This is a genomic window from Paenibacillus sp. Y412MC10 (genome assembly GCF_000024685.1).
Lineage (GTDB): Bacteria > Bacillota > Bacilli > Paenibacillales > Paenibacillaceae > Paenibacillus_AQ > Paenibacillus_AQ lautus_A.
In genome coordinates this window covers 6,405,001-6,461,052 of sequence record NC_013406.1, presented here as the reverse complement: position 1 = coordinate 6,461,052, position 56,052 = coordinate 6,405,001, and the positions used below count along the sequence as shown (strand labels likewise).

Annotated in this window: 70 protein-coding genes, 2 pseudogenes and 1 other annotated feature (2 of these 73 cut by a window edge); of the genes and pseudogenes, 70 read left to right on the top strand and 2 right to left on the bottom strand. The window is 49.0% G+C overall.

Annotation, left to right across the window (positions count from 1 at the left end; translation table 11 throughout):
* From GYMC10_RS28665 to GYMC10_RS28345, 67 genes and pseudogenes are all read left to right on the top strand, one after another.
* Positions 1–873, top strand: the 3' portion of a protein-coding gene (locus tag GYMC10_RS28665) for a PIN/TRAM domain-containing protein (RefSeq protein WP_015737636.1). Its footprint begins 216 nt before the window's first position; 873 of the gene's 1,089 nt are visible here — the last part of the coding sequence; its start codon lies off the left edge, out of view; the stop codon is at positions 871–873.
* 77 nt (positions 874–950) lie between these two features.
* Complete coding sequence (gene ispD, locus GYMC10_RS28660) at positions 951–1,646, top strand: 2-C-methyl-D-erythritol 4-phosphate cytidylyltransferase (protein WP_015737635.1); 696 nt, start codon at positions 951–953, stop codon at positions 1,644–1,646.
* On the top strand, positions 1,643–2,131 hold the full coding sequence (ispF, locus tag GYMC10_RS28655; protein WP_015737634.1) for a 2-C-methyl-D-erythritol 2,4-cyclodiphosphate synthase: 489 nt from the start codon (positions 1,643–1,645) through the stop codon (positions 2,129–2,131). Before ispD ends, ispF begins: the two co-directional genes overlap by 4 nt.
* A gap of 68 nt (positions 2,132–2,199) precedes the next feature.
* Positions 2,200–3,663 carry a glutamate--tRNA ligase gene (gene gltX / locus GYMC10_RS28650; protein ID WP_009591965.1) on the top strand — a complete coding sequence of 488 codons (1,464 nt, stop codon included), beginning with the start codon at positions 2,200–2,202 and terminating at the stop codon, positions 3,661–3,663.
* A gap of 655 nt (positions 3,664–4,318) precedes the next feature.
* Positions 4,319–5,008 (top strand): serine O-acetyltransferase, encoded by a 690-nt coding sequence (cysE, locus tag GYMC10_RS28645; RefSeq protein ID WP_015737633.1) that lies wholly within the window; start codon positions 4,319–4,321, stop codon positions 5,006–5,008.
* Positions 5,009–5,163: 155 nt separating this feature from the next.
* Complete coding sequence (cysS, locus tag GYMC10_RS28640; protein WP_015737632.1) at positions 5,164–6,570, top strand: cysteine--tRNA ligase; 1,407 nt, start codon at positions 5,164–5,166, stop codon at positions 6,568–6,570.
* A complete protein-coding gene (locus GYMC10_RS28635; protein ID WP_009591968.1) occupies positions 6,567–7,010 on the top strand; it encodes a Mini-ribonuclease 3 in 444 nt (147 codons plus the stop codon). The genes cysS and GYMC10_RS28635 overlap by 4 nt, the downstream gene beginning before the upstream one ends.
* A 92-nt stretch (positions 7,011–7,102) precedes the next feature.
* A complete protein-coding gene (rlmB, locus tag GYMC10_RS28630) occupies positions 7,103–7,855 on the top strand; it encodes a 23S rRNA (guanosine(2251)-2'-O)-methyltransferase RlmB (protein WP_036662775.1) in 753 nt (250 codons plus the stop codon).
* Between the two features lie 5 nt (positions 7,856–7,860).
* Positions 7,861–8,379 carry an NYN domain-containing protein gene (locus tag GYMC10_RS28625; RefSeq protein WP_036662755.1) on the top strand — a complete coding sequence of 173 codons (519 nt, stop codon included), beginning with the start codon at positions 7,861–7,863 and terminating at the stop codon, positions 8,377–8,379.
* 205 nt (positions 8,380–8,584) lie between these two features.
* Positions 8,585–9,229, top strand: coding sequence for an RNA polymerase sporulation sigma factor SigH (gene sigH, locus GYMC10_RS28620; protein WP_006212942.1), 645 nt, complete (start codon positions 8,585–8,587; stop codon positions 9,227–9,229).
* Between the two features lie 561 nt (positions 9,230–9,790).
* A complete protein-coding gene (gene rpmG / locus GYMC10_RS32080; RefSeq protein WP_006212941.1) occupies positions 9,791–9,940 on the top strand; it encodes a 50S ribosomal protein L33 in 150 nt (49 codons plus the stop codon).
* A 24-nt stretch (positions 9,941–9,964) separates the two neighbouring features.
* Entirely contained in the window at positions 9,965–10,156 is a 192-nt protein-coding gene (gene secE, locus GYMC10_RS28615; protein WP_006212940.1) for a preprotein translocase subunit SecE, read from the top strand.
* A 21-nt stretch (positions 10,157–10,177) separates the two neighbouring features.
* Entirely contained in the window at positions 10,178–10,711 is a 534-nt protein-coding gene (nusG, locus tag GYMC10_RS28610) for a transcription termination/antitermination protein NusG (RefSeq protein WP_006212939.1), read from the top strand.
* Positions 10,712–10,783: 72 nt separating this feature from the next.
* On the top strand, positions 10,784–11,209 hold the full coding sequence (gene rplK / locus GYMC10_RS28605) for a 50S ribosomal protein L11 (protein WP_006212938.1): 426 nt from the start codon (positions 10,784–10,786) through the stop codon (positions 11,207–11,209).
* An 80-nt stretch (positions 11,210–11,289) separates the two neighbouring features.
* Positions 11,290–11,981 (top strand): annotated as a pseudogene (gene rplA, locus GYMC10_RS28600) (50S ribosomal protein L1).
* Positions 11,982–12,050: 69 nt separating this feature from the next.
* Positions 12,051–12,209 (top strand) — a sequence feature (ribosomal protein L10 leader region).
* A 58-nt stretch (positions 12,210–12,267) separates the two neighbouring features.
* A complete protein-coding gene (gene rplJ / locus GYMC10_RS28595) occupies positions 12,268–12,771 on the top strand; it encodes a 50S ribosomal protein L10 (protein ID WP_009591975.1) in 504 nt (167 codons plus the stop codon).
* Between the two features lie 68 nt (positions 12,772–12,839).
* Positions 12,840–13,202 carry a 50S ribosomal protein L7/L12 gene (gene rplL / locus GYMC10_RS28590; RefSeq protein ID WP_009591984.1) on the top strand — a complete coding sequence of 121 codons (363 nt, stop codon included), beginning with the start codon at positions 12,840–12,842 and terminating at the stop codon, positions 13,200–13,202.
* A gap of 184 nt (positions 13,203–13,386) precedes the next feature.
* Positions 13,387–13,992: a class I SAM-dependent methyltransferase gene (locus GYMC10_RS28585; RefSeq protein ID WP_015737629.1), complete on the top strand. Its 606-nt coding sequence runs from the start codon at positions 13,387–13,389 to the stop codon at positions 13,990–13,992.
* 348 nt (positions 13,993–14,340) lie between these two features.
* Entirely contained in the window at positions 14,341–17,886 is a 3,546-nt protein-coding gene (gene rpoB / locus GYMC10_RS28580; protein WP_036662748.1) for a DNA-directed RNA polymerase subunit beta, read from the top strand.
* A gap of 93 nt (positions 17,887–17,979) precedes the next feature.
* Positions 17,980–21,594, top strand: coding sequence for a DNA-directed RNA polymerase subunit beta' (rpoC, locus tag GYMC10_RS28575; RefSeq protein ID WP_015737627.1), 3,615 nt, complete (start codon positions 17,980–17,982; stop codon positions 21,592–21,594).
* Between the two features lie 171 nt (positions 21,595–21,765).
* Positions 21,766–22,017, top strand: coding sequence for a ribosomal L7Ae/L30e/S12e/Gadd45 family protein (locus GYMC10_RS28570; protein ID WP_015737626.1), 252 nt, complete (start codon positions 21,766–21,768; stop codon positions 22,015–22,017).
* Positions 22,018–22,157: 140 nt separating this feature from the next.
* The gene (gene rpsL, locus GYMC10_RS28565; protein WP_006212930.1) at positions 22,158–22,577 is read left to right on the top strand and encodes a 30S ribosomal protein S12; all 420 of its coding nucleotides are present in this window, start codon (positions 22,158–22,160) and stop codon (positions 22,575–22,577) included.
* Between the two features lie 53 nt (positions 22,578–22,630).
* The gene (gene rpsG / locus GYMC10_RS28560; protein WP_006212929.1) at positions 22,631–23,101 is read left to right on the top strand and encodes a 30S ribosomal protein S7; all 471 of its coding nucleotides are present in this window, start codon (positions 22,631–22,633) and stop codon (positions 23,099–23,101) included.
* A gap of 48 nt (positions 23,102–23,149) precedes the next feature.
* Positions 23,150–25,231, top strand: coding sequence for an elongation factor G (fusA, locus tag GYMC10_RS28555; protein WP_015737625.1), 2,082 nt, complete (start codon positions 23,150–23,152; stop codon positions 25,229–25,231).
* 97 nt (positions 25,232–25,328) lie between these two features.
* The gene (gene tuf / locus GYMC10_RS28550; protein ID WP_009591967.1) at positions 25,329–26,519 is read left to right on the top strand and encodes an elongation factor Tu; all 1,191 of its coding nucleotides are present in this window, start codon (positions 25,329–25,331) and stop codon (positions 26,517–26,519) included.
* Positions 26,520–26,816: 297 nt separating this feature from the next.
* Positions 26,817–27,268, top strand: a pseudogene (locus GYMC10_RS33175) (protoglobin domain-containing protein); the annotation flags it as partial.
* Positions 27,269–27,451: 183 nt separating this feature from the next.
* Complete coding sequence (locus tag GYMC10_RS28540; protein ID WP_315971989.1) at positions 27,452–28,084, top strand: methyl-accepting chemotaxis protein; 633 nt, start codon at positions 27,452–27,454, stop codon at positions 28,082–28,084.
* A gap of 192 nt (positions 28,085–28,276) precedes the next feature.
* Positions 28,277–28,585 carry a 30S ribosomal protein S10 gene (gene rpsJ / locus GYMC10_RS28535; protein ID WP_009589214.1) on the top strand — a complete coding sequence of 103 codons (309 nt, stop codon included), beginning with the start codon at positions 28,277–28,279 and terminating at the stop codon, positions 28,583–28,585.
* A gap of 41 nt (positions 28,586–28,626) precedes the next feature.
* Positions 28,627–29,250 (top strand): 50S ribosomal protein L3, encoded by a 624-nt coding sequence (gene rplC, locus GYMC10_RS28530; RefSeq protein ID WP_009589211.1) that lies wholly within the window; start codon positions 28,627–28,629, stop codon positions 29,248–29,250.
* 26 nt (positions 29,251–29,276) lie between these two features.
* Positions 29,277–29,900 carry a 50S ribosomal protein L4 gene (gene rplD, locus GYMC10_RS28525; protein WP_009589231.1) on the top strand — a complete coding sequence of 208 codons (624 nt, stop codon included), beginning with the start codon at positions 29,277–29,279 and terminating at the stop codon, positions 29,898–29,900.
* Positions 29,900–30,193, top strand: coding sequence for a 50S ribosomal protein L23 (gene rplW, locus GYMC10_RS28520; protein ID WP_006212919.1), 294 nt, complete (start codon positions 29,900–29,902; stop codon positions 30,191–30,193). The genes rplD and rplW overlap by 1 nt, the downstream gene beginning before the upstream one ends.
* Before the next feature lie 29 nt (positions 30,194–30,222).
* Entirely contained in the window at positions 30,223–31,053 is an 831-nt protein-coding gene (gene rplB, locus GYMC10_RS28515) for a 50S ribosomal protein L2 (protein WP_009589218.1), read from the top strand.
* A gap of 71 nt (positions 31,054–31,124) precedes the next feature.
* Positions 31,125–31,400, top strand: a complete 276-nt coding sequence (gene rpsS, locus GYMC10_RS28510; protein WP_006212917.1) for a 30S ribosomal protein S19 — start codon at positions 31,125–31,127, stop codon at positions 31,398–31,400.
* Between the two features lie 36 nt (positions 31,401–31,436).
* On the top strand, positions 31,437–31,769 hold the full coding sequence (gene rplV / locus GYMC10_RS28505; RefSeq protein WP_015737624.1) for a 50S ribosomal protein L22: 333 nt from the start codon (positions 31,437–31,439) through the stop codon (positions 31,767–31,769).
* Positions 31,770–31,782: 13 nt separating this feature from the next.
* Positions 31,783–32,448: a 30S ribosomal protein S3 gene (gene rpsC / locus GYMC10_RS28500; RefSeq protein WP_006212915.1), complete on the top strand. Its 666-nt coding sequence runs from the start codon at positions 31,783–31,785 to the stop codon at positions 32,446–32,448.
* A 2-nt stretch (positions 32,449–32,450) separates the two neighbouring features.
* On the top strand, positions 32,451–32,885 hold the full coding sequence (gene rplP / locus GYMC10_RS28495) for a 50S ribosomal protein L16 (protein ID WP_009589221.1): 435 nt from the start codon (positions 32,451–32,453) through the stop codon (positions 32,883–32,885).
* A complete protein-coding gene (rpmC, locus tag GYMC10_RS28490; RefSeq protein ID WP_007132561.1) occupies positions 32,875–33,072 on the top strand; it encodes a 50S ribosomal protein L29 in 198 nt (65 codons plus the stop codon). Before rplP ends, rpmC begins: the two co-directional genes overlap by 11 nt.
* Before the next feature lie 44 nt (positions 33,073–33,116).
* Positions 33,117–33,383: a 30S ribosomal protein S17 gene (rpsQ, locus tag GYMC10_RS28485; RefSeq protein WP_009589223.1), complete on the top strand. Its 267-nt coding sequence runs from the start codon at positions 33,117–33,119 to the stop codon at positions 33,381–33,383.
* Positions 33,384–33,419: 36 nt separating this feature from the next.
* Complete coding sequence (gene rplN, locus GYMC10_RS28480) at positions 33,420–33,788, top strand: 50S ribosomal protein L14 (RefSeq protein WP_015737623.1); 369 nt, start codon at positions 33,420–33,422, stop codon at positions 33,786–33,788.
* Between the two features lie 77 nt (positions 33,789–33,865).
* Positions 33,866–34,222 (top strand): 50S ribosomal protein L24, encoded by a 357-nt coding sequence (gene rplX / locus GYMC10_RS28475; RefSeq protein WP_006212910.1) that lies wholly within the window; start codon positions 33,866–33,868, stop codon positions 34,220–34,222.
* Positions 34,223–34,250: 28 nt separating this feature from the next.
* On the top strand, positions 34,251–34,793 hold the full coding sequence (gene rplE, locus GYMC10_RS28470; RefSeq protein WP_007132558.1) for a 50S ribosomal protein L5: 543 nt from the start codon (positions 34,251–34,253) through the stop codon (positions 34,791–34,793).
* A 46-nt stretch (positions 34,794–34,839) separates the two neighbouring features.
* Entirely contained in the window at positions 34,840–35,025 is a 186-nt protein-coding gene (locus GYMC10_RS32075; RefSeq protein WP_013312154.1) for a type Z 30S ribosomal protein S14, read from the top strand.
* A 33-nt stretch (positions 35,026–35,058) separates the two neighbouring features.
* Positions 35,059–35,457 (top strand): 30S ribosomal protein S8, encoded by a 399-nt coding sequence (rpsH, locus tag GYMC10_RS28465; protein ID WP_006212908.1) that lies wholly within the window; start codon positions 35,059–35,061, stop codon positions 35,455–35,457.
* Between the two features lie 29 nt (positions 35,458–35,486).
* Positions 35,487–36,029, top strand: coding sequence for a 50S ribosomal protein L6 (gene rplF / locus GYMC10_RS28460; protein ID WP_015737622.1), 543 nt, complete (start codon positions 35,487–35,489; stop codon positions 36,027–36,029).
* 112 nt (positions 36,030–36,141) lie between these two features.
* Positions 36,142–36,510 (top strand): 50S ribosomal protein L18, encoded by a 369-nt coding sequence (gene rplR / locus GYMC10_RS28455; protein WP_009589217.1) that lies wholly within the window; start codon positions 36,142–36,144, stop codon positions 36,508–36,510.
* 26 nt (positions 36,511–36,536) lie between these two features.
* Positions 36,537–37,034 carry a 30S ribosomal protein S5 gene (gene rpsE, locus GYMC10_RS28450; protein WP_009589212.1) on the top strand — a complete coding sequence of 166 codons (498 nt, stop codon included), beginning with the start codon at positions 36,537–36,539 and terminating at the stop codon, positions 37,032–37,034.
* A 12-nt stretch (positions 37,035–37,046) separates the two neighbouring features.
* Positions 37,047–37,232 (top strand): 50S ribosomal protein L30, encoded by a 186-nt coding sequence (gene rpmD / locus GYMC10_RS28445; RefSeq protein ID WP_006212904.1) that lies wholly within the window; start codon positions 37,047–37,049, stop codon positions 37,230–37,232.
* A gap of 46 nt (positions 37,233–37,278) precedes the next feature.
* On the top strand, positions 37,279–37,719 hold the full coding sequence (gene rplO, locus GYMC10_RS28440) for a 50S ribosomal protein L15 (RefSeq protein WP_006212903.1): 441 nt from the start codon (positions 37,279–37,281) through the stop codon (positions 37,717–37,719).
* On the top strand, positions 37,719–39,017 hold the full coding sequence (gene secY, locus GYMC10_RS28435; protein WP_009589213.1) for a preprotein translocase subunit SecY: 1,299 nt from the start codon (positions 37,719–37,721) through the stop codon (positions 39,015–39,017). Before rplO ends, secY begins: the two co-directional genes overlap by 1 nt.
* A gap of 89 nt (positions 39,018–39,106) precedes the next feature.
* Positions 39,107–39,751, top strand: a complete 645-nt coding sequence (locus tag GYMC10_RS28430; RefSeq protein WP_009589204.1) for an adenylate kinase — start codon at positions 39,107–39,109, stop codon at positions 39,749–39,751.
* 5 nt (positions 39,752–39,756) lie between these two features.
* A complete protein-coding gene (gene map / locus GYMC10_RS28425) occupies positions 39,757–40,509 on the top strand; it encodes a type I methionyl aminopeptidase (protein WP_015737621.1) in 753 nt (250 codons plus the stop codon).
* A 4-nt stretch (positions 40,510–40,513) separates the two neighbouring features.
* Positions 40,514–40,825, top strand: a complete 312-nt coding sequence (locus tag GYMC10_RS28420) for a KOW domain-containing RNA-binding protein (protein WP_015737620.1) — start codon at positions 40,514–40,516, stop codon at positions 40,823–40,825.
* A 2-nt stretch (positions 40,826–40,827) separates the two neighbouring features.
* Complete coding sequence (gene infA, locus GYMC10_RS28415) at positions 40,828–41,043, top strand: translation initiation factor IF-1 (protein ID WP_006212898.1); 216 nt, start codon at positions 40,828–40,830, stop codon at positions 41,041–41,043.
* A 132-nt stretch (positions 41,044–41,175) separates the two neighbouring features.
* Entirely contained in the window at positions 41,176–41,289 is a 114-nt protein-coding gene (gene rpmJ, locus GYMC10_RS28410; protein ID WP_003333770.1) for a 50S ribosomal protein L36, read from the top strand.
* 20 nt (positions 41,290–41,309) lie between these two features.
* A complete protein-coding gene (gene rpsM, locus GYMC10_RS28405; RefSeq protein WP_006212897.1) occupies positions 41,310–41,678 on the top strand; it encodes a 30S ribosomal protein S13 in 369 nt (122 codons plus the stop codon).
* A gap of 19 nt (positions 41,679–41,697) precedes the next feature.
* Complete coding sequence (gene rpsK / locus GYMC10_RS28400) at positions 41,698–42,093, top strand: 30S ribosomal protein S11 (protein ID WP_009589209.1); 396 nt, start codon at positions 41,698–41,700, stop codon at positions 42,091–42,093.
* A 134-nt stretch (positions 42,094–42,227) separates the two neighbouring features.
* Positions 42,228–43,172, top strand: a complete 945-nt coding sequence (locus tag GYMC10_RS28395; protein ID WP_006212895.1) for a DNA-directed RNA polymerase subunit alpha — start codon at positions 42,228–42,230, stop codon at positions 43,170–43,172.
* 37 nt (positions 43,173–43,209) lie between these two features.
* A complete protein-coding gene (rplQ, locus tag GYMC10_RS28390; RefSeq protein WP_009589203.1) occupies positions 43,210–43,575 on the top strand; it encodes a 50S ribosomal protein L17 in 366 nt (121 codons plus the stop codon).
* A 326-nt stretch (positions 43,576–43,901) separates the two neighbouring features.
* Complete coding sequence (gene truA, locus GYMC10_RS28385; RefSeq protein WP_009589202.1) at positions 43,902–44,693, top strand: tRNA pseudouridine(38-40) synthase TruA; 792 nt, start codon at positions 43,902–43,904, stop codon at positions 44,691–44,693.
* 301 nt (positions 44,694–44,994) lie between these two features.
* Entirely contained in the window at positions 44,995–45,432 is a 438-nt protein-coding gene (gene rplM, locus GYMC10_RS28380; protein WP_009589234.1) for a 50S ribosomal protein L13, read from the top strand.
* A gap of 20 nt (positions 45,433–45,452) precedes the next feature.
* Positions 45,453–45,845 (top strand): 30S ribosomal protein S9, encoded by a 393-nt coding sequence (rpsI, locus tag GYMC10_RS28375; protein WP_006212891.1) that lies wholly within the window; start codon positions 45,453–45,455, stop codon positions 45,843–45,845.
* 427 nt (positions 45,846–46,272) lie between these two features.
* Positions 46,273–46,722 (top strand): MarR family winged helix-turn-helix transcriptional regulator, encoded by a 450-nt coding sequence (locus tag GYMC10_RS28370; protein WP_041622270.1) that lies wholly within the window; start codon positions 46,273–46,275, stop codon positions 46,720–46,722.
* Positions 46,723–46,731: 9 nt separating this feature from the next.
* Positions 46,732–48,381: an MDR family MFS transporter gene (locus GYMC10_RS28365; RefSeq protein ID WP_015737618.1), complete on the top strand. Its 1,650-nt coding sequence runs from the start codon at positions 46,732–46,734 to the stop codon at positions 48,379–48,381.
* Between the two features lie 193 nt (positions 48,382–48,574).
* Positions 48,575–49,267, top strand: a complete 693-nt coding sequence (locus GYMC10_RS28360; protein ID WP_015737617.1) for a phosphoadenylyl-sulfate reductase — start codon at positions 48,575–48,577, stop codon at positions 49,265–49,267.
* Between the two features lie 56 nt (positions 49,268–49,323).
* Positions 49,324–50,493 (top strand): sulfate adenylyltransferase, encoded by a 1,170-nt coding sequence (gene sat, locus GYMC10_RS28355; RefSeq protein WP_015737616.1) that lies wholly within the window; start codon positions 49,324–49,326, stop codon positions 50,491–50,493.
* A 70-nt stretch (positions 50,494–50,563) separates the two neighbouring features.
* Positions 50,564–51,337: an N-acetylmuramoyl-L-alanine amidase CwlD gene (gene cwlD, locus GYMC10_RS28350; protein WP_015737615.1), complete on the top strand. Its 774-nt coding sequence runs from the start codon at positions 50,564–50,566 to the stop codon at positions 51,335–51,337.
* 63 nt (positions 51,338–51,400) lie between these two features.
* Positions 51,401–52,495, top strand: a complete 1,095-nt coding sequence (locus GYMC10_RS28345; protein ID WP_015737614.1) for an Mrp/NBP35 family ATP-binding protein — start codon at positions 51,401–51,403, stop codon at positions 52,493–52,495.
* Positions 52,496–52,564: 69 nt separating this feature from the next.
* Here the strand turns inward: GYMC10_RS28345 and gerD are convergent, their stop codons facing one another.
* Entirely contained in the window at positions 52,565–53,272 is a 708-nt protein-coding gene (gerD, locus tag GYMC10_RS28340; RefSeq protein ID WP_015737613.1) for a spore germination lipoprotein GerD, read from the bottom strand.
* A 193-nt stretch (positions 53,273–53,465) separates the two neighbouring features.
* Between gerD and GYMC10_RS28335 the strand changes: the two genes are divergently transcribed.
* Positions 53,466–54,059, top strand: a complete 594-nt coding sequence (locus GYMC10_RS28335; protein WP_015737612.1) for a KinB-signaling pathway activation protein — start codon at positions 53,466–53,468, stop codon at positions 54,057–54,059.
* 53 nt (positions 54,060–54,112) lie between these two features.
* On the opposite strand, the gene pdaB is transcribed toward GYMC10_RS28335, so the two are convergent.
* Positions 54,113–54,916, bottom strand: a complete 804-nt coding sequence (gene pdaB / locus GYMC10_RS28330; RefSeq protein ID WP_009589226.1) for a polysaccharide deacetylase family sporulation protein PdaB — start codon at positions 54,914–54,916, stop codon at positions 54,113–54,115.
* Between the two features lie 95 nt (positions 54,917–55,011).
* Here pdaB and GYMC10_RS28325 point away from each other — a divergent pair, with 95 nt between their 5' ends.
* Together GYMC10_RS28325 and GYMC10_RS28320 are read left to right on the top strand one after the other, a co-directional pair.
* Positions 55,012–55,620 carry a stage II sporulation protein M gene (locus GYMC10_RS28325; protein ID WP_009589220.1) on the top strand — a complete coding sequence of 203 codons (609 nt, stop codon included), beginning with the start codon at positions 55,012–55,014 and terminating at the stop codon, positions 55,618–55,620.
* Positions 55,621–55,831: 211 nt separating this feature from the next.
* On the top strand, positions 55,832–56,052 hold the 5' portion of the coding sequence (locus tag GYMC10_RS28320) for a hypothetical protein (RefSeq protein WP_009592811.1). Its footprint extends 10 nt past the window's final position; the window shows 221 of its 231 coding nt (coding positions 1–221); the start codon lies at positions 55,832–55,834; its stop codon lies beyond the right edge, outside the window.

Here is a 56,052-nt window from a genome sequence, read left to right as displayed (position 1 = left end):
AGCCTGATCTCTTCGTTCTCCCGGATCCCGATGAATGAGCTGGCTGCGGGAACGGCGGGATTGTTAAGCGGTTTGCTGCTGTCTTTATTGCTCTCACCGGGGTTATCCTTGCTCGGACAAGCAGGGCAGCTGCTGCAGGTTGGCATCACGCTGCTCGGCGGCTACATCGGTTTGCGCATTGGATTGGAGAAGAAGGATGAGCTGGCTTCCCTATGGATGTCGGGGAAGTGGAGCCAAACCGCCGAGCCGGAAGGCCGGCGCGTGGAGGAACATAAAATTCTGGATACAAGCGTCATTATTGATGGCAGGATCGCAGATATTTGCAAAACCGGATTTATTGAAGGAACGATTGTCATTCCCGAATTCGTTCTGGAGGAGCTTCAGCATATTGCGGATTCCTCGGATCTTTTAAAGCGAAATCGCGGCCGGCGCGGGCTTGATATCTTGAACAAAATCCAGAAGGAACTGGATGTAAAGGTGCTTATCTACGAAGGCGACTTTGAGGAGATATCCGAAGTGGACAGCAAGCTGGTGAAACTCGCCAAAGTGCTTCAAGGCAAAGTGGTCACGAATGATTTCAACTTGAACAAGGTTTGCGAGCTGCAGGGCGTGTCGGTGTTGAACATTAACGACCTGGCCAACGCGGTGAAGCCGGTGGTTCTGCCAGGGGAAGAAATTCTGGTGCAGATTATCAAGGACGGCAAAGAGCATGGTCAGGGCGTCGCATATCTGGATGACGGCACGATGATCGTAGTGGAGGGCGGACGCGAGTATATCGGCACGATGATGGAGGTGCTGGTTACCAGCGTACTGCAAACCTCGGCGGGCCGGATGATCTTCGCGAAACCAAAACTGTTGGAAAAAGCCCAGTAAAGGGGTATGATGGGGATATACATATCCGGTATTCGTCCTTTTGTGGCGTTTTGGGTGAGACAGGAGTTTGGTGTGTGATGAGTAACTTCGGCGCCGTCATCGTAGCGGCGGGAAAAGGAACGAGGATGGGCACCCGGGAGAGCAAGCAGTACTTGGTTCTGGACGGTAAGCCCATTATCGTTCATACGCTTGAAGCATTCAGCCGGATACCATGGCTGCAGGAAATTGTGCTTGTAACGGGGATGGAGGATGTTCCTCGCTGCCAGTCCTGGGTGCAGGAATACGGTTTGGGTAAGGTATCGACCGTAATCCCTGGCGGAAGCGAGAGACAACAGTCCGTATATCAAGGCATCAAGCAAATCTCTTCAGAATGGGTAATGATACATGACGGCGTAAGGCCGTTCGTAACGCAAGAGGAAATTGAAGCCTGCCGCGATGCGGCGATCCGCGAAGGCGCCTCGGTACTCGGGGTTCCCGTGAAGGATACGATTAAGCAGGTGAACGGTAAGGGGCTGATTACAGGTACCCCGGACCGTCAAAGTCTGTGGGCCGTCCAGACCCCACAGGCTTTTCGTCTTTCCGACCTGCTGTCCGCGCATGAAGCTGCGGCGAAGGAGGGATTTGCCGGTACCGACGACGCCATGCTGATGGAGCGGGCAGGGCATCCGGTCACCGTGGTGGAGGGGAAATACAGCAACATCAAAATCACCACGCCGGAGGATCTGGAATATGCGGCTTTTTTACAGAAACGTAAGGGAGAGGACATGGAATGATTCGAGTAGGACAAGGGTTTGACGTACATCAGCTCGTAGAAGGAAGGCCGTGCATCATCGGAGGCGTCACGATTCCGTATGACAAAGGTCTGCTTGGGCACTCCGACGCCGACGTGCTGCTGCATGCCGTGACGGATGCGATCCTGGGGGCGCTGGGGCTTGGCGACATTGGACGCCATTTTCCCGATAACGACCCTGCCTTTAAAGACGCCGACAGCCTGAAGCTTTTGGAGCAGGTGTGGGTCATGGCGAAGGAACGCGGGTATAGACTGGGTAACATCGATTCCACGATTATTGCCCAGAAGCCGAAGATGGCGCCATACATTCCGCAAATGGCGGAAGTGATCGCCAAAGCGCTGGATGCCGAGGTGGATCAGGTGAACGTGAAGGCGACCACCACCGAGCAGCTCGGGTTTACCGGCAGGGGCGAAGGAATCGCCGCCCAGTCGGTTGTCTGCCTTGTAAAAGGTGTGCTATCATCTTGAAGTATGCGTTCAAAAAGGGAGTTTTTGAACTGGGAAACTTTGTAGAATAGGGAAGCGGAGGGGTTACAATGACCGGAGAAGTCCGCGTGCGCTATGCACCGAGTCCAACGGGACATTTACATATCGGCAATGCCAGAACGGCATTATTCAATTATTTATTCGCCCGCAAGAACAACGGGAAATTCATTATCCGCATCGAGGATACGGATGTGAAACGCAACGTGGAAGGCGGCGAGCAGAGCCAGCTGAAGTACTTGAAGTGGCTGGGCATGGATTGGGACGAGAGCGTGGATGTCGGGGGCGAGTACGGACCTTATCGCCAGACCGAGCGTCTTGATATTTATAAAGAATATTGGCAGGACCTTCTGGATCGCGGGCTTGCTTACCGCTGCTACTGCACGGAGGAAGAGCTGGAGCAGGAGCGGGAAGAGCAGATGGCTCGGGGCGAAACGCCGCGCTATTCCGGGAAGCATCGCGATTTGACCGAAGAGCAGCGCCAGGCGCTTGAGGCTGAAGGCCGCGTGGCGAGCATCCGCTTCCGCGTGCCGGAAGACCGCGTCTACACGTTCGACGATATGGTGAAGGGCACGATTTCGTTTAACAGCAAAGAGACGGGCGACTTCGTCATCGTCAAAAAAGACGGCATTCCTACCTACAATTTCGCGGTAGCTTTGGATGATCATCTCATGAAGATCAGCCATGTGCTGCGCGGGGAGGATCATATCTCCAATACGCCGCGTCAGCTGATGATCTATGAAGCCTTCGGGTGGGAGCCCCCTCAGTTCGGGCATATGACCCTGATCGTGGGCGAGGACCACAAGAAGCTGAGCAAGCGCAACGAATCGATCATCCAGTTCATCGAGCAGTATGACCAGCTTGGTTATTTGCCTGAAGCGCTGTTCAACTTCATCTCGCTGCTGGGCTGGTCTCCGGAAGGGGAAGAGGAAGTGTTCTCCCAAGAGCAGCTGATCTCGATCTTCGATGAGCATCGCCTGTCCAAGAGCCCGGCGGTATTCGACACGAACAAGCTGGCTCATATGAATAACACGTACATTAAGAACGCGGATCCGGACCGGATCGCCGATTTGGCCATTCCGCATTTGCAGAAAGCCAGCCGTTTGCCGTCCGAGCTTACGGCCGAGCAAGAGGAATGGGCACGCGCGCTCGTGGCGCTCTATCAGGAGCAGATGACGGCGGCTTCGGATATCGTGGATCTGTCGGAAGTGTTCTTCCGCACGCACCTGGAGCTGGATGCCGAGGGGATCGAAGTGATGGGCGGCGAGCAGGTGCCTGCCGTACTGTCCGCATTCCTGGCGAAGATCGAACAGTCCGATGAGTTTAACGCGCAGAAGATCGCTGCCATGATCAAGGAAGTGCAGAAGGAGACCGGGTTTAAGGGCAAACAGCTCTTCATGCCGATCCGCGTAGCCTTGACGGGACAAACCCATGGCCGCGACTTGAACCAGACGATCTGGCTGCTTGGCAGGGACCGCGTGCTTGACCGTTTGCGTTCCCAGATCAAGGGCGCATAACTCGGGCGGCATCCGCAATAAACGTTCCTTGTCAGCCCGTATATCATCAGTTATAATTACACCAAACTATAAGTGAAATATTCTTTGATCTAAGGGTTCATGGATTATAAGGCCAGCGGAGGAGGCGGAATCGTTCTGGAGAAGCGAAGCGTTCGCCTTTGCCTTCCGATTTCAACCTAATTAATATCGTTAAAGAAATCGGAGGGCAACAGCGATCGGAAGAAGGATCCGCAAACGAAGCGCTCATTAATCACTGACTTAGATCAACAAATATAAACGTTTTAAAAGCTACGATCAGGAGAAGTACGCGTAAAACAGGCACGTTCCAGAGAGGACAATCGGCAGAAGACAAGAACCACTTGAATCTGCCGGCTGAGAGTTGTCCCGTCGCCTGCAGCGGAAATGCACCTGTGAGCTGCATGGTTGAAGCGAACGCAATCGTTAGATCATGCCGGTCGTCTGCCGTTAATGACATGAAGAGAATCGGTAGAATCCGTCCCTGACGAAGGGAGGAGTCTTGTGCCGGTTCGAAGCAGAGTGGAACCGCGGTCTAGCGCCTCTGCAGCGATAAGCTGCAGGGGCGTTTTTTATTACAGGAATAACGATGGATAGCAAGTTGCATGCGCGATTGGAAGAGGGGAAAGAGGGAGCGTTCATGTTTAAACAGATGAAATCGGATATTCGGACAGTGTTCGAGAATGACCCGGCCGCCCGGGGACTTTTTGAAGTGGTATTCACCTACTCGGGACTTCACGCCCTGTGGGCGCACCGGGTGGCTCATGCATTATTTAAGCGGCGGTGGTATACGCTGGCACGGATCATATCTCAGATCAGCCGGTTCATGACAGGCATCGAGATTCATCCGGGCGCCCGTATCGGGAGTCGGCTGTTCATCGACCATGGCATGGGGGTTGTCATTGGAGAGACCTGCGAGATTGGAGACGACGTGGTGATCTACCAGGGGGTGACCCTTGGCGGAACCGGTAAGGAAAAAGGCAAGCGGCATCCGACCATCGGCAACAACGTGGTCATCGGATCCGGAGCGAAAGTGCTAGGTTCTTTTACGATTGGGGATAACTGTAACATCGGATCCAACGCGGTCGTATTAAGGCCCGTACCCCCGAACAGCACCGTTGTCGGCAATCCCGGCAAAGTCGTGAAACAGAACGGGGAGCGGGTGCGCGACCGGCTGGATCACACGAATCTGCCCGATCCGATTGTCGATACGCTCCGTTCGATGCAGAAGGAGATCGATCAGCTCCGGGCGGAACTGGATGAGAGCAAGGGAGGCCGGCATCAAGCGATGGTTTCCGAGGCTGTCGTGTCTTCGGCCAAGGAAGAATAGAAGAACTCCCGTAACCTTGGAAGCCTTGGACGATGCATAGCCTGACTTCATATAGCGATTTCGATACATCATCTTCAACATGAATCAATGCGTTACGCAGGCTTTTGAAGTAAAAGACAATAAGCGATGGAACGAAAGGATTGAGATGATACAATATGGCACTGCAAATCTATAACACGCTAACCCGCATGAAAGAAACGTTTGTTGCCCAGGAACCCGGAAAGGTAAAGATCTACGTATGCGGTCCTACCGTGTACGACTATATCCATATCGGCAATGCCCGCCCGATGATTTTTTTCGACGTGGTTCGAGCGTACTTCGAGAATCAGGGCAACGACGTGAATTACGTAGTGAACTTCACGGATGTGGATGACAAAATGATTCGGAAAGCGGAGCAAACCGGGACGACCGTTCCGGAGGTTGCGGAGAAGTTCATCAACGCCTATTACGAGGATTTGGACGGTCTCGGCATACCCAGAGCGACATTGAATCCGCGGGTAACGGACAATATGGAGAGCATCATCGAATTCATCCAGGAGCTCATTGATCGCGACTTTGCTTATGAGAACGGCGGAGACGTATTCTACCGGACCCGCAAGTTCGACGACTACGGTAAGCTGTCCCAGCAGAACCTCGATGAGCTGCAGTTCGGGATCCGGATCGAAGTGGATAAGCGGAAGGAAAATCCGGAGGACTTCGTGCTGTGGAAAGCCGCGAAGCCGGGAGAGATCTACTGGAGCAGTCCATGGGGCGACGGCCGCCCGGGCTGGCATATCGAGTGCTCCGCCATGGCTCGCCGCTATCTCGGGGATACCTTGGATATCCACGGCGGCGGCCAGGATCTGCAGTTCCCGCACCATGAATGCGAAGTGGCGCAGTCCGAGGCATTGACGGGCAAACCGCTCGCGAACTATTGGATGCATAATGGATATATCCGCATCAACAACGAGAAAATGTCGAAATCGCTGGGCAACGGCGTATTGGTTAAGGAACTTCGCGAACAATATACGAAAGAAGCCGTGCGCTATTTCATGTTGTCCACCCACTACCGCAACCCGCTGAATTACAGCGACGAGGTGATGGAACAGGCACAGAACAGCGTGGAACGCCTCGCGAATGCGGCGGCAAACGTCGAACATCGATTGGGCACGGCGATCGGCTCCAAGGACGATCAAGTCAGCCAGGACGTAGCCGACAAAATATCGGCCGTGCTTGTCGAATTTCACGAGAAAATGCAGGACGATTTCAACACGCCGGACGCCATCACCGCGATGTTCCAATGGGCCAGCGAGGCGAATCAGCTGCTGAAGGAAGCATCGATTCCTGCCGCGGATCTGCATGAAGTGCTGCGTGCTTTCAACGAAATGAACGGCGTGCTCCGCATCGTGAACAATGGTACGGATGAATTGCTGGATGAGGAAATCGAAGCGCTGATTGCCGAACGTGTCGAAGCCCGCAAGAATAAAAACTGGGCCCGAGCGGACGAAATCCGCGACAAGCTGGCGGACGAAGGCATCGTGCTGGAGGATACGGCGCAGGGCATGCGCTGGCGGCGTAAATGAGCGGGGATAAGCATCAGGATCCTGCAGTAGGCTGGTTTGATTTTCCGCCGTCGAAGCCGGCCCGTTTAATCCCGCCCATCGTGCTCGCTTATATCGGGGATGCCATTTATGAGGTGGCGGTGAGGCAGTTTCTGATATCACGGGCCAATCTCCGTCCCCATCACTTGCACCGTTCGGCCACGAGCTTCGTGTCGGCGAAGGCGCAGAGCCGGATATTGGCTTTTCTGGATCCGGAGCTGACGGAGGAAGAGCGCGATGTGGTGCGTCAGGGGCGCAATGCCAAATCAGGCAGCATACCGAAGAATGCCGACGTGCTGGAATATCGGCATGCAACGGCATTCGAGACGCTGGTTGGGTATTTATATTATGCGGGAGAGCAGGACCGTCTCCGTGAACTCATCGGAAAGAGCATCGAGTTTATCGAGGGGTCCGTTAAATAAACCATGTGGCAATATAGGCATCAACATGAAACGATACAGCCGGTTTTTCCCAAGCGAGGGGGACGCAGGCTGATATGCAGGAGGAGACCTACATGATGCAAGAAGAGGAAGTAGTAGCCGGTAAGCATTCCGTCACGGAAGCGCTCAAATCCGGACGCACGATCAATAAAATATGGATTGCCGAAAACGCGCAAAAGCATCTGACCCTGCCGATCATCGCGGAAGCGAAGAAGCTGGGCATCGTCATTCAGCATGTGGACAAACGGAAGCTGGATCAGATGGTTCCGGGAGTCCAGCATCAAGGCGTGGTTGCCCAGGCGGCACCCTACGCTTATGTGGAAGTGGACGATTTGCTGAAGGCCGCGGAGGAAAAAGGCGAGCCGCCTTTCCTGCTGCTTCTGGACGAGATCGAGGATCCGCACAATCTGGGATCGATTCTCCGAACGGCCGACTGCACGGGCGCTCACGGCGTCATATTGCCTAAGCGCAGATCCGCGCAGATAACGGCAACGGTATCCAAAACATCGGCCGGCGCGGTGGAGTATGTGCCTGTAGCCAGAGTGACCAATCTGGGCCAAACCATCGATCAACTGAAGGAAATGGGCGTGTGGGTTGTCGGAACCGTGGTCGATGCCGTTCAGGAATTGTATGATACCGAGGTTTTTGACGGGCCGGTCGCCATCGTTATCGGCAATGAGAATAAAGGGATGGGGCGTCTGATCCGCGAGAAATGCGATGTGCTTGTGAAACTGCCGATGGCCGGAAAAATCAATTCGCTTAACGCCTCGGTTGCCGCAGGCGTCGTCATGTACGAAGTGCTTCGCCGTCGCCGCCTGCAAGGTTAGCGATGATGGCCGATTGGCGGGATGTGCTGCTGGTCGACGGTTATAACATGATCGGCGGCTGGCCGCATCTTGCGAAGCTTGCCAACAGCAGCATGCACGAAGCGCGGGACTTGCTGCTTGAGAAATTAGCGGATTACCAAGCGTATTCAGGCCTCAGAGTCGTGGTGATTTTTGACGCGTACCGGGTCCCCGGCTTGGGGAAATCCTACACGCAAGGCAAGGTGCAGGTGTTTTTTACGAAAGAGAAGGAAACCGCCGATGAGTGTATTGAGCGGCTTGTCGGCGAGTTTAGCCATCGACGGCGTAAAATTTATGTGGCAACCAGTGATCTAATCGAACAGCACGTCATTTTTGCTAGAGGAGCACTCCGGCTGTCCGCCCGGGAATTGCTGAGCGAGGTCGAGCAGAGCGAGCGCGAAGTGAAGCAGAAGATTACGAAAGAGCATACCAAGAGCAGAAATACGCTTGACGGGAAGCTGCCGCCTGATGTGAGACAGGCGTTCGAGCGCTGGCGAAGGGAGTAACACAGTTTTACACCATGAGGGACGAAAGGTCGGCTCATTTGGAAAATGAAACAGTATATGAATCTACGAAATAGTTTACATTAAATGTTATTATCGGTCTATTTTAGGTAGAACGTGGTTGACGGTCTAGTAGACATCATATATACTTGTCATATATTTCAAGCGAGTGACGGGCTACCGTGCGTTCCGGGCCGGAGGGATTCTATTGAGTGTGGACCTCAAGGAAGTCATGTTGTCAGGGTATGATGTGATAAGCGATGAAGACATTGTCGAGGCGGTCCGCGAGGGTGACAGCGGGGCGCTGGAGTATTTGATCAATAAGTACCGGAATTTTGTACGTGCTAAAGCCCGTTCCTATTTTCTGATTGGCGCCGACCGGGAGGATATCGTCCAGGAAGGCATGATCGGGCTGTACAAGGCAATTCGTGATTTTAAAGGGGATAAGCTGTCCTCGTTCAAGGCCTTTGCCGAGCTCTGCATTACCAGGCAGATCATTACGGCGATCAAGACCGCTACGAGACAGAAGCATATTCCGCTCAATTCGTATGTCTCTTTGGACAAGCCGATTTATGACGAGGACTCGGACCGTACGCTGCTGGATGTCATTTGTGGTACAGCGGTAAGCGATCCGGAGGAACTGATCATCAATCAAGAGGAGTTTGTCGGCCTGGAAGACAAGATGTCAGAGATCTTAAGCGATCTGGAACGGAAAGTCTTGATGCTTTATTTGGACGGTCGTTCCTATCAAGAAATCGCGGTAGATTTGAGGCGTCACGTGAAATCGATTGACAATGCCCTCCAGCGGGTAAAGCGAAAGCTTGAGCGTTATCTGGAGGTCAGGGATAATTAAAGCAAATGTCGGACAAGAAGCAGAAGGCTCAATCAGAGCCTTTTTTTAATTGCAACATCGTATTTCGGGATGGCCGGTGAAGGATCTTTGCATGCTTCACCGCCATGATCTTTTGTCGGCAGACGTGATAGGATGCAATTCAGAGATGTCCATTTTCGCATAATGTGTAATATTTGGTGTTTCATCTGTTGGAAGATTGAACATACTGGATATAGGCTAAATGCTATGCAAGATGGACAAAGACTGTGAAACGCCACAGTTTTTTACAGCGGAAGGTGTACAATAAGCCGGGGACTTATTCCCTGGTTTAGCTGGCAATGGCATTTATTGCAGCCCGCAATCAGAGAGAAAAAGGCTTGAAATGGCGCTACCCTTGTGATAAAGTGTTTTAGGTAGGCCTAAATTCGCGTGTTTTATGAATGGATCGTTGTTACAGCTTTTGGAACAACGGTTTTATTCATCTCGCAGAAATAACCGGGTTTCGATGAGAACAAGGTTGTTTCTACTAGGATCAATATCGATTCTTCTGACAAAGAAGGACGTCTTCGGGAGGTGCACATCATGCGGGTAATTATCACTTTGGCTTGTACAAGCTGCAAACAAAGAAACTACACAACCACCAAAAACAAGCGAAATCACCCCGACCGCATGGAGATGAAGAAATTTTGCAAGTTCTGTAACGAGCAAACTCCTCATCGCGAAACCAGATAGTTTTCTTTTGGAGGTGTAGTCGGCGTGAAACGTGGTTTCAAGTCTCTGTTTTCCTTTTTCTCTGAAAGCTGGGCGGAACTTAAAAAAGTTCGCTGGCCCAATCGTAAAGAACTGACGAACTATACTCTCATTGTTCTAGGCACCATTGTGTTTGTCACGATTTATTTTTGGGTTGTAGACATCGGTATTTCCGCTGTGATCGAAGCGATAATTTAGAAGGGTCCCAGGTGGCTTGATATGGAAAAAAGATGGTACGTAGTTCATACCTATTCTGGGTATGAGAATAAAGTCAAAGCCAATTTGGAAAAACGTGTCGAGTCCATGGGCATGGAGGACAAAATATTCCGCGTTCTTGTTCCGATGGAAGAAGAAATCGTAAACAAAGACGGCAAGAAAAAAACCGTCATGCGTAAAGTTTACCCGGGATATGTCTTGGTCGAAATGATTCAGACCGATGATTCTTGGTATGTTGTCCGCAATACGCCAGGAGTGACCGGTTTTGTTGGTTCGACAGGGTCCGGTTCTAAACCGACGCCTTTGCTTCCGGAAGAAGTGGAACAGATTCTGAAGCATATGGGCATGGAAGAGCCGAAACCGAAGATCGAATTCGACATCAAGGAATCCGTTCGTATCAAGGTTGGTCCTTTTGCGAATTTTGTGGGCTCCGTGGAAGAGATTTTGGCTGAAAAGAGCAAGTTGAAAGTTCACGTCAACATGTTTGGACGGGAAACCCCGCTGGAGTTGGATTATACTCAAGTGGAGAAGATCTGATTCTTCAGGTTTCTTGTGGGAGGGCGTAAATACGCGTCCGTCTACCACTATTGATGCAAGGAGGTGTCAACCATGGCTAAAAAAGTTATCAAAATTGTGAAACTGCAAATTCCTGCAGGTAAAGCGAATCCGGCTCCTCCAGTAGGTCCTGCATTGGGTCAAGCGGGTGTCAACATCATGGCATTCTGTAAAGAATTCAACGCACGTACTGCTGATCAAGCTGGTCTGATCATTCCGGTTGAAATTTCGGTGTTTGAAGATCGTTCCTTTACGTTCATCACGAAAACTCCACCGGCTGCTGTTCTGCTTCGTGTGGCTGCTAAGATCGAAAAAGGATCCGGCGAGCCTAACAAGAAGAAAGTGGCTACCGTTAAGCGTGACGCTGTTCGTCAAATCGCTGAGCAAAAAATGCCTGACCTGAACGCTGCATCTGTTGAAGCTGCAATGAAGATGGTAGAAGGTACTGCCCGTAGTATGGGTATCACAATCGAAGACTAATCGTCTTTCGGTTGAAACCGGACGAGGTCCGGATTATGTGGGAGGAATTTCCGCTAACACCACAAAGGAGGAAAACAAACATGGCTAAACACGGTAAGAAATACGTTGAAGCTGCCAAGCTGATTGACAGCGAAGCAACTTATGAGCCTTTGGAAGCTGTAGAGCTTGTGAAGAAGGCTGCAACTGCCAAATTCGACGAAACTGTTGAAGCGGCTGTACGTTTGGGCGTAGACCCACGTAAACAAGACCAGGCTGTTCGTGTGTTGTTGTCTTGCCTCACGGCACAGGTAAAACACAACGCGTTCTGGTATTTGCAAAAGGTGAAAAAGCGAAAGAGGCTGAAGCGGCTGGCGCTGATTTTGTTGGCGATCAGGATATGATCAACAAAATCCAACAAGGCTGGTTCGAGTTCGATGTCTGCGTAGCTACACCTGATATGATGAGTGAAGTCGGTAAACTTGGCCGTCTGCTCGGTGGTAAAGGCCTGATGCCTAACCCTAAAGCTGGTACGGTTACATTCGATGTTGCCAAGGCTGTTCAAGAAATCAAAGCCGGTAAAATCGAGTACCGTCTGGACAAAGCAGGTCAAATTCACGCGCCAATCGGTAAAGTGTCTTTCGATGCAGCTCAATTGAATGAGAACCTCAAAGCTCTCATCGATGCATTGAATCGTGCGAAGCCAGCAGCCGCTAAAGGTGTATACCTGAAAGGTATCGCTGTTTCCTCGACGATGGGACCAAGCGCTCGCGTGAACACAACCGTTTACAGATAATATTACCATTGACTTTAGTCAATGAGGTTTGATATTATGTAACAGTTGTGAGTCTTCGAGACTGACCTTTAAAGTTGAATATGCTTACCGTAGACAGTAGGTGCCCTAAGCAGGCTTAATTTCCTACCGAGGTGTTATGATAGAACGTCAACAATTTGTCCGGTTGTACCGGCCAAATGATGATTCATCAGGCCTTCGTGATTCTACGGAGGCTTTTTTAGTGCCCGTAGGAAGAGCGGAGAGCTTGGTGCTCTTACGCTACTAATACAACCAGGAGGTGTAATCATTGGCAAACGCAAAAGTGATTCAAGCGAAACAAGAAGCGGTTGATGTCGTTGCTGCTAAGCTGCGCGAGAGCGTATCTACAGTAGTTGCTGACTATCGCGGACTGAACGTTGCGCAAGTAACTGAACTTCGTAAGCAGCTTCGCGAAGCTGGCGTCGAGTTCCAAGTACTGAAAAACACGCTGCTTCGCCGTGCAACTGCGGCAGCAGAGCTGACTGATCTGGACGAAGTCCTGACTGGTCCTACAGCTGTTGCTTTTGGTACCAATGACGCTGTCGCTCCAGCAAAAATCCTCAACGATTTTGCTAAGAAAAACGACGCGTTGAAATTGAAAGGCGGCGTAGTAGAAGGCCGTGTAATCGGAGAGAGCGAAATCAAAGCTCTGGCAGAACTTCCGTCCCGCGAAGGTCTCCTCTCCATGCTCCTCAGCGTGCTTCAAGCTCCAGTGCGCAACTTCGCGCTTGCAGTTAAAGCCGTTGCTGAGAAGGAAGAACAAGGCGCATAAGCCTTGTCTTGCTGAAGCTGTGTAACAACAACTATAAAATCTTAATAATAAATGGAGGTTCAACTTAAATGAGCAAAGAGCAAATCTTGGAAGCAATTAAAGGTATGTCTGTTCTGGAACTGAACGATCTCGTAAAAGCAATCGAAGAAGAATTTGGTGTGACTGCTGCAGCTCCAGTAGCTGTTGTAGGTGGCGCTGGTGCAGCTGCTGAAGCAGAGCAATCCGAATTCGACGTAATCCTGACAAGCGCAGGCGCGTCCAAAATCAACGTAATCAAAGTGGTTCGCGAAATCACAGGTCTTGGCTTGAAAGAAGCAAAAGAACTGGTTGACAACGCTCCAAAACCATTGAAAGAAAAAGTAGCTAAAGAAGAAGCTGAAGCTGTTAAAGCTAAATTGGAAGAAGCAGGCGCATCCGTAGAAGTGAAGTAATTACTTCTCTAGATGAATGTCAGCAAGAAGCAAACCCCTTGAATATTTGTTCAAGGGGTTTGTTATTGTGGCGGGGAGCTCAACGCGTACTGATTCTCCGCAGGAAAGGTTATACTGGAATAATGGAGCGCCTAAGGCCGATATGCCTTAGACGGGCAGAATTTGATTCAAGACGGAGGAAATGATGCCGAATCAACATTATTACTCAAACCAGCCGGAGATTGCTCATGATCGTAAGGAGCTAAAGACGGAACTTCGGGGGCAGTCATTTAGTTTGGTCAGCGACGCCGGCGTGTTCTCCAAGGGCGGCGTGGATTATGGCAGCAAGGTGTTAATAGACGCCATGGATTTCGGGCAGGATGCCCAAGTGCTGGATGTAGGGTGCGGGTACGGCCCGATCGGCCTAACGGCGGCAAGAATGGCCTCGCAAGGCCATGTGACGATGATCGACATCAATAGCCGGGCTGTCGAATTGGCCAAAGAGAATGCGAAGCGCAACGGTATAATCAACGTTACGATCTTAGAAAGCGACTTGTTTGAGGCGGTGAAGGATCAGCAATTTGATGTGGTTCTGACCAATCCGCCGATTCGTGCGGGAAAAGAAACGGTGCATGCCATATTCGAGGAATCGTGGAAACATCTGCGCGAGAATGGACAGTTGTGGGTTGTGATTCAGAAGAAGCAGGGTGCGCCTTCGGCGAAAGCGAAACTGGAGAGTCTGTTTTACCAGGTTGAGGAAGTAACGAAGGATAAAGGGTACCGAATATTCAAAGCGACGAAATCTTCTTAAAATAGTTCGACTAGGCTGTTGACTTGGGTATGCTGGTATGGTATTATTATAAAATGTCAGTATTAGGATGGTCTCTTTGTCTTTAGTTGGCTGAAATGTCAAGACTTATTATGCGAAAACATGCATAAAGTCGGTCATATTGACGTATAATATGTACATTTTGGGCAAATCTACAGGATATGAGATGATTATCATAACCATGGATAAGCTGCTCTTTTTTCGAAAAGGTATTCGATAAGGGCTTTTCTCTATTTATGGGAGTGTCCTCTGTATGTTCCATTATAGTGTTACAAACAGAGGTTCGCAATGAAATTTTTAAAGTGAGTAGACATGAGGGGTGAGTTTAAGTTGGCAGGACATCTTGTTCAATATGGTCGACGCACTCGGCGAAGTTATGCTCGTATTAACGAGGTACTCGAAGTTCCGAACCTGATTGAAATCCAACAAAAATCTTATGAATGGTTTTTGGAGGAAGGACTCCGCGAAATGTTCCAGGACATCTCGCCGATTCAGGATTTCACAGGCAATTTGGTGCTAGAGTTCATTGACTACAGCCTTGGAGAACCGAAATACACCGTCGATGACGCGAAAGAACGCGACGTTACTTATGCGGCGCCGCTCCGCGTGAAAGTCCGGCTCATTAACAAGGAGACCGGCGAGGTCAAGGAGCAGGAAGTGTTCATGGGAGACTTCCCGTTAATGACGGAAACCGGAACATTCATTATCAATGGTGCCGAACGGGTTATTGTCAGCCAGTTGGTTCGCTCTCCCAGCGTCTATTTCAGCACGAAAGTGGATAAAAACGGTAAGACGACGTACACTGCAACAGTGATCCCTAACCGCGGCGCTTGGCTGGAACTGGAGATGGACGCGAAGGACATTATTTATGTCCGGATCGACCGCACCCGTAAAATCCCTGTAACGGTGCTTTTACGTGCACTTGGTTTTGGCACGGATGCCGAGATTTTGGATCTTCTGGGCAATGATGAATATATTCAAAATACGCTGGATAAAGACAACACGGACTCCACGGAAAAAGCGCTCATTGAAATCTATGAACGCCTTCGTCCGGGCGAGCCGCCAACACTGGAGAATGCGAAGAGCCTTCTCGTTGCCCGTTTCTTCGATCCGAAGCGTTATGATTTGGCTAACGTTGGTCGTTACAAGATCAACAAGAAGCTTCATATTAAGAACCGTCTCTTTAATCAACGTTTGGCAGAAAGTTTGATAGACATCGATACGGGTGAGATCGTGGCGGAAGCCGGTCAAACCGTAGACCGTCGTCTTTTGGACGAGATTATGCCTTACCTTGAGAAGAGCGTAGGCTTCAAGAATTATCATGTTGCCGGCGGCGTGATGGACAGCGAGGATATCCCGCTGCAAACGATCGACGTATTCTCTCCGATCGAGGACGGAAAAGTCGTGAAAGTCATCGCGAACGCAAACATCGATAAATCCGTGAAGCATATTACGCAGGCGGATATCATCTCCTCCATCAGCTACTTCATCAACCTGCTGCATGGAATCGGCAATACGGATGATATCGATCACCTGGGTAACCGTCGTCTGCGTTCCGTGGGCGAATTGCTCCAGAATCAGTTCCGTATCGGTTTGTCCCGGATGGAGCGCGTTGTTCGTGAGAGAATGTCGATCCAGGATGCGAACGTGATTACGCCGCAGGCGCTCATCAACATCCGTCCTGTTATCGCATCGATCAAAGAGTTCTTCGGTAGCTCCCAGTTGTCCCAGTTCATGGATCAGACGAACCCGCTAGCGGAACTGACGCACAAACGTCGTCTGTCTGCACTCGGACCGGGCGGTTTGACGCGTGAGCGCGCAGGCTTTGAAGTGCGGGACGTTCACCACAGTCACTATGGCCGTATGTGTCCGATCGAGACGCCGGAGGGACCGAACATCGGTCTGATCAACTCCTTGTCGACGTTTGCGCGCATCAACGAGTATGGCTTCATCGAAGCTCCGTATCGTTGGGTGGATCCGAAGACCGGTAAAGTCACGGACCAAATCGATTACCTGACTGCAGACGAAGAGGATAACTACATCGTTGCCCAGGCAAACGCCGAACTCAACGAAGACGGTACCTTCGCTGACGAAATGGTAATCGTCCGTTATAACAAGCAATCCGACAACATCCTTCCGATGCCGAGCGACCGTGTAGACTACATGGACGTATCGCCTAAGCAGGTCGTGTCGGTAGCGACGGCGCTCATTCCGTTCCTCGAGAACGATGACTCCAACCGCGCGCTGATGGGATCGAACATGCAGCGGCAGGCTGTTCCGCTTCTTATTCCTAAGGCTCCGCTCGTCGGAACCGGGATGGAGCATAAGTCTGCGAAAGACTCCGGTGTATGTATTGTATCCAAATACGACGGGATTATTGAACGTTCATCCGCCAACGAAATCTGGCTCCGCCGCGTGGAAAATATCGACGGACAAGAAGTCAAAGGCGATATTGTTAAATATAAATTACACAAATTTATGCGTTCGAACCAAGGAACATGCATCAATCAGCGTCCGATCGTCAAGCGCGGCGATGTGATCAAAAAAGGTGACATCCTGGCAGACGGACCATCCACCGAGATGGGCGAATTGGCACTGGGCCGCAACGTCGTCGTTGCGTTCATGACTTGGGAAGGCTACAACTACGAGGATGCGATTCTTCTGTCCGAGAAGCTGGTCAAAGAGGACGTGTACACTTCGATTCATATCGAGGAGTACGAATCCGAAGCTCGTGACACGAAGCTCGGTCCGGAAGAAATCACGCGTGATATTCCTAACGTAGGGGAAGAAGCACTCAAGAACCTAGACGAGCGCGGAATCATCCGCATCGGTGCCGAAATCAGCGCTGGCGACATTCTCGTTGGTAAAGTAACGCCTAAGGGCGTAACCGAGCTGACGGCAGAGGAGCGTCTCCTGCATGCGATCTTCGGTGAGAAGGCTCGCGAAGTGCGCGATACCTCGCTGCGCGTTCCTCACGGTAGTGACGGAATCATCGTGGACGTGAAGGTGTTTACGCGTGAGAACGGCGATGAATTGCCGCCGGGCGTCAACCAATTGGTTCGCGTCTACATCGCACAGAAACGCAAAATCTCCGAAGGCGACAAAATGGCCGGACGTCACGGTAACAAAGGTGTCGTTGCCCGTATTCTGCCGGAAGAAGACATGCCGTTCCTGCCGGATGGCACGCCGGTTCAAGTTGTGTTGAACCCTCTGGGGGTTCCATCACGGATGAACATCGGTCAGGTGCTTGAGGTTCACTTGGGTATGGCTGCGCTCCAGCTCGGCATTCACGTGGCTTCACCGGTATTCGACGGTGCAAGCGAGTATGACGTGTTTGATACGATGGAAGAAGCAGGCATGCAGCGCAATGGTAAGACCGTGTTGTACGACGGACGGACGGGCGAACGTTTTGAACGTGAAGTTACCGTCGGCGTCATGCACATGATCAAGCTCGCGCACATGGTTGACGATAAAATTCACGCCCGTTCCACGGGACCATACTCCCTCGTTACGCAGCAGCCGCTGGGTGGTAAAGCCCAGTTCGGCGGACAGCGCTTCGGTGAGATGGAAGTATGGGCGCTTGAAGCTTACGGTGCTGCCTATACGCTGCAAGAAATTCTTACCGTCAAGTCCGATGACGTGGTCGGCCGGGTGAAAACCTACGAATCGATCGTCAAAGGCGAGAACGTTCCGGAACCGGGTGTTCCTGAATCGTTCAAGGTATTGATTAAAGAGCTTCAGTCTCTCGGTATGGACGTTAAAATCCTGAGCGAGAACGAAGAGGAAATCGAGATGAAAGAACTCGATGACGAAGACGATGCTCAAGGTGATAAACTGAGCCTTAACTTGGAAGGCGCTGAAGTCGGAGTGGAATAACGGTCAATCATTCACCCCCGTCGGCTGATTAGTCGGCGGTGGTGTTATGGTCGTACAGCACATAAATAGGACTAGGTTGAGGAGGGTTGCTCCTTGTTGGACGTTAACAATTTTGAGTACATGAAAATCGGTCTTGCTTCACCGGAAAAAATCCGTTCTTGGTCTCGCGGAGAGGTGAAGAAGCCGGAAACGATTAACTACCGTACATTGAAGCCGGAGAAAGAAGGCCTCTTCTGCGAGCGTATTTTCGGTCCTCAGAAGGACTGGGAATGTCATTGCGGTAAGTATAAGCGTGTCCGTTATAAAGGAGTAGTCTGCGATCGCTGTGGCGTTGAAGTTACGCGCGCCAAGGTCCGCCGCGAACGGATGGGCCATATTGAGCTCGCAGCTCCTGTATCGCACATTTGGTATTTCAAAGGCATTCCAAGCCGCATGGGCCTGGCTCTGGATATGTCCCCAAGATCTCTTGAGGAGATCATTTACTTCGCATCTTATGTTGTAACCGATCCAGGAGATACGCCGCTGGAGAAGAAGCAATTGCTGTCCGAGAAGGAATACCGCAGCTACCGTGAGAAGTACGGCTACGGCTTCCAAGCCGGCATGGGTGCTGAAGCGGTCAAGAAACTTCTACAAGACATTGATATTGAGAAAGAGCTTGAATTCCTTAAGGAAGAACTGCGCACTGCACAAGGTCAGCGCCGCAACCGGGCGATCAAACGCCTGGAAGTGATTGAGGCGTTCCGCAACTCCGGCAACAATCCGGAATGGATGATCATGGATGTGCTGCCGGTCATTCCGCCGGAGCTTCGTCCGATGGTTCAACTTGATGGCGGACGCTTTGCGACTTCCGACTTGAACGATCTGTACCGCCGTGTTATTAACCGGAACAACCGTCTGAAAAGACTGCTGGATCTCGGCGCGCCGGATATCATTGTTCAAAACGAGAAGCGCATGCTGCAGGAAGCTGTCGATGCACTGATCGACAACGGCCGCCGCGGCCGTCCGGTAACAGGTCCGGGTAACCGTCCGCTTAAATCCCTCAGCCACATGCTGAAGGGTAAACAAGGGCGTTTCCGTCAGAACTTGCTCGGTAAACGGGTTGACTATTCTGGTCGTTCCGTTATCGTCGTAGGTCCTTACCTGAAAATGTACCAATGCGGTCTGCCTAAGAAAATGGCGCTCGAGCTCTTCAAGCCGTTCGTGATGAAAGAACTGGTCAACAAAGGCCTGGCACATAATATCAAGAGTGCGAAACGCAAAGTAGAACGTGTAAGTCCAGAAGTATGGGATGTGCTCGAGGAAGTCATTAAAGAGCATCCGGTTCTTCTGAACCGTGCACCGACGCTTCACAGACTCGGTATTCAAGCATTTGAGCCGATTCTGGTTGAGGGCCATGCGATCCGTCTTCACCCGCTCGTATGTACGGCGTATAACGCTGACTTTGACGGTGACCAAATGGCGGTTCACGTTCCTTTGTCCGCTGAGGCTCAAGCTGAAGCGCGTCTGTTGATGCTGGCATCGGGCAACATTTTGAACCCGAAAGACGGTAAACCGGTTGTTACGCCGTCTCAGGATATGGTACTGGGTTCCTTCTATCTGACAATGGATAACAAGGAAGAGAAAGGTACCGGCATGATTCTGGGCAGCGTGAACGAAGCGGTTTCCGCTTATCAGCGTGAAGCAGCCGGTCTGCATGCACGCGTAGCGATTCCGGTTAAAGCCCTTGGCAAAACCAGCTTCACCGACAAACAGCAGGATGCGATTTTGATTACGACGATCGGCCGGATTATCTTTAACGAGATTTTCCCTGCCAGCTTCCCGTACATCAATGAAGCGACTCGTACGAACCTACTGCAAGGCACGCCTGAGAAGTATTTCGTATACGAGAAGGGTGCAGATATCCAAAAAGTGATCCAGGAACTGCCGGTCAGCGGAGCCGTTGGCAAGGAATACCTGGGTTCCATCATTGCGCGCTGTTTCGAAACGTACCATACAACGGAAACCTCTGTGATTTTGGATAAAATCAAGCAGATCGGTTTCACATACTCTACCCGTGCAGGCGTAACCGTTGCGGTATCCGACGTTATCGTACCTGACGAGAAGAATGAAATTCTGAAAGAGTCAGACGAGAAGGTTAAAGTGGTAACGAACCAATATCGCCGCGGCTTGATCACGAACGAAGAACGTTATGACCGCGTTATCGACATCTGGTCCAAGACCAAAGACGATATTACGGATGTACTCATGAAGTCGATGGATCGCTTTAACTCCATCATGCTCATGGTGGATTCCAAGGCGCGGGGTAACAAATCGCAGATCACCCAGCTCGGTGGCATGCGGGGTCTGATGGCGAACCCGTCGGGCCGTATCATCGAACTCCCGATCAAATCGAACTTCCGTGAAGGACTGACGGTACTCGAGTACTTCCTGTCCACGCACGGTGCGCGTAAAGGTCTTGCCGATACAGCGCTTCGTACCGCTGACTCCGGTTACTTGACTCGTCGACTTGTCGACGTGGCCCAGGATGTCATCGTTCGCGAAGACGAGTGCAGCACGGATAAAGGCTTTACCGTTAGCCGTATTCAGGACGGTAAAGAAGTTATCGAGGATCTCTACGACCGTATTGAGGGACGTTATGCATTTGAGACCGTTCGTCATCCGGAAACGAAAGAGATCATCGTTAATCGTAACGAATTGATTGATTCCGACAAAGCTGAGGAAATCGTGGCAGCTGGAGTTGAGAAGCTTCAAATTCGTTCCATCTTGAGCTGCCGTGCACGTTATGGCGTCTGCAAAAAATGTTACGGCCGTAACCTGGCTACTGGTAAGCATGTTGAGATTGGTGAAGCGGTTGGTATTATCGCAGCTCAATCCATCGGCGAACCGGGAACACAGCTCACGATGCGTACGTTCCACACAGGCGGTGTTGCCGGTGATGATATTACACAAGGTCTTCCGCGTATCCAGGAGCTCTTTGAAGCCCGTAATCCTAAAGGTCAAGCGACCATTAGTGAGATCGACGGCGTAGTTAAGGAGATCCGTGAAACGAAAGACCGTCGTGAAATCGAAATTCAAGGTGAAGCTGAAACCAAAGTTTACGCGGTTACCTATGGCTCCCGTCTGCGCGTAAGCGAAGGCAAGCATATTGAAGCCGGGGATGAACTGACCGATGGTTCCATTGATCCGAAGGAAATGCTTCGCATCAAAGGTATCCGTGGCGTGCAGAACTACATCCTTCAGGAAGTTCAACGCGTATACCGTAACCAAGGCGTAGAAATTAACGATAAACACGTTGAAGTTATGATCAGACAGATGCTGCGTAAATTCCGTATCGTTGATGCGGGAGATACGAACCTGCTGCCAGGCTCCTTCGTGGATATGCATGAATACGAGACAGCGAATAAAGACGCTATTCTTTCCGGGAAAGAACCAGCGGTTGCCAAACCGGTTCTCCTCGGTATTACGAAGGCATCTCTCGAAACCGATTCGTTCTTGTCAGCGGCCTCCTTCCAGGAGACAACTCGCGTGTTGACCGACGCTGCCATTAAAGGTAAAGTCGATCAGCTGCTTGGTCTGAAAGAGAATGTTATCATTGGTAAACTGATCCCTGCAGGTACCGGTATGAACCGTTATCGCAGCGTGAAGTTCGCGGGACAAAATGATGTGAATGACGAAAGTCAGGAACTCGAAACAGCTTCTATAGATTAAGAAACAGTCAGGTGATGAGGAGATTTCCGTGTCTTAAGATGCGGAAGCCCTCCTCGTCCCAAAGTTTCTTTTTTTCTGATTTAATAGCTTGACATCGATTAGGGCAGATGCTAATATAGCAAAGGTGCGTGAATAGTTTCTTTGTTCCCTGTTCTTTTGGAGGAATGACTTGTGTCTAATGATAAAGGATTACAGGATGCACACATCAAGATTGGCACCAAACAAACGATGAAGGCCGTTGAATCCGGTTTGGCTACAGAGGTTTATGTGGCTGAAGATTGCGACCAACGTTTGATTTCAAAAGTCGTATCCGAGTGTGATAAGAATGGCGTGCATATCAACTATGTACCCACGATGATAGAGCTTGGAGAAGCATGCGGTATTGAAGTTGGTGCAGCTATGGTAGCTGTCTTGAAATCATGATTTGAGAAATCGTTTTTGTTGGAGAAGACGTTACTTCTTTCGGCAAAAACTTTTCATTTGTTCTTTTATGAACCGCCTGGGTCTGTGGACTTAAACGGGGTTTGTAATTGAATGATAAATACGGGAAGGGGGTGGCTAGCATGCCAACAATTAACCAACTGGTTCGCAAGGGCCGTCAAGCTAAAGTTTACAAATCGAAATCTCCAGCTCTTCAAAAAGGTTTTAACGCTTTGAAACGTGAGGAGACCGACTTGAGCGCTCCGCAAAAACGCGGTGTATGCACTCGTGTAGGCACAATGACGCCGAAAAAACCGAACTCCGCACTTCGTAAATATGCTCGTGTTCGCTTGACGAACCGCATTGAGGTGACGGCTTACATTCCGGGTATCGGACATAACTTGCAAGAGCACAGTGTTGTATTGGTTCGCGGTGGACGGGTAAAAGACCTTCCGGGTGTACGTTACCATATCGTTCGCGGCGCACTTGATACCGCTGGTGTAAACAACCGGATGCAAGCTCGTTCCAAATACGGCACGAAGCGTCCTAAAGCAAAAAGCTAATTGATGCTCATGTATTCGTAACATGACTCATGACTGAAGAAAGGGGGATATCCATGCCACGCAAAGGTCCAGTAACTAAAAGAGACGTGCTGCCAGATCCGGTGTATAACAGCAAACTGGTAACTCGTCTGATCAACCGCATCATGTTGGATGGTAAAAGAGGTGTTGCTCAAAGCATCCTTTACAATTCGTTCAACATCATCAAGGAACGTACTGGTAATGATCCGATGGAAGTGTTTGAAGCAGCTATCAAGAACATCATGCCAGTATTGGAAGTTAAAGCTCGTCGTGTCGGCGGTGCTAACTACCAGGTTCCGATCGAAGTTAAACCAGAGAGACGTACATCCCTTGGATTACGTTGGCTCGTAAACTACTCCCGCAACCGCGGTGAGAAGACGATGGAAGAGCGTTTGGCGGCTGAGATCATCGACGCTTCCAACAACACAGGCGCTTCCGTTAAGAAACGTGAAGACACGCACAAAATGGCTGAAGCGAACAAAGCGTTTGCTCACTACCGTTGGTAGGATTCAGCAACTAATTTATACTTCAAATTTTGAAGGGAGACTATTCGCATGGCGACAAGAGAGTTCTCCTTGAAAAATACACGTAATATCGGGATCATGGCGCATATTGACGCTGGTAAAACGACCACTACAGAGCGGATTTTGTTCTATACAGGCCGTACGCACAAAATCGGGGAAGTTCACGAGGGTGCAGCTACAATGGACTGGATGGAACAGGAGCAGGAGCGCGGTATCACGATTACGTCCGCTGCGACTACCGCTTCTTGGAAGGGTCATCGCGTTAATATTATCGACACCCCGGGGCACGTTGACTTCACAGTAGAAGTTGAACGTTCCCTTCGTGTATTGGATGGGGCAGTAGGTGTATTCAGTGCGAAAGAGGGCGTTGAACCTCAGTCGGAGACTGTTTGGAGACAAGCAGACCGTTACGGAGTTCCGCGGATCGCATACGTAAACAAAATGGATATTATCGGTGCCGACTACTTGAACGTAGTTAAAGATATGAGAGAGCGCCTGCAGGCGAATGCGGTAGCAATTCAGCTTCCGATCGGTGCAGAGAACGATTTCGTTGGCATCATCGATATTATCGAGGAAAAAGCTTATATGTATAAGGATGACCTCGGTCAAAATATCGAAGAAACCGAAATTCCAGCAGAATTCAAGGATCAAGTGGAAGAGCTTCGCAACGAGTTGGTTGAGAAGGTAGCAGAACTTGACGAAGACTTGACAATGAAATATCTTGAAGGTGAAGAAATCACCATCGCTGAGTTGAAAGCTGCTCTGCGTAAAGGTGTTGTCGAAGTTAAGATCTTCCCGGTTATCTGTGGATCTTCTTACCGTAACAAAGGCGTTCAGCTGATGCTTGATGCCGTAATCGATTATTTGCCGGCTCCAACTGACGTTCCAGACATCAAGGGTACCCTTGAAGACGGAACTGAAGCTATCCGTCATTCCTCCGATGAAGAGCCGTTCTCGGCTTTGGCATTCAAAATCGCTACGGACCCTTATGTTGGTAAGCTGACATTCTTCCGCGTATACTCCGGTGTACTGCAATCCGGCTCTTACGTACTGAATGCAACGAAAGGCAAGCGTGAGCGCATTGGTCGTATCCTTCAAATGCATGCGAACAGCCGTCAAGAAATTTCCGAAGTATTCGCCGGAGATATCGCAGCTGCCGTAGGTTTGAAAGATACGGGCACAGGTGATACACTATGTGATGAGAAAAACCCGGTTATCCTGGAGTCCATGAACTTCCCTGATCCGGTTATCGAAATCGCAGTAGAACCTAAGACAAAAGCTGACCAAGATAAAATGGGTGTGGCTCTCGGTAAGTTGACGGAAGAGGATCCAACTCTTCGTGCACATACTGATGAAGAAACAGGCCAAACGATCCTGGCAGGTATGGGTGAGCTTCATTTGGACATCATCATCGACCGTATGCGTCGTGAGTTCAAGGTAGAAACTAACGTGGGTAAACCACAAGTAGCTTACCGCGAAACATTCCGTGCACCAGCTCGCGTTGAAGGTAAATTCGTTCGTCAGTCCGGTGGTCGTGGACAATACGGTCACGTATGGGTTGAGTTCGAACCTCTGGAACCTGGTAGCGGTAACCAATTCGACAGCAAAGTTGTCGGTGGTTCGGTACCAAGAGAATACATTGGTCCAGCACAACAAGGTATTGAAGAGCAAATGAAGAACGGTGTACTCGCCGGCTTCCCGCTTGTTGACGTTAAAGCAACAATCGTCGACGGTTCTTACCATGATGTTGACTCCAATGAAATGGCGTTTAAAATCGCCGGTTCCATGGCTCTGAAAGCAGCTAAAGACAAGTGTAAGCCTGTCCTGCTCGAGCCAATCATGAAAGTTGAAGTTACCGTGCCTGAGGAATACATGGGCGACGTAATGGGTATGCTGAACTCCCGCCGTGGACGTATCGAAGGTATGGACTCCCGTGGCGGTACTCAAATTATCCGTGCGAAAGTGCCTCTTTCCGAAATGTTCGGTTACTCCACTACGCTTCGCTCCGGTACACAAGGACGCGGCGTGTTCTCCATGGAACTCTCCCACTACGAAGAAGTTCCTAAGAATATCTCCGATGAAATTGTGTCCAAGATCAAAGGCGGAGAATAATAACGTTTTACCTGCTGGATAGGAGGCGGGACCAAACATCCCGTTAACTCCGCTTCCGGCCCAACATATATAATCCCCTTAAGGAGGAATTGTTCAAATGGCAAAGGCTAAATACGAACGTACGAAACCCCATGTTAACATCGGTACTATCGGTCACGTTGACCATGGTAAAACAACTTTGACTGCTGCAATTACATCTGTATTGTCCAAAACTTACGGTGGCGCAGCAATGTCCTTCGATCAAATCGACAAAGCTCCAGAAGAGCGCGAACGCGGTATCACAATCTCTACTTCCCACGTAGAGTATGAAACTGATGCTCGTCACTATGCACACGTTGACTGCCCAGGTCACGCTGACTATGTTAAAAACATGATCACTGGTGCTGCTCAAATGGACGGAGCAATCCTGGTTGTATCCGCAGCTGACGGCCCAATGCCGCAAACTCGCGAGCACATCCTGTTGTCCCGTCAAGTAGGCGTTCCTTACATCGTTGTATTCTTGAACAAATGCGACATGGTTGAAGACGAAGAGCTCTTGGAATTGGTTGAAATGGAAGTTCGCGACCTTCTGAGCGAGTATGACTTCCCAGGCGACGACACTCCGATCACTCGTGGTTCCGCTCGTGAAGCTCTGCAAAACCCAGAAGGCGAATGGGCACAAAAAATCGTTGAAATGTTCAAAACAATCGACGAGTACATCCCATTGCCTGAGCGCGACACTGACAAGCCTTTCTTGATGCCTGTCGAGGACGTATTCTCCATCACTGGTCGTGGTACCGTTGCTACAGGTCGTGTAGAGCGTGGTACGATCAAAGTTGGTGACGAGATCGAAATCGTTGGTATCGCTGAAGAAACTAAGAAATCCGTTGTTACGGGCGTTGAAATGTTCCGTAAATTGCTGGATTCCGCACAAGCTGGTGACAACATCGGTGCATTGCTTCGTGGTGTTGAGCGTACTCAAATCGAGCGCGGTCAAGTACTTGCTAAGCCTGCTTCCGTTAAACCACACACTGAGTTCACAGCTCAAGTATACGTACTGAGCAAAGAAGAAGGCGGACGTCATAAGCCTTTCTTCACTGGCTACCGTCCACAGTTCTACTTCCGTACTACGGACGTAACTGGCGTGATCAACTTGCCAGAAGGTTCTGAAATGGTTATGCCTGGTGATAACATCACTGTAACGGTTAACCTGATCAGCCCAATCGCGATCGAAGAAGGAACTAAGTTCTCCATTCGTGAAGGCGGCCGTACCGTAGGTGCTGGTTCCGTTGCTTCCATCATTAAATAATTAAGGCTTCGAACAGCCTTGCATATAGCAACAGTGTATTGTAACGAGCAACAGTGTGATGTCCTGATAAAAGAGTCTGATCCCTTGGATCGGGCTCTTTTTCTATTTGTAGTGATACCCCACTGTGATCTTTGCGGCTAAACTAAAACCTTAAGTGTAGGATTTGTAGAAAATTAGTCAAGCTTACTGTACAGAATATGCCATATATTCAAGGATTCATTCTATTTATTTGGTTCCAGTATGATTACAATCTTTGATTGAAGTCAGTTAAGGAATTAGATTTATCTATTATATAGAATGGAGATCACTGACTGTATGAAATGTCCGTTTGCATGGATGAAGAGGAGTTTGGAAGATGAAGTTCAGCCTGCAGTAGAACTGCGCAATTCAGAAGATGCCCGTTATGTGTATCAAGAACCATTAGGCGAGCTGAATGATCAAATGCGGATGATTAGCCTTACCGAGGGTGATCTTCAGCTTTTGAGGCAGCTCCGTCCGCAAATGGAGGAGAGGCTTGAGGAGATAACAGAAGCATTTTATCAGTCTGTCGCGATCATCCTCTCGAAATATGGAATGGAGAAATCAATGAAGCTTATGTAGCAAAAAGGCTGCGCATTGCCGAGGTGCATAAGCGCGTGGGGCTTGAGCCTAAATGGTACTTGTCCGCTTTCCAGAACTTACAGAACGAATTCTTCAAGATGATCTATAGAGAGGTTGTAGGAGAAGAACAACAAATACGGCTAGTGTCGACGATTACCAAGTTGCTTAGCCTGGAGCAGCAGCTAGTGTTGGAAGCTTACGAGAGAGTAAACTTAAGTGAGAAGCAGTTCCAGTATGATAGGGTAAGAAAAGAGCTGAAACAGAACATTGCTGCTTTTGTTAGCGAATTATCCGGGCTGACGCTGGATATTAATGAGGCTGTAGAACGCCTGATGACTAGCAGTAGCGAGATGGCTGATACATTTGAACGCACTTCAACCACAACGCAGGGCTCGATATCGGATGCAAGGGCCGGTGAAGCAAAAATAGCAGAGTTGGAGGATCAAATGAATGCGATTGACCAAAGCGCGGCCGGGATGCATCATGCGGTGCAAGAACTTCAGGAATCCTCCAAGCAAATTTCCGTTATAGCGGTGAGTGTTCAGGAAATAGCCTCCCAGATCAAGCTGCTTTCCTTAAATGCCACCATAGAAGCAGCACGCGCCGGAGAGCATGGAAAGGGTTTTGCCGTTGTAGCCCAAGAGGTAAGCCGCCTGTCGGAGGACACGAGGACGACCGTGAACCGAATTGCAGATATCGTATCCAAGTCGAAATCCATCACGGCTGAAGTGGTAGAATCTATTAACCAGGTTCAAGGGCTAACGATGCAAGGGAAGAGACAGTCCGAGGAATCCAGCAAGCTGTTCTCCAGCATTCTGATGTCCGTACAGTCCAGTGCAGATCGAATGATGAGGGCGGAGAAAGAAATGAAACTGCTCTCCATGACGATCGGAAGCATCCGGGAAGCCACGTCCGAAGCTGCGGTTTCTGCCGAAAATTTCAAGGAAAGCACGGAGCGAATGTAAATACATATCAAATATGAATTAGTGCTTGCAATGCGCCTATCTTTTATATATAATAGTGAATGTTGTTCTGCGACGTTGCGATGATGTGAGAGGTTACCGACACACCCGGCCCCTTTGCCATGAGGTGGGTGGTTGGAAAATTTTCACGGAGTATGTCCGATACCAAATTGGGCGATAGAAGGAGGGAATAAAATGGCAAAGCAAAAAATTCGTATTCGCTTGAAAGCATACGACCACAGAGTTCTTGATCAATCCGCTGAGAAAATTGTTGAGACAGCAAAACGTTCGGGTGCTGGTGTATCCGGTCCGATCCCGCTTCCAACTGAGAAACAAGTAATTACCATTCTCCGTGCGGTGCACAAGTATAAGGATTCTCGGGAACAGTTCGAAATGCGTACACATAAACGCTTGATCGACATCGTGAACCCGACTCCACAAACTGTGGATGCCTTGATGCGCTTGGACCTGCCGTCCGGTGTAGATATCGAAATCAAACTGTAAGCATTGCATAACGAATTAGAGAAGAGAAAAGAGGTGTCAACATGAAAGGTATCTTAGGTAGAAAGCTCGGAATGACTCAAGTATTTACCCCTGAGGGTGTTGTAATTCCTGTAACGGTTATCGAAGCAGGTCCTTGTGTTGTTCTTCAAAAGAAAGATCTGGAAAACGACGGATACGAAGCGATCCAAGTTGGTTTCTCCGATAAGAAAGAGAACAGATCTAACAAACCAGAAGCAGGCCATGCGAAAAAAGCAAACACTGCGCCTAAGCGCTACGTTCGCGAAATTCGCGGTGTTGACCTCGCGAGTGTCGAGGTTGGACAAGAGCTGAAGGCTGATGTCTTCGCAGAAGGCGAATTTGTTGACGTAACGGGTATTTCCAAAGGTAAAGGATTCCAAGGCGTAATCAAGCGTTGGGGCCAAAGCCGCGGACCAATGTCTCACGGTTCCCGTTATCACCGTAGACCAGGTTCCATGGGTTCGATCCAGGCAAACCGTGTTCCTAAAGGAAAACGTCTGCCAGGTCACATGGGCAATGAGACAGTTACGATCCAAAAGCTCGAAGTTGTTAAAGTCGACGCAGAGCGTAACGTAATCCTTGTTAAAGGCTCCATTCCAGGACCTAAAAAAGGTTTCGTTCAAATCAAAGAAACGGTGAAGAAATAATCGCCTAAAGAAAGGAGGAACAAACAATGCCTAAAGTAGCACTTTATAATGTCAGCGGTAGCCAGGTTGGCGAAGTAGAATTGAATGAAGCTGTATTCGGCATCGAGCCGAACGCTCACGTACTGCACAGCGCAGTATTGCTGCAGCGCGCTTCCCTTCGTCGTGGTACCCACAAAGTAAAAGGACGTTCTGAAGTACGCGGCGGCGGACGTAAGCCTTGGAAACAAAAAGGTACCGGCCGTGCTCGTCAAGGTTCGATCCGTTCTCCACAATGGAAAGGCGGCGGCGTGGTATTTGGACCGACTCCGCGCAGCTACACGTTTAAACTTCCTAAGAAAGTTCGTCGATTGGCTATCAAATCCGCTTTGTCTTCCAAAGTGATTGACAACGCAATTATCGTATTGGATCAACTGACGCTGAACACGCCGAAAACGAAAGAGTTTGCTAACATCCTTAGCAACCTGAAAGTAGGCCGTAAAGCTCTGATCGTTGCTCCAAGCTATGATGATAATGTAGCCCTTTCCGCACGTAATATTCCTGGTGTGAAATTCGTAGCGGCTGACGGCATTAATGTTCTTGACGTACTGTCGTACGATCAACTGATCATTACGAAGGAAGCAGTTCAGAAGGTAGAGGAGGTGCTCGCGTAATGAAAGACCCACGCGATATAATCAAGCGCCCGGTGATCACGGAACGTACGGCTGACTACATGGCAGAGCTGAAATATGCTTTTGAAGTGGATATCCGTGCTAACAAGACCGAGATCAAGCAAGCTGTCGAATCTATTTTTAAAGTTAAAGTATCGAACGTGAATACGATGCGTGTCCCTGCTAAACCAAAACGTTACGGCCGTTATTCCGGTTACACAACCGAATGGAAAAAGGCAATCGTGACTTTGGCACCAGACAGCAAACCGCTCGAGTTCTTTGAATCGGTTGAATAAGAATTTCTTAAGTAAGGAGGGAAAATTCAGTGCCTATTAAAAAGTATAAACCGACATCCCCGGCTCGACGCAACATGTCCGTGTCGACTTTCGAAGAAATCACCACGAATCAGCCGGAGAAATCGTTGCTGGCTCCACTGAGCAAAACAGCTGGCCGCAACAACCAAGGTAAAATTACGGTTCGTCACCATGGCGGCGGACACAAACGTAAATACCGTATCATCGACTTCAAACGGAATAAAGACGGCATTCCAGGTCGCGTTGCTACAATCGAATACGACCCGAACCGTACTTCCAACATCGCTCTGATTCACTATGTAGATGGTGAAAAGCGTTATATCATCGCTCCTAAAGGTCTGAAAGTTGGAGACCAAGTAGTATCTGGAGTAGGTGCTGACATCAAGATCGGTAACGCGCTTCCTCTGGAAAACATTCCAGTAGGTACCGTTATCCACAACATCGAATTGAAACCAGGCAAAGGCGGACAATTGGTTCGTGCTGCTGGTACAGAAGCTCAGCTTCTCGGTAAAGAAGACAAGTACGTAACGGTTCGTCTTTCTTCCGGTGAAGTTCGCCGCATCCTGAAAGTTTGCCGTGCAACCATCGGTTCTGTGGGTAACCAAGACCATGAGTTGATCAAAATCGGTAAAGCAGGCCGCAGCCGCTGGCTCGGACAACGTCCTGAAGTACGCGGTGTCGTCATGAACCCTAACGATCACCCTCACGGTGGTGGTGAAGGCCGCGCTCCAATCGGACGTAAGTCTCCTATGTCTCCATGGGGTAAACCAACCCTTGGTGCTAAGACTCGTAAAAAAGGCAAAGCTTCTGACAAATATATCGTTCGCCGCCGCACGAAGTAATGCGCGCTTAAGTGCATAACTTCGTGTCAGGCCCGAAGGTAACGACAATTTGATGAAGGGAGGATTTCAATATGAGCCGTAGTTTGAAAAAAGGACCTTTTATTGACGGATATCTGCTCAAAAAAGTGGAGGATATGAACGCCGCAAGCAAAAAGGCTGTGATCAAAACTTGGTCCCGCCGCTCCACTATTTTCCCGCAATTTATCGGTCACACGTTCGGTGTATACGATGGCCGTAAACATGTACCTGTATATGTAACTGAGGACATGGTAGGACATAAGTTGGGTGAGTTCGCTCCAACCCGTACTTACAAAGGTCATGAAGACGATAAGAAAACAAGAAGATAATTAACGAAGCTCTTTGTTTGAGAGGAGGTTAAACATATGGAAGCAAAAGCACATGCTAGATCGATTCGTATTGCTCCTCGTAAAGCTCAACTCGTTGTTGACTTGATCCGCGGTAAGCAAGTCGGCGAAGCGATCGCAATTCTTCGTCACACTCCGAAAGCTGCATCTCCGGTTGTTGAGAAGCTTTTGAACTCGGCTATCGCAAACGCTGAGCATAACTACTCTTTGGATGTAACTAAATTGGTTGTGACGCAAGCTTATGTCAACCAGGGACCGACTATGAAACGTTTCCGCCCTCGTGCGATGGGACGTGCAAGCCGGATCAATAAACGCACCAGCCACATTACTTTGGTGGTAGCTGAAAAATAAGGAGGGAAAACGTGTGGGCCAAAAGGTAAATCCAGTAGGACTCCGTATCGGTATTATCCGTGATTGGGAATCCAAATGGTATGCAGGCAAAGATTTCGGTGATCTTTTGCTGGAAGACGTGAAAATCCGTGAATACCTGAAAAATAAATTGAAAGACTCCGCTGTATCCCGTATCGAAATCGAGAGAGCGGCTAATCGTGTGAACGTGACGATCCACACTGCGAAGCCAGGTATGGTTATCGGTAAAGGTGGTTCCGAAGTAGAAGTACTGCGCGGACAAGTGACTAAAATCGCCGGCGGTAAAAAAGTTCACATCAACATTTCTGAAATCAAAAACCCTGAACTGGACGCAATTCTTGTTGCTGAAAGCATTGCACAACAGCTGGAACGTCGTGTATCTTTCCGTCGTGCACTGAAACAAGCGATTCAAAGAACTATGCGCTCTGGAGCGAAAGGGATTAAAACATCGGTCAGCGGACGTCTTGGCGGAGCCGAGATTGCTCGTACGGAAGGCTACAGTGAAGGAACTGTTCCACTTCATACGCTTCGTGCAGACATCGACTATGGTACAGCAGAAGCGCATACGACTTACGGCCGTATCGGCGTGAAAGTATGGATCTATCGTGGAGAGGTTCTTCCTACGGCTAAGAAACAAGCTGCTCAGGAAGGAGGCAACTAATCATGTTGGTACCAAAACGTGTAAAACACCGCAAACAACAGCGCGGCCATATGAGAGGCCAAGCGAAAGGCGGTACTGAACTGAACTTCGGCGAATTCGGTCTGCAAGCTACAGAACCAGGCTGGATCACGAACCGTCAGATCGAAGCTGCTCGTATCGCGATGACTCGTTACATCCGTCGTGGCGGTAAAGTATGGATCAAGATTTTCCCAGATAAGCCGATTACTCAAAAGCCTCTCGAAGTGCGGATGGGTAGCGGTAAAGGTAACGTTGAGAAATGGGTTGCCGTTGTAAAACCAGGCAAGATCATGTTTGAACTTGGAGGCGTGTCCGAGGAAATCGCCCGCGAAGCGATGCGTCTCGCCGCTCACAAGCTGCCTGTAAAAACGAAGTTTGTGAAACGAGAAGAAGTGGGTGGTGAAGCAAATGAAAGCTAATGAACTGCGCAACTTAACCACTGCAGAAATCGAGCAAAAAATCGCCGGATTTAAAGAGGAACTCTTTAACCTCCGTTTTCAATTGGCCACTGGCCAGCTTGATAACCCGACTCGGATCCGTGACGTTCGCAAAGAAATAGCTCGTGCTAAAACCGTTATCCGTGAAAGAGAACTTGGGATTAGTTAATGAAATGGAACGTCATGTTCTGTATTCAGGAAGGAGGCTAACAAATGAGCGAAGAACGCAATGCTCGTAAAGTGCAAATCGGTAAAGTTGTCAGCGATAAAATGGATAAAACCATTGTTGTAGCTGTTGAAACTTATAAGAAGCATGACTTGTATCACAAACGCATTAAATACACGAAAAAATTTAAAGCGCATGATGAGAACAATCAAGCTCAAATCGGAGATACCGTTAAAATCATGGAAACTCGCCCTCTCTCCAAAGACAAGCGCTGGAGACTGGTAGAAGTGGTTGAAAAAGCGGTTATCATCTAAGATATGATCAGTTTTTGATGGAAGGAGGAAATTTAAATGATTCAACCATTTACACGTTTAGCTGTTGCTGACAACTCCGGTGCGAAGGAACTGATGTGTATCCGCGTATTGGGTGGTACTGGTCGTCGTACAGCTCAAATCGGTGATTTGATCGTATGTTCCGTCAAACAAGCAACACCAGGCGGCGTTGTCAAAAAGGGTGATGTAGTAAGAGCGGTAATCGTTCGTACGAAGCGTTCTGTACGTCGTAAAGACGGATCTTACATCTCATTTGACGAGAATGCAGCTGTTGTTGTTAAAGACGACAGAAGCCCACGCGGAACTCGTATTTTCGGACCAGTTGCTCGCGAACTTCGCGAAAGAGACTACATGAAAATCGTTTCCTTGGCTCCGGAAGTAATCTAATAACACCCCAAAAAGTGACGTAACTTTTCGGGAACCCGATAAATAGTTGAACTGGCTAGTCATAGGAGGTGTAACGAATGCCTAAAGTGAAAAAAGTTCTGGAATCCCATAGCAACAAACTGCACGTGAAAAAAGATGATACAGTTATCGTCATCAGCGGTAAAGACAAAGGCAAAAAAGGCCGTGTCATCGCAGCGTACCCTCGTGAAAATCGTGTTTTGGTTGAAGGTGTGAACATGATCAAGAAACACCAGAAGCCAAACCAAATGAACCCACAAGGCGGTATCATCGAGAAGGAAGCTCCGATCCATGTATCGAACGTTATGCACGTTGATCCGAAGAGCGGAAAAGTAACTCGTATCGGTTACAAAGTACTGGACAACGGTAAAAAAGTTCGCGTAGCTAAAAGATCCGGAGAAGTTATCGATAAATAAGACGGTTTAGAAAGGAGGTCCTTGAATCATGGCAGCAAGAATGAAAGAGCGTTTTTTGAACGAAGTAACTCCTGCTCTGATGCAGAAGTTTAGCTATAAGACAGTAATGCAAGTACCAAAAATCGAGAAGGTTGTCATCAACATGGGTGTGGGTGACGCTGTAGCCAACTCGAAAGTGCTTGATTCCGCTGTGAACGACATGCAGCTGATTGCTGGTCAAAAACCGGTTATCACCCGTGCAAAGAAATCCATCGCGGGATTCAAACTGCGTGAGAACATGCCAATCGGTGTGAAGGTAACGCTGCGCGGTGAGCGTATGTACTACTTCCTCGACAAGCTGTTCAACGTTACACTCCCACGTGTACGTGACTTCCAAGGCGTGTCCACCAAAGCATTTGACGGACGCGGTAACTATACGCTCGGTCTGAAAGAGCAGCTCATTTTCCCTGAAATTGAGTATGACAAAGTGGATAAGGTTCGCGGTATGGACATCGTTATCGTAACGACTGCTAAAACCGACGAAGAATCCCGTGAACTGCTTGCTCAACTGGGCATGCCTTTCGCGAAATAAGACGGTTGTCCTTTTCTCCGAAACTATTTAGGAGGTGTCAGGCTAAGTGGCAAAAACTTCGATGAAAGTTAAACAACAACGTACACCGAAATTCAAAGTACGGGCATATACCCGTTGTGAACGTTGTGGTCGCCCACATTCGGTACTGCAGAAGTTTAAAATTTGCAGAATTTGTTTCCGTGAATTAGCTTATAAAGGCCAGATTCCTGGCGTGAAAAAAGCAAGCTGGTAAGAAGTTTATAAACGGGAAGGAGGTTTATCCTACATGACTATGTCCGATCCAATTGCAGATATGCTAACTCGTATTCGTAACGCGAACACGGTTCGCCACGAAACAGTAGAAATGCCTGCTTCGACGATTAAAAAACAAATCGCTGACATCTTGAAGCGTGAAGGCTTCATCCGTGATGCAGAGTTTGTGGAAGACAATAAACAAGGGATCATTCGTGTATTCCTGAAATATGGTTCCAACAACGAGCGCGTAATCACAGGTCTGAAAAGAATCAGCAAACCAGGTCTTCGCGTTTACACGAAGAGCAACGAAGTACCTCGCGTACTTGGTGGTTTGGGTATTGCGATCATCTCCACGTCTAAGGGAGTTATGACCGACAAAGAAGCTCGTCAATCCAAAGCTGGCGGAGAAGTTCTCTGCTACGTATGGTAATCAACGTCACAAGATAGGAGGTGTAATGAATGTCCCGTATTGGTCGTAAACCAATTGCTATTCCTAACGGTGTGGAAGTCACACTGGATAACGCTGTAATCACTGTAAAAGGACCTAAAGGTACCTTGACTCGTGAATTGCATAAAGACATGCAAATTACAGTAGAAAACAACGAGATCAATGTTGTTCGTCCTTCCGACAACAAAACACATCGCTCTCTTCACGGCACGACCCGCAGCGTTGTCTCGAATATGGTCAACGGTGTAACTGAAGGATTCTCGAAAAACCTTGAGTTGGTTGGTGTCGGATACCGTGCAAGCAAATCCGGAGATAAAATCGTTCTGAACGTGGGTTACTCCCACCCAGTTGAAATTACACCGGAGCCAGGTATTGAATTCGACGTACCGGCTAACACGAAAATCACGGTTCGCGGTATCGATAAAGAGCGCGTAGGTGCATACGCTGCTAAGATCCGTTCCGTACGTGAGCCTGAGCCTTATAAAGGTAAAGGGATTAAATACGAAGGTGAACGCATTATCCGTAAGGAAGGTAAAGCTGGTAAGAAGAAGTAAGGTTAGCTGACTGGGGATTCACCTGGTGGATAACTTGCCTCTTCTCCCATACTTACCCGATGCGTCTAAAAGTGAAGCTCTTAAGGCAAAACTGAAGGGAGGAAATGGAAGCATGATCACGAAACAAGACAAGAACAAAGCTCGTCTGAAAAGACACCTGCGTGTCCGTAAGAAAATCCAAGGCACTGCAGAACGTCCACGTTTGAACGTGTTCCGTTCTTCGAAACACATTTATGCTCAATTGATCGACGACGTGGCTGGCGTGACTTTGGCATCAGCTTCTACGCTGGACAAAGAACTGGTTAACGACATCAAGAACGGCGGAAGCGTTGAATCCGCTCGTAAAGTCGGCGAACTCGTTGCAAAACGTGCAGCAGACAAAGGTTATAAATCGATCGTATTCGATCGTGGTGGATATTTGTACCATGGACGTATTCAAGCACTTGCAGAGGCAGCTCGCGAGGCAGGCCTTGAATTCTAAGATATTTTCAAAAGGAGGTAAACGACTTGCGTGTAGATCCTAACACTTTAGAACTGACTGAAAGAGTAGTAAACATTAACCGCGTTGCTAAAGTTGTAAAAGGCGGACGTCGCTTTAGCTTTAGCGCACTGGTAGTTGTCGGTGATGGCAAAGGTTGGGTAGGAGCAGGTATCGGTAAAGCAGGCGAAGTACCGGATGCAATCCGCAAAGGTATTGAAGATGCTAAGAAAAACCTGATTCACATTCCACTTGTTGGAACCACTATTCCTCACCTCGTAACAGGGCACTTCGGAGCAGGCCGCGTATTGTTGAAGCCGGCATCTGAAGGTACTGGGGTTATCGCTGGCGGACCGGTTCGTGCAGTACTCGAGCTGGCTGGCGTAGGCGACATTTTGACAAAATCTCTAGGTTCTTCGAACTCCATGAACATGGTCAATGCGACTTTGGAAGGCTTGTCCCGCCTGAAGCGTGTTGAAGATGTTGCCAAGCTTCGCGGCAAATCCGTCGAAGAGCTGTTGGGTTAAGGAGGGAATCTCATGGCTAAACTTGAAATCACCCTCGTACGCAGCGTGATTGGTCGTCCAGAGGATCAGCGTGCAACCGTGAAAACACTCGGACTTCGCAAAATCAACCATTCCGTGGTTCAAAGCGACAATGCTGCAATTCGCGGAATGATCAAGAAAGTAAATCACCTGGTTTCTGTTAAAGAAATCGAAGGTTAATCCCGGGCAGTTTATCCCCGGACATATTAAGGAGGTGCAACGAACGATGAAGTTACATGAGCTGAGCCCAGCACCTGGATCCCGCAAAGAGCGCAAGCGCGTTGGACGCGGTACTAGTAGCGGTACGGGTAAAACGTCGGGTCGCGGTCACAAAGGACAAAACTCTCGTTCCGGCGGTGGTGTACGTCCAGGCTTCGAAGGTGGACAGAACCCATTGTATCGTCGTCTTCCGAAGCGCGGTTTCGTAAACCCAACTCGGAAAGAGTACGCGATTGTGAACATCGAAGAACTTAACAGCTTTGCAGCAGGTACTGAAGTGACTCCAGAAGTTTTGGTTGAGAGCGGTATTGTTAACAATACAAAGAGCGGAATCAAAATTCTTGGCAACGGTGAAGTTACCGTTTCTTTGACTGTAAAAGCTAATAAGTTTTCTCAATCTGCGGTAGAGAAGATCGAGGCTGCCGGCGGTAAAACCGAGGTGATCTAATGTTTAAGACCCTGAAAAATATATGGCGTGTCGAGGACCTTCGCAAGCGTATTTTGTTCACCTTATTCGTTCTGATCATCTTCCGTATCGGATCCTTTGTACCGGTTCCCGGTGTTAACAAGGATGTCTTTACCCAGACGAATCAGGCAGGCAATGAGTTGTTCGGTCTTCTTAACACGTTCTCGGGGGGCGCGTTATCGCAGTTTTCGATCTTCGCCCTTTCGATATTTCCATATATTACTTCGTCCATTATCGTGCAGTTGCTGTCGATGGACGTCATTCCAAAGTTCGCGGAATGGAACAAACAAGGGGAACACGGGAAGAAGCAGTTGGCTCAAATTACTCGTTATGGTACGGTAATACTGGGTCTGATTCAGGCGTTCGGTATGTCCATCGGGTTTAACCGCTTGTATGGCGCCGAAATGGTTCCTGGAGCAACCTTTATCGACTTCGTCGTGATCGCGATCGTTCTTACTGCAGGTACATCATTCTTGATGTGGCTCGGGGAACAGATTACGGAACGCGGAATCGGTAACGGTATTTCGATCATTATCTTTGCAGGTATCGCTGCTGGTATTCCGATGCACATTCGGACAACGATTGAATCGAACTTCATTCAGGATGGTCAGGTCTTCATGAACATTCTGAAGGGTGTCATCATCCTCCTGATTTTGGTTCTGATCATTACCGGTGTTGTATTCATTCAGCAAGGTATCCGTAAAATTCCGGTTCAATACGCGAAGCGTGTTGTAGGAAACAAAATGTACGGCGGACAGAACACACACATTCCGCTCAAGATTAACGGAGCAGGCGTTATTCCGGTAATCTTTGCGATGTCATTGCTGCAGTTCCCGGTTATCCTGGCCAGCTTCTGGGCTCACCAGAATTGGGCGAAATGGATTACGGCGAACCTGGCTTATGACAGCCCGCTTGGAATGGTACTGTATGTACTCATGATCATTGGTTTCACGTTCTTCTACACCTTCGTGCAGATGAATCCGAACCAAATGGCTGATAATATGAAGAAGAACGGCGGCTATGTGCCGGGCATTCGTCCTGGTAAAGCTACCGAGAAGTATCTGACACGGGTTATGACCCGTTTGACCATGACAGGAGCTCTGTTCCTGGCCGTGATCTCCGTACTTCCGGTGTTCTTCGGATCACTTGCAGGTCTTCCTCGTACGGTTCAGATTGGTGGTACGTCCCTCTTGATCGTCGTCGGTGTTGCACTGGATACGATGAAGCAGATCGAAAGCCAACTGATCAAACGTCATTACAAAGGTTTCATCAATAAATAGGCGATAGGTTCCGGCGAGTGGTCTGTATCGCTTCCCGGCGCCTATTGTGTTGTTCTTGCTAGTCAATCAAGGGGAGGGAGTGACGTAAGGTGAACATCTTATTCATGGGTCCTCCTGGGGCAGGAAAAGGAACGCAAGCAGAAAACATCGTGAATGAATTCGGTATTCCTCATATTTCTACGGGCGATGCATTTCGTCTCGCGATTAAACAAGGAACTCCCATCGGGATCAAAGCGAAGGAATTCATGGATCAGGGTCTGCTGGTACCCGATGACGTAACGATTGGTATTGTGGAAGAGCGTCTGCAGCAGTCCGATTGCGAAAAAGGTTTTTTATTGGACGGCTTTCCAAGAACCCTTTCGCAAGCGGAAGCGCTGGATGACATTCTCGCCCGCTTGAATACTGGTCTCGATCACGTCATCAACCTGAAAGTGGATCGGGAAAAGCTTCTGGCCCGCCTAACCGGCCGCCGGATTTGCAAAAACTGCGGTTCGACTTATCATGTGATCTTTAATCCTCCTAAACAGGAAGGCATTTGTGATAAATGCGGCGGCGAATTGTACCAGCGCTCCGATGATAACGAAGAGAGCGTCGGCATTCGTTTAGACGAATATATCAACAAAACAGCACCACTCCTCACGTTTTATGAGAACAAAGGTCTTTTGCGTCAAATCGATGGTGATCAGGAAATCGACGCGGTTTCATCACAAATTGCGTCTATACTGAGAGGTTAAGTATAATGATCATTTGTAAATCCGAAACGGAACTGAGCTTGATGAGAGAAGCAGGAAGGATCGTGGCGGAATGCCACAAACTCCTTGCCGCTCATGTTGAACCGGGCATTACGACCGGGGAACTGGACCTGATGGCCGACAAGTTCATTCGAAGCCAAGGCGCTGTGCCATCTTTTAAAGGCTACAACGGATTTCCTTCCAGCATTTGCGCATCAGTCAACGAAGAATTGGTGCATGGATTTCCAGGCAAACGCAAATTGATCGAGGGCGATATCGTTACGTTTGATATCGGCGCGCAATACCAGGGTTACCATGGTGACTCGGCATGGACCTACGCTGTAGGAGAAATTTCCGAAGAGGCCCAGCGTTTGCTGGACGTTACGGAAGGATCGCTCTATGCTGGACTTGCGCTAGTCAAACCCGATGTCCGCTTGTTTACAATCTCTCATGCCATTCAGCGTCATATCGAGGATGCAGGTTTCTCTGTCGTCCGGGAGTACGTTGGTCATGGCGTGGGTACCGATCTGCATGAGGATCCGCAAATTCCGAACTATGGCATCCCTGACCGCGGACCAAGACTCAAACCGGGCATGGTGCTCGCGATTGAGCCGATGGTCAATGCCGGGAAACGGCATGTCAAGACGCTGGAAGACAACTGGACGGTTGTAACGGTTGACGGCTCACTATGTGCTCACTTCGAGCATACGGTAGCAGTCACGCCGGATGGCATGGAAATTTTGACGAAGCTGCCGGAATAGGGTGATGACATTGAATCATGAAATCACGCTACAACCCGGTCAGATTGTTAAGATACTGAAGGGCAGAGATGCCGGACAGTATGCCGTTATCGTTTCGATTGAGGACAGCAGGTTCGTGTGGATCGCGGATGGGGACAAACGCAAGTTTGACGGGGCCAAGAAGAAGAATGTTCTTCATCTTGAACCTCAATCCTACATTAGCAGTGAAGTGGTAAACAGTTTGCAAGAAAGCGGTCGGGTTACAAACGGTAAACTGCGTTTCGCACTTGGCCAATTTGTATCCGATAAATCCAAGGCAGATCAGAAAGGAGACTAACTGTGGCTAAAGAAGATGTCATTGAAGTCGAAGGAACGGTCATCGAGCCGTTGCCGAATGCTACCTTTAAAGTCGAGCTGGAGAATGGTCACCAGATTCTCGCTCATGTTTCCGGAAAGCTGCGGATGCACTTTATCCGTATCCTTACAGGAGACAAAGTGGTTGTTCAACTCTCGCCGTACGATTTAACCAAGGGTCGTATCACGTACCGTAAATAGATTCAAGGTTCCCCCCGGGGAATCAAGGAAAGCTGCGAAGCGGTTTTACTGACGTAAAACTCAGCAGCGGTAACAAACTACTTTAGTTTCGAAGCTGGTTTTACAACGTAAAACTTGGAGGAGGTAATTAGCATGAAGGTAAGACCTTCTGTAAAGCCTATTTGCGAAAAATGCAAAGTCATTCGCCGCAAAGGGAACGTAATGGTTATCTGTGAAAATCCGAAACACAAACAAAAACAAGGTTAAAGAAGGGGGTGTAGCGTAAAATGGCTCGTATAGCTGGTGTGGATTTGCCACGTGACAAACGCGTTGAGATCGCCTTGACTTACATTTTCGGAATCGGTAAAACGACTTCCCAGAAAGTATTGAAAGAAACTGGAATCAATGCAGACACTCGTGTCCGTGATTTGACAGAAGATGAAGTCAGCAAATTGCGCGAAACGATCGATGGTATGGTTAAGGTAGAAGGTGACCTGCGTCGTGAAATTTCCTTAAATATTAAACGTCTCACGGAGATCGGCTGCTACCGCGGTATTCGTCACCGTCGTGGATTGCCTGTTCGTGGTCAACGTACTAAAACGAATGCTCGTACACGTAAAGGTCCTCGTCGTACCGTAGCGAACAAGAAGAAATAAGAAAGGGGGATAATAGACAATGGCTAAACCAAAAAAAGTCGTACGTACTAAACGTCGTGACCGCAAAAATATTGAAAGTGGCGTGGCTCATATCCGCTCCACGTTCAACAATACAATCGTAACGATTACGGATCCTCACGGAAACGCGATTTCTTGGGCAAGCTCCGGCGGCCTTGGATTTAAAGGTTCCCGTAAGTCGACCCCGTTCGCTGCGCAAATGGCTGCTGAAACAGCTGCCAAAGCGGCTATGGAACACGGTATGAAAGCGGTGGAAGTCATGGTTAAAGGTCCTGGTGCTGGTCGTGAAGCAGCAATTCGTTCCCTGCAAGCAGCAGGTCTCGAAGTTAACCTGATCAAAGACGTAACACCAATTCCACATAACGGATGCCGCCCACCAAAACGTCGTCGCGTATAATGAAGTCATCCTGTTAATGTGGTATAAATCCGTTGCAATCTGCTAATAATGGTTGTTTAGGCATACTACTACATGGATTACTGGATAAGATGACAGTTTCATATAGGAGCGACGTTTGAAGGAGGGGTACTTGCGTGATTGAAATCGAAAAGCCGAAAATTGAGACCGTTGATGTCAATGAAGAAGGAACCTATGGGAAATTCGTTGTTGAGCCTCTAGAGAGAGGATATGGCACGACGCTGGGGAACTCGCTTCGCCGCATCTTGTTATCCTCACTCCCGGGTGCAGCCGTCACATCGATTCAAATCGATGGCGTGCTTCATGAATTCTCCACGATTCCGGGTGTCATGGAAGACGTGACCGAGGTCATCCTGAACCTGAAAGCTTTGTCTCTGAAAATTCATTCCGATGAAGAGAAAGTGTTCGAGATTGATGCGGAGGGTGAAGGGGTTGTTACTGCTGGTGACATCCGTGCGGATAGTGATGTGGAGATTCTGAATCCGGATCTTCATATTGCGACGCTGGGCCCTGGTGCAAGACTTCATATGCGTATTTTTGCCAGTCGCGGTCGTGGCTATGTCCAGGCGGATCGGAACAAACGCGATGACCAGCCTATCGGCGTCATTCCCGTCGATTCGATCTACACTCCGATTAGCCGTGTTAACTACGGCGTGGAAAATACGCGTGTTGGCCAAGTAACCAACTACGACAAACTGACGCTCGAAATTTGGACGGATGGCAGCATCCGCCCAGAAGAAGCCGTTAGTCTCGGCGCGAAAATCTTGACTGAGCATCTGTTCCTCTTCGTGGGTCTGACCGACGAAGCGAAGGATGCGGAGATCATGGTCGAGAAAGAAGAAGACAAGAAAGAAAAAGTGCTTGAAATGACGATCGAAGAGCTGGATCTTTCCGTTCGTTCCTACAACTGCTTGAAACGTGCCGGCATTAATACGGTACAAGAGCTGACTACGAAAACCGAAGAGGATATGATGAAAGTCCGGAACCTCGGACGCAAATCCTTGGAGGAAGTTCAAGAGAAGCTCGAAGAGTTGGGCCTGGGACTTCGTACGGAAGAATAGCAGATTCGGCTTAGCTTAGCAAAGGAGGGAAAAACACATGGCATACCAAAAGTTGGGCCGCGATTCCAGTGCGCGTAAAGCGTTGTTCCGTGACCTGGTAACCGACCTTTTCTTATATGAGCGTATTCAAACGACTGAAGCCAAAGCGAAAGAAGTTCGTTCGATCGCTGAGAGACTGATCACAAAAGCAAAAAAAGGTGATCTGCACGCTCGTCGTCAAGTAGCTGCATTCGTGCGTCGTGAAACGGTTGACGGTGAACAAGATGCAATCCAAAAATTGTTCTCCGAAATCGCTCCTCGCTACGTAGAGCGTCCAGGCGGATACACGCGTATCCTGAAACTGGGTCCTCGTCGTGGTGACGCAGCTCCAATGGTTTATTTGGAACTGGTAGATCGCGCGTAATTTCGTTTTGTTCCATTGAAGTGACTGAAGTTATGTATGCCCGGCTCTTCAGATGTTTATTCTAGGAGCCATGAACGGGAAGTGGTGCGAGATATAGTCGATCATTTGGTTCGACTCGTCTCGACTACTCCATGGGCTACGATAACGGGGACCTTCTAGTCATGTGGCTGACTCGAAGGGTTCGGCTTCACATGATGAAAAGGAGCTCCTATGGGGCTCTTTTTTTGATAGATATAGAACCTATGAGTTATCAGCGAGGTTAATGAGATTCTATATCGCAAGTTTCGTTGCGGAGTCATTCGATGAAAGCACGCAGGAGGCAAGCAATGCGTAATCTTCTGATGAAGGTCAGTTACGACGGTACCGATTATAACGGCTTTCAGACCCAGCCCGGTGGCCACACGATTCAGGACTATTTGGAGGAAGCCATTCGCCGCTTGTCCGGAGAGCAGCTCAAGATTACGGCTTCCGGCCGGACAGATGCCGGGGTGCATGCCCGTGCCCAGGTATTTAATTTTTACACGGCTTCCCCCATTCCCGTGGAGCGTTGGTGCATGGCATTAAACACTTGGCTGCCGGAAGATATCGTGGTTTCGGATGCAATGGAGGTACCGATGGAATTCCATTCACGCCATGCAGCGAAACGCAAAACCTATCGTTTTACCATCAATGCGAATCAATATCCGGATCTATTCAACCGGCGGTACCAGATCCATCATCATGGAAAGCTGGATATCGCAGCGATGGAGCAGGGACTTTCTCATCTGATCGGAACGCACGACTTTACGACGTTTGCGTCACGAAAGTCGACGAAGCCGTCCCATGTCCGTACGATTTTTGATGCTTGGATCGAGAAGGATACATCCATGTGCCGTCCGGGCACCAGAGATCAAGGAATCATTCATACGTATGTATCCGGGAACGGGTTTCTGCAGCACATGGTCCGGATCATTATGGGAACGTTGATTGAAGTAGGGGAAGGCAAGCGCCATCCGGATGATATGAAGGTCATATTGGAAGCCCAAAATCGGGCAGCAGCCGGTCCCACAGCGATGGGCAAGGGTTTGATGTTATGGGAAGTGGATTACGATATCGCCAGCCAAGAGAAGCCGCAATGACTGATGCGATACGTATCACGCAGACGGCTGTTCCCCAAAGAACCGGAAAGCGTTCGGGATGCGTTTGGCGGCTTGTTTGAATCAAACCGCATGGTGTAAGGTAGAAAAGCAAAAAACACTTGCGGAAGTGGGTGTAATCCTGTATTATATAAGTTGTGTTTTCTTAACGGCTCTCCCACAGCCCCGGTTAAGAGAATGCCAATAGCAAGACAGCATCACCATGAAAATGCTTTACACATGAACGAAGATAAATGATGAAAATTAATGATGATTTTCGGACGAATACAAGGAGGAACTATACATGCGTACCACCTATATGGCGAAGCCAAATGAAGTTGAGCGCAAATGGTACATCGTTGATGCCGAAGGCAAAACGCTTGGCCGTTTGGCAAGTGAAGTTGCGGCTCTGATCCGCGGCAAACATAAGCCTCAATTCACTCCACATGTTGACACAGGGGATTTCGTGGTTGTTATCAACGCCGAGAAAATCCACCTCACTGGCAAAAAGATGGAGAACAAGAAATATTATCGTCACTCCCTGCATCCAGGTGGATTGAAAGTAACTTCAGCTCAAGACCTGATTGCTAAATTCCCAGAGCGTGTAATCGAAAGCGCGGTTCACGGCATGCTTCCTAAAACTCGCATGGGCGAGAAAATGAAGCTGAGACTGAAAGCATACGCAGGCACGGCACATCCACATGAAGCACAAAAACCAGAAGTTTACGAACTTCGCGGTTAATTAAAAAGGAGGACAGTTTCATGGCACAAGTACAATACTATGGGACAGGTCGTCGTAAACACTCGGTAGCACGTGTACGCCTCGTACCGGGTGAAGGACGCATTGTCATCAATAAACGTGATATCAATGAATATTTCGGTTTGGAAACACTCAAACTGATCGTTAAACAACCTTTGAATCTGACAGAAACACTGGGCAAATATGACGTGCTTGTCATCGCTCACGGTGGCGGCATCTCCGGTCAAGCTGGAGCAATCCGTCACGGTATCTCCCGTGCTCTTCTGAAAGCAGATCCTGAATTCCGTCCTTCTCTGAAAAGAGCTGGATTCCTGACTCGCGACCCTCGTATGAAAGAACGTAAGAAATACGGTCTTAAAGCAGCTCGTCGCGCGCCTCAGTTCTCCAAACGTTAATATTCGATTTACCAAGCCCTTGGCCATTACGGTCAAGGGCTTTTTTGTGGTGTCTGAAAGCATAATTCTCGAAGCATAGGTCTCCCGGTTATCGCAATACACCGTCCTCTGCACGAAGTCTGTCTACTGAATATTAAGTGGACAAGACGTTTGTAGTCAGGTTGTCCACAAAGATATGCACATCATGGTGAGCACATTTGGAATACGTTCGCGTGTTTTGGGGCATGTTGTTCACATCATGTGCACAGGTTGAGGATAGAAAGAATGAAGCTGGCTTCCGAGCATGATCATCTGACATCGTTAACCACTTGACTTCATATGTAAATAGAGATATATTATTAATTGCAAATTAATTAAGCACTTAAATAATTAATATTTAATCATTAATTAGATAAGTAATTTCTAGGAGCAGTAAGGGGTGATATGGTTGGATCGCAATGAAGAGATTTTTAAGGTGTCGTCGATGTTTCGGGCGCTGCTGAAGAACATTTCTCAAGAATGGAACAAGTCGAGCGCCGGGAAATACAATTTAAGTTTCCCTCAATTTCAGGTGCTGTATGTATTAAAGATGAGAGGACCTCTTAAGGTCTCGGAGCTTGCTGAAGTTTTGTCTTTGACGCCGCCGGCTATAACCGGACTGACGGATAAATTGGTTGCAGAAGGATATCTGCAGAAAGAACGCGCCGAGGATGACCGCAGAGTTGTCAACATCACGCTCTTGGAACCGGGGCTTGAGATCATTAAGAAAGTGAAGAAGGATCAAAAAGAAATGATCCAGGGATTTTTTGACTTCCTCTCTGAGGAAGACATTCAGCATTTAAGAAGAATCTTCTCCTTGATGCTGTCAAACATAGATAAAGACAATCACAACGGGTAGAGGTGGAGCATGGAGCATTTAACGCTTAAACGTAAAGTTTCGATTATGATCGCGATCATGGCTGCGATGTTCTTCGCAGCCATTAACCAGACGATAACAAGCACCGCGATGCCGCGGATTATCGCCATTCTTGATGGCATGGATTATTACACATGGACCATCAACATTTATTTGTTAACATCAACGATCGCTACCATACTGGTTGGCAAGCTGTCCGATATGTTCGGACGTAAGCCGTTTATCTTGATAGGTATATTATTTTTCATGTTAGGAGCTTTCCTGACGGGTACTTCAACAGACGTGTATCAGTTTATCATTTATCGCGGTATTCAAGGTATCGGTGCCGGCATTATCCAGTCAACGGCATTTATGTCGGTCGGGGACTTATTCCCGCCGCGCGAACGCGGCAAATGGATGGGACTGATGACCGCGGTATTCGGTTTTTCCAGTGTCCTTGGCCCTACGCTAGGCGGATACCTGGTCGATAACATCGAATGGCGTTGGTTATTCTGGATCTTCCTGCCGCTGGGTGTAGTAGCCTTTATTATGATATGGACGTTGTTTCCGAAGGTTGAACGCAAACCTGGCCAATCCATTGACTATCTGGGCTCCCTGTTCCTTACAACGTCCATCGTTCCTTTACTGCTGGCCTTTTCTTGGGCAGGTACGGAATATGCTTGGGGATCACCTCAGATTATTGGTCTCATCGCAGCTTCAGTCGTATCAGCTTTAATCTTTATCTTGGTAGAGATGAAGGCGAAGGAACCGGTATTGCCACTTAGTTTGTTCAAAAATAGTGTCGTTACGGTTTCTAATCTGATTGGATTTTTTATGAACTTTGGTTTGATGGGTGCCATGATTTATATTTCCTTCTATGTTCAAGGTGTGCTTGGCATCTCACCAACCTATGCGGGTTATGTAACCATACCCATGTCGATTTTCATGATGGGTACGAGTGCTATAGCAGGTCAACTCATTGCTAAGAGCGGAAAGTACAAACGGTACGCACTTCTTGGAGTTCCAATTATGATGGTCGGTATGGGCATTATGGTGTTTATGGACAACATTTGGCTTACTGTCGTTAGTACCATTATTTTCGGTATCGGTCTTGGTTTGGGTATGCCGGTATTCTCGCTGGCTACGCAGAATGCCGTACCCCACAATGAGCTCGGTGTAGCAACGGCTTCATCTCAATTGTTCCGTAATCTCGGCGGTACAATCGGGATTGCGGTTATGGGAACGGTTATGTCGAACAATCTGACGAAGAATTTGAAGGAAGCACTTCAGTCGACTAATGCACCGGATTTTAGCTCGGTGGATCCGCAGCTAGCCCAGCAGATGTTGTCCTTCGCTAATCCGCAGACACTGATGAATAAACCGCTGATCGAGCAAACGCAGGCAAGTCTTCCTGCTGATGTACAGCCTTTGTTCGCGCAAATGATCGACAGTATCCGCGATGCACTTGGAAATACATTGTCCATGGTGTTCCTCACAGGTACGTTAGTCCTCGTAGTCGCGTTGCTGCTCGTATTCTTCTTAAAGGAGATTCCGCTGCGAACGACGAATCAGGCATCCGCTCCCAAATCCGAGGACTCGGAAGGGAAAAGTGCTGGCGCTGGTACTAGAGCTAAAGAGGTATCGGTGGCAACTACAGACTAAGATTGGCATTTGTCAAAATGTTTGGAAATCGAAGAGAAAGAAGACCCTTTCTGCTTGCGCAGGAAGGGTTTTTTCGTTTTTTATGGTAACGATTTGATGGTTGACATTTATTAGGAATGTTTTATACTGTATTTAATTCATATTATTTCAGTAGGATTATCGGGATTAATGAAAATGGGGGAGGCATCCAATCATGAATTTGCTGGAGAAAGAAGATCTGATCAGAGTGCAAGCTGAAGAGCTTGAGCACGCATCGGCTGAGGAAGTCATCGAATTTGCAATCAAGACGTTTCCTAACATAACGTTTGCTTGCAGCTTTGGAGCAGAAGATGTGGTATTGGTCGATATGATTCAGAAGATCAGTCCGTCGACGGATATTTTTTATCTGGATACCGACTTTCATTTCAAGGAGACATACGAAACGCGGGATCGTATGGCAGAACGCTATGGCCTGGAATTTGTGCGCGTATCTCCGCTCATCACGCCGGAAGAGCAAGCGGCTCAGCATGGCGAAGCATTATGGAGCGTCAGCCCGAACGAATGCTGCAACATCCGCAAGGTAGAGCCGTTGACCCGGATTCTGTCTCAATACGAGGCTTGGATCACAGGCATACGAAGAGATCAAGCCCCTACCCGGGCGAACTCGAAGAAGATTGAATATGATACCAAGTTTGGTTTGGTGAAGTTCAATCCGATCGCGGGCTGGACGAGTGAGGATGTGTGGAATTACATCCGCACGAACGAGATCATCTACAACCCGCTGCATGATCAGAATTATCCGAGCATTGGCTGCGAATACTGCACGCGGCAGGTCATGCCGGGAGAAGATCCACGTGCAGGACGCTGGTCCGGGCATGAGAAGACGGAGTGCGGGCTTCATAAATAAACAGATAAGAACCACTTGCCTTATCACAGTTGCAGCATAAGAAGGAGGAATTATTCATGACAGCCATACTCCCTCATGGCGGTACGCTGGTACAGCGGGTAGCCCAAGGAGAAGAACGTGAAGCTTTGTTGAAGCAGGTTGACACCTTTCATAAGATCCCTGTAAACGCCTGGAGCATTTCGGACTTGGATCTAATCGGGGTCGGAGCATTTTCGCCATTGCAGGGATTTCTGAACGAGCAGGACTACAAATCCGTCGTTTCCAATATGCGTTTATCTGACGGAACGGTGTGGAGCATACCGGTCACGCTGGCCGTAGATGAAGACACGGCGGCGAAGCTCGTAGTCGGCGAGAAGGCGGCGCTTGTAGGAGAAGAAGATGGCGTCGTTTATGGCGTCATCGATGTCGAGAGTGTCTACCAGGTCGATCAGCAAGTCGAGGCTGTACAAGTATTCAAGACCGATGATCCGGAGCATCCAGGCGTGAAAAAGCTTTTGGAACGACCTGCGACGTATGTTGGAGGTCCGATTCAAGTATTGAATCGTCCGCAACCGGAACGGTTTGGCGAGTTTTATTTTGATCCGGCAGAAACACGCGCACATTTTAAAGCCAAGGGCTGGAATACGGTTGTCGGCTTTCAGACCCGAAATCCGGTCCACCGTGCACATGAGTACATTCAGAAAAGCGCAATGGAAATCGTAGATGCGCTATTCCTCAATCCGCTCGTGGGAGAGACCAAATCGGATGACGTTCCTGCCAACGTGCGGATGAAGAGCTACCTGACCTTGCTGGAGAACTATTACCCCGCGGATCGTACCTTCCTGGGCGTATTTCCGGCTGCCATGCGTTATGCAGGCCCAAGGGAAGCCATATTCCATGCCATGGTTCGTAAAAATTATGGATGCACTCATTTTATCGTGGGCCGGGATCACGCCGGAGTCGGCGACTACTACGGCACTTATGAGGCACAGGAAATTTTCAAGAATTTCACTGCGGAAGAGCTAGGCATTACCCCGCTGTTCTTCGAGCACAGCTTCTTCTGCACAACATGCGGAAACATGGCCTCGAGCAAAACATGCCCGCATCCTAAGGAGGACCATCTGACCTTGTCGGGAACGAAGGTTCGCGGCTTGCTTCGCGAGGGGCAGTGCCCGCCGCCGGAATTTACGCGCCCGGAAGTTGCGCAAGTACTGATCGAAGGCATGAAAGAGCAGATCACGGTATAACGAAGGCATAAATAACCGCCTTGTCCCATATGATGGAGTAGAACAACTCATGGGACGAGGTGGTTTTGTTATGTCCAGGCGGAGAACGGACAAGGTTACGGTATGGATATCGTTGAAGAGAATCAAACAAACCCTGATTGGTGCCGTACTACTGGCACTGCTCATTATCGTAGTGACGTACGAAATCCCCTCTGCCAAAACGTCCAATACCTGGAGCCTACCGCTTGCCGGCAAAGTCATTGCCCTTGATGCAGGCCATGGCGGGCCAGACGGGGGAGCAGTAAGCCGCCAAGGCGTCATAGAGAAGGATGTAAACCTGGCCATCACCTTGTATCTACGTGATTACTTGCAGCAGGCAGGCGCGCTTGTCATTATGACAAGAGAAGGAGACTACGACCTGGCGGCGGAAAGCACCAAGGGATATTCCAAGCGGAAAACGGAAGATCTCAAACAACGCGTGCGGATGATTGAGGACAGCAAGGCCGACCTGTTTATCAGCATGCATCTGAACAGCATTCCGTCCAATCGGTGGAGAGGCGCGCAGACCTTTTTCCCGCCGAATAACGAGGACAGCAAGAAACTTGCCGAATTGATCCAAGCTGAAATTAGGCATAACCTGGAGAATACGCAGCGTCTGGCCAAAACGGACGACAAGATATATTTGCTCCGAGCCCTGCGCATGCCATCCGCCCTGGTCGAGGTCGGTTTCTTGTCCCATCCGCAGGAATCCGAATTGCTTCGGGACGAGAAATACCAGAGGAAGGTCGCAGCTTCCGTGTATAACGGCATTTTGCGGTATACCTCCGGAGAGTCCACCAGCGAGTCGTCACAAGCTGCAGAGTAATGGTATAATAGACACGAATATCGAAACATTGTCTATTCCATTACATAGAGCAGAGGTGCTTATATGCTGACTAGAGAAACGGTACAGGAGATACTCCAGCCTTTACGTGATCCCGAAACCGGGAAGAGCCTGATGGAGCTCCAGCGTATTCGAGATATTGTAGTCAAGGAACGCACGGTTCGACTATCCGTGACGTACAGCAGCGAAGATGTACGCGCTTCCCTGGAAGCGCAGATCAGAGAAATTCTGGAGGCGATGGGGGCAGAGGATATTCATATCCGCATGCGTCCCCTGGACAATGCCTCAAACCAAGCGAACCGCGAGGAAGCCAACGATCGCGACAAGCTGACAAAAGGGCATGCTGCCGGCATGGAGCAGAATACGCTTCTAAGCGAACAATCCGGCGTTCATTTCATTGCGATCGCAAGCGGCAAAGGCGGCGTCGGCAAATCCACCGTTACGGTGAATTTAGCCGCGGCTTTGGCCCGGCAAGGGAAGAGGGTCGGTCTGATCGACGCGGATATTTACGGATTCAGCGTGCCGGACATGATGGGTATTGAGGAAGGGCCCTCCGTAACCGAAGACGGCGTCATTCACCCGGTTGAGCGCTTTGGCGTCAAGGTCATGTCGATGGGCTTCTTCATCCGTGAGAACAGTCCGGTGATTTGGCGCGGACCGATGCTTGGCAAAATGCTGCGTCAATTTTTCACCGATGTCGCTTGGGGGGATTTGGACTACATGCTGCTTGATCTGCCGCCAGGAACCGGTGACGTGGCGCTGGACGTGCATCAGATGATTCCGCAGAGCAAAGAGATCATCGTAACCACCCCGCATGCTACGGCGGCGTTTGTTGCCGCCAGAGCGGGTGCGATGGCCTTGCAGACCGATCATGAAATTCTGGGCGTCGTCGAGAACATGTCCTATTATGTCTGCTCCCATGGCGGAGAGAAGGATTATGTGTTCGGTCGTGGAGGCGGAGGCAAGCTTGCCGAGACGCTTCATACGGAGCTTCTCGCGCAGCTTCCGTTGGGGGCCCCGGATAATCACCCTTCGGAGCCGGATTTCTCGCCATCGGTTTATAAACCGGGGACCGAGAGCGCAGCGATTTACGAAGAGATCGCCTCACGAATCGCGGCTAAGCTTGAAGGATCCGTTTAAGACCAGTCATAATATGACGAAACAAGCTCCCTCTGCAGGGAGCTTGTTCTATTTTTCGGAATGGATGCTTTAACCGCCGCCGCCATCGCCGCCGCCTTCCTCACCGCCGCCGCTTTCACTGCCGCCTTCACCGCCGCCTTGCTCTTCTTGGCCTTTTTCCTCGCCTTGTTTTTTCTTTTCCACTTTAGGCTGAAGTTCATCTTTCACGACCGTTTTGAGCAGTTCCAGAACCTCCATGCGGAACAGCGGATTTTGCATAGCTTCCTGCATCACGGTCATGGACTGTTTGCGGTAGTCCGGCGTATTGGTCAATTCAAGAAACGATTTCATCACATCCGGTGATTTTAACATATCCTGAATAGCCTTTTGATACGTAGGGTCCTTGATCAGCTGCATATGCAGCTGCTTGCTCTCGGAATTAATGGCTTTGGCAAAATCGCCGGCGAATTGCGGATCGGTCATGATCTTCTCAATTTCCTTCTTATATTCATCCGATACCAGCGTATCCTTAACAGCCATCCGAATTTGATCGCCAGATTGGGCGGACATCATCCGCATTCCCATTGAGCCTCCGCTGCCTGAGGAACCGCCGGATCCGCCGCCTAGCGCTTCTTCCACCGCTTTTTTGCCTTCGTCGGTTTTCAGAATGTCGACCACCATAGACTTGATTTCTTTATAGCCAAGCTGCGGGGACGAGCTTTGTTCTACGCCACAAGCGGTAAGCACCATGGCAGCAACGAAGACGATAATACATAAACGAAATAACGGCCACTTCATTACCGTTGTCCTCCTTTTTTCGTAAGAAAAATCCTTCTGCATGCGGTCTGTCTTTTCGTGAAAGTAAGTTGATTGTCATTTTTCTTACGGGTCTTCGCATAGTATGCGATGGATTTGCAGAAATATGTCGGATTCAGAATGGTTTTTTATTGTGAACGTTGGTAAAATAATGATCTGTGGGGGTGGAAGTTAGTTGAGCTTACGTAAGTGGTCCAAATTGTTTTTGAAAACGCTGCTCGTCGGGGCAGTGGCGGCATTGATCGTAGGTCTGATCCTGCAGTTGTTTAATGGCGCTATCGAGTTCACGGGAATGGCCGATTTATTGATATACCCGCTGATTTTGTTAGGCTCTGGGGCGCTGGTGAGCGTATACTCCCAGATGGGCTTTTTTGCATACCTGACGTTAAATTATATGGGGATTGGCATATTCCGAAGAAAGACTTGGCAATACATTCAGATTGTGTTGGCTGTACTGGCATTGCTGGAGCTGATGTTCTTCCGTACGTTTGTCGGCGGATCCACCAGCCTGCAGCAGGATTTGATTTTGGGTATCTCCATACTGGTCATTGCCATTGTCGTTGCTTACCTCAAAGTAAAGAGCACAAATGCCAACGCATGGATCCCGACGCTGTTCTTCATGATGGCCATTTCCATCGTAGAGATTATCGGCGTGCTGCAAATCGGAGTGAGCAACGCCACGATTTTTATGGTTGTACCGTTGCTGATCTGTAATGCATACCAGATTCTGACGCTTCATAAAGTTACACAAGACGAAAAAAAGAGCTAACGCCTTAGCTCTTTTTTTGTTAAGCATTATTTAATGTTAAGGGTCTTCATGAGTCATAGCCCGCCTGCGTCTTCGATGCTCTTCTGCAATGAAGCGTGATCGCGGACCTCGGTGCCTTGGGTGCTGCCCTGTTGAAGCAGATCGGTGACCGTGACGAACTCGTAGCCTTGATTGCGAAGTTCCTTGATGATGAGAGGCAGCGCTTCATGGGTTTGCTTCACCGAATCGCTGGCGTGCATCAGCACGATATCTCCCGGATGGGCTTTGGAGACGACGCGATCGACGATTTTCTCGACGCCGATGTTCTTCCAATCCCTGGAGTCGGTATCCCACTGGATCACCGTGTAGTTCAGGCTTTGGGCGATGCTGAGGACTCTTTTGTCAAAATCCCCGTTCGGCATCCGTATCAATTTGGGTTCTTGTCCGGTCATTGCGGTTAAAATAGTGTGTGCCGAAGAAATCTGCTTGCGTATTTCCTCGTCGGTGAGCGTGCTGTAATTATCGTGCTTGAAGCCGTGGCTCCCGATTTCATATCCGCTTTCCTTGATGGCATTCACGATATCGGGATGCGTTTTGCTCCATGGCGCAGACAGGAAGAAGGTTGCCTTTTGAACTCCATTGTCCTTTAAAGCCTGTAAAATGGGCTCTGCGCGTTTTTCGCCCCAGCTGATGTCAAAGGTCAACGCAATCTGTTTCTTGTCCGTAGACACGCTGTAAATCGCTGACGGGTTGTCCTCGGAGAAGACCGAGATGTTGTCACTCTCCACATAAATAACGCCGATTGCAAAGATCGCCGCGGCAAGAACGAAGAAAAACCGCTTAATCTTTCTGCCGTTGAATACATAAAAAGAATTCATAATACGTGCGCCCCTCTCCCTTCAGTGTGCAATAGCTTGTTTACTTTCAACATATGCTCGTACTTGCGAGTTATACCAATTTAGGAGGTTCTCGAATGTTACGTTTTAGCATTTTTCTTAGAGATTTAAGATCCATCCGGAAGGCATTGCTCTTGGCGGCCGTTCTATTCATAGCCGGAATCGCAGCGGGAGCAAGCTCAGAGGGATTTGAACAATTCCTTCTGGGTCAGCTTCAAGGGCTGGGGGAGATTAGCCAGCAGCTAGGTTCCTCCGATCATCCGGAATGGAACTTTTTTGTTTTCATCTTTCTGAACAACAGCATTAAAAGCGTGCTGGTTATGTTTTCGGGCTTGCTGCTGGGAGTGATTCCATTTTTCTTCCTGGTCGTTAACGGCATGGTGATTGGTTTCCTGGTGAAAGTCGTGGGGGAGAGCGGAGAGAGTCTGTTCGACCTGATCGTGAAGGGGCTGCTGCCTCATGGCATCATTGAGATACCGGTTATTGTGATTGCCTGCGGGTACGGCCTGGCTTTTGGCGGGCTGGTATTGAGAAGCGTTGTGGCAACAGGGGAACGCAGAAGCGGGATAGGCGCGGAGTGGCGCGGCTTTTGGCGGAAGCTGGGTACTGCTTCCTTATGGGTTGTCGTGCTGTTGCTCGTGGCCGCTATGATCGAAAGTACAATTACGTTGTGGCTGATGTCATAATTTTCCCGGAAATTGTGCATACCTAATAAAGCAGCTTGGCAGAGCAAAGAGAGAGCTGCGTGGACAGGGCGTTCATCATGATGTGCAGACAGCTTACATTCGGTTTAGAGATCCCGCCAAAACGGTTAATCACCATTACATAGGCAAGTGCAGCTTTAATCCGATTGAAGAGACGTGACATGTTCGCTTAAATATATAAGGAGGTCCTATCATGCTGGGAATGCTATTCAATGAGAAAGAGTGCAAAGAGCTTGATTATGTACTGCGAAAAGAACTGGATGAAATGCTGCTGGATTTGAGCGACCAACGATTGGACCAAAATATCAGGCAGGCGATCGCCAACCGGTATAAAACGGTATTTCGCATGTATGCCCGGTTTGCCCCGCAGAAAGAACTCTCCAAATATGCGCGTAACGGGAAGTTTCCGCAAAT

Excerpts from the sequence above, each read along its gene's own strand:
- rpsI (WP_006212891.1), top strand. The coding sequence starts at position 45,453 with ATGGCACAAGTACAATACTATGGGACAGGTCGTCGTAAACACTCGGTA.
- GYMC10_RS28325 (WP_009589220.1), top strand. The coding sequence starts at position 55,012 with ATGTTACGTTTTAGCATTTTTCTTAGAGATTTAAGATCCATCCGGAAG.
- sat (WP_015737616.1), top strand. The coding sequence starts at position 49,324 with ATGACAGCCATACTCCCTCATGGCGGTACGCTGGTACAGCGGGTAGCC.
- rlmB (WP_036662775.1), top strand. The coding sequence starts at position 7,103 with ATGATGCAAGAAGAGGAAGTAGTAGCCGGTAAGCATTCCGTCACGGAA.
- rpmC (WP_007132561.1), top strand. The coding sequence starts at position 32,875 with ATGAAAGCTAATGAACTGCGCAACTTAACCACTGCAGAAATCGAGCAA.
- rplO (WP_006212903.1), top strand. The coding sequence starts at position 37,279 with ATGAAGTTACATGAGCTGAGCCCAGCACCTGGATCCCGCAAAGAGCGC.
- rpsK (WP_009589209.1), top strand. The coding sequence starts at position 41,698 with ATGGCTAAACCAAAAAAAGTCGTACGTACTAAACGTCGTGACCGCAAA.
- rplE (WP_007132558.1), top strand. The coding sequence starts at position 34,251 with ATGGCAGCAAGAATGAAAGAGCGTTTTTTGAACGAAGTAACTCCTGCT.
- nusG (WP_006212939.1), top strand. The coding sequence starts at position 10,178 with ATGGAAAAAAGATGGTACGTAGTTCATACCTATTCTGGGTATGAGAAT.
- secY (WP_009589213.1), top strand. The coding sequence starts at position 37,719 with ATGTTTAAGACCCTGAAAAATATATGGCGTGTCGAGGACCTTCGCAAG.
- map (WP_015737621.1), top strand. The coding sequence starts at position 39,757 with ATGATCATTTGTAAATCCGAAACGGAACTGAGCTTGATGAGAGAAGCA.
- rpmG (WP_006212941.1), top strand. The coding sequence starts at position 9,791 with ATGCGGGTAATTATCACTTTGGCTTGTACAAGCTGCAAACAAAGAAAC.
- GYMC10_RS28365 (WP_015737618.1), top strand. The coding sequence starts at position 46,732 with ATGGAGCATTTAACGCTTAAACGTAAAGTTTCGATTATGATCGCGATC.
- GYMC10_RS28360 (WP_015737617.1), top strand. The coding sequence starts at position 48,575 with ATGAATTTGCTGGAGAAAGAAGATCTGATCAGAGTGCAAGCTGAAGAG.
- rplL (WP_009591984.1), top strand. The coding sequence starts at position 12,840 with ATGAGCAAAGAGCAAATCTTGGAAGCAATTAAAGGTATGTCTGTTCTG.
- rplX (WP_006212910.1), top strand. The coding sequence starts at position 33,866 with ATGCCTAAAGTGAAAAAAGTTCTGGAATCCCATAGCAACAAACTGCAC.
- ispF (WP_015737634.1), top strand. The coding sequence starts at position 1,643 with ATGATTCGAGTAGGACAAGGGTTTGACGTACATCAGCTCGTAGAAGGA.
- rplQ (WP_009589203.1), top strand. The coding sequence starts at position 43,210 with ATGGCATACCAAAAGTTGGGCCGCGATTCCAGTGCGCGTAAAGCGTTG.
- cwlD (WP_015737615.1), top strand. The coding sequence starts at position 50,564 with ATGTCCAGGCGGAGAACGGACAAGGTTACGGTATGGATATCGTTGAAG.
- rpmD (WP_006212904.1), top strand. The coding sequence starts at position 37,047 with ATGGCTAAACTTGAAATCACCCTCGTACGCAGCGTGATTGGTCGTCCA.
- gltX (WP_009591965.1), top strand. The coding sequence starts at position 2,200 with ATGACCGGAGAAGTCCGCGTGCGCTATGCACCGAGTCCAACGGGACAT.
- rpsJ (WP_009589214.1), top strand. The coding sequence starts at position 28,277 with ATGGCAAAGCAAAAAATTCGTATTCGCTTGAAAGCATACGACCACAGA.
- rplV (WP_015737624.1), top strand. The coding sequence starts at position 31,437 with ATGGAAGCAAAAGCACATGCTAGATCGATTCGTATTGCTCCTCGTAAA.
- rplM (WP_009589234.1), top strand. The coding sequence starts at position 44,995 with ATGCGTACCACCTATATGGCGAAGCCAAATGAAGTTGAGCGCAAATGG.
- cysE (WP_015737633.1), top strand. The coding sequence starts at position 4,319 with ATGTTTAAACAGATGAAATCGGATATTCGGACAGTGTTCGAGAATGAC.
- rplC (WP_009589211.1), top strand. The coding sequence starts at position 28,627 with ATGAAAGGTATCTTAGGTAGAAAGCTCGGAATGACTCAAGTATTTACC.
- GYMC10_RS28345 (WP_015737614.1), top strand. The coding sequence starts at position 51,401 with ATGCTGACTAGAGAAACGGTACAGGAGATACTCCAGCCTTTACGTGAT.
- GYMC10_RS28420 (WP_015737620.1), top strand. The coding sequence starts at position 40,514 with ATGACATTGAATCATGAAATCACGCTACAACCCGGTCAGATTGTTAAG.
- fusA (WP_015737625.1), top strand. The coding sequence starts at position 23,150 with ATGGCGACAAGAGAGTTCTCCTTGAAAAATACACGTAATATCGGGATC.
- GYMC10_RS28625 (WP_036662755.1), top strand. The coding sequence starts at position 7,861 with ATGGCCGATTGGCGGGATGTGCTGCTGGTCGACGGTTATAACATGATC.
- GYMC10_RS28585 (WP_015737629.1), top strand. The coding sequence starts at position 13,387 with ATGCCGAATCAACATTATTACTCAAACCAGCCGGAGATTGCTCATGAT.
- gerD (WP_015737613.1), bottom strand. The coding sequence starts at position 53,272 with ATGAAGTGGCCGTTATTTCGTTTATGTATTATCGTCTTCGTTGCTGCC.
- rplD (WP_009589231.1), top strand. The coding sequence starts at position 29,277 with ATGCCTAAAGTAGCACTTTATAATGTCAGCGGTAGCCAGGTTGGCGAA.
- rplR (WP_009589217.1), top strand. The coding sequence starts at position 36,142 with ATGATCACGAAACAAGACAAGAACAAAGCTCGTCTGAAAAGACACCTG.
- rpsL (WP_006212930.1), top strand. The coding sequence starts at position 22,158 with ATGCCAACAATTAACCAACTGGTTCGCAAGGGCCGTCAAGCTAAAGTT.
- rplW (WP_006212919.1), top strand. The coding sequence starts at position 29,900 with ATGAAAGACCCACGCGATATAATCAAGCGCCCGGTGATCACGGAACGT.
- rplK (WP_006212938.1), top strand. The coding sequence starts at position 10,784 with ATGGCTAAAAAAGTTATCAAAATTGTGAAACTGCAAATTCCTGCAGGT.
- rpsH (WP_006212908.1), top strand. The coding sequence starts at position 35,059 with ATGACTATGTCCGATCCAATTGCAGATATGCTAACTCGTATTCGTAAC.
- cysS (WP_015737632.1), top strand. The coding sequence starts at position 5,164 with ATGGCACTGCAAATCTATAACACGCTAACCCGCATGAAAGAAACGTTT.
- GYMC10_RS28540 (WP_315971989.1), top strand. The coding sequence starts at position 27,452 with ATGACTAGCAGTAGCGAGATGGCTGATACATTTGAACGCACTTCAACC.
- rpsG (WP_006212929.1), top strand. The coding sequence starts at position 22,631 with ATGCCACGCAAAGGTCCAGTAACTAAAAGAGACGTGCTGCCAGATCCG.
- ispD (WP_015737635.1), top strand. The coding sequence starts at position 951 with ATGAGTAACTTCGGCGCCGTCATCGTAGCGGCGGGAAAAGGAACGAGG.
- rplN (WP_015737623.1), top strand. The coding sequence starts at position 33,420 with ATGATTCAACCATTTACACGTTTAGCTGTTGCTGACAACTCCGGTGCG.
- pdaB (WP_009589226.1), bottom strand. The coding sequence starts at position 54,916 with ATGAATTCTTTTTATGTATTCAACGGCAGAAAGATTAAGCGGTTTTTC.
- truA (WP_009589202.1), top strand. The coding sequence starts at position 43,902 with ATGCGTAATCTTCTGATGAAGGTCAGTTACGACGGTACCGATTATAAC.
- rpsM (WP_006212897.1), top strand. The coding sequence starts at position 41,310 with ATGGCTCGTATAGCTGGTGTGGATTTGCCACGTGACAAACGCGTTGAG.
- tuf (WP_009591967.1), top strand. The coding sequence starts at position 25,329 with ATGGCAAAGGCTAAATACGAACGTACGAAACCCCATGTTAACATCGGT.
- GYMC10_RS28635 (WP_009591968.1), top strand. The coding sequence starts at position 6,567 with ATGAGCGGGGATAAGCATCAGGATCCTGCAGTAGGCTGGTTTGATTTT.
- rplF (WP_015737622.1), top strand. The coding sequence starts at position 35,487 with ATGTCCCGTATTGGTCGTAAACCAATTGCTATTCCTAACGGTGTGGAA.
- rpsQ (WP_009589223.1), top strand. The coding sequence starts at position 33,117 with ATGAGCGAAGAACGCAATGCTCGTAAAGTGCAAATCGGTAAAGTTGTC.
- rplP (WP_009589221.1), top strand. The coding sequence starts at position 32,451 with ATGTTGGTACCAAAACGTGTAAAACACCGCAAACAACAGCGCGGCCAT.
- rpmJ (WP_003333770.1), top strand. The coding sequence starts at position 41,176 with ATGAAGGTAAGACCTTCTGTAAAGCCTATTTGCGAAAAATGCAAAGTC.
- rpsS (WP_006212917.1), top strand. The coding sequence starts at position 31,125 with ATGAGCCGTAGTTTGAAAAAAGGACCTTTTATTGACGGATATCTGCTC.